This is a genomic window from Pseudomonas nitroreducens (assembly GCF_024170165.1).
Taxonomy (GTDB): domain Bacteria; phylum Pseudomonadota; class Gammaproteobacteria; order Pseudomonadales; family Pseudomonadaceae; genus Pseudomonas; species Pseudomonas nitroreducens_C.
The window spans coordinates 111,088-168,758 of sequence record NZ_JALJXP010000014.1; the positions used below are offsets into that span (position 1 = coordinate 111,088).

Genomic DNA, 57,671 nt, shown 5'->3' on the forward strand with positions numbered 1-57,671 from the left:
TTTGTGGGCGGCGGGTTTAGACTGCCGGTTCAAGCCTGCAATGAGATGAGCATGAGCGACAGCGCATTTTCCCGGCGGATCGTGCAGAACCTGCTGGATACCGACTTCTACAAGCTGAGCATGATGCAGGCAGTGCTGCACAACTACCCCAACGCCGAAGTCGAGTGGGAGTTCCGCTGCCGCAACGAAGAGGACCTGCGCGCCTACCTGGACCCGCTGCGCGAGCAGATCGAGCAGCTCTCGGAGCTTTCCTTCGCACCGCAGGACCTGGCTTTCCTCGAGCGCATCCCGTTTTTCAAGCCCGACTTCATCCGCTTCCTCGGCCTGTTCCGCTTCAATCCCCGCTATGTGCAGCTGGGTGTGGAGAAAGAGGAGCTGTTCCTGCGCCTGAAAGGCCCGTGGCTGCACGTGATTCTCTGCGAGGTGCCGCTGCTGGCGATCATCAGTGAAGTGCGCAACCGCCACCGCCATCCGGGCACGACGCTGACGATGGTTCGCGAGCGCCTGCAGGAGAAGTTCGACTGGCTGCGCAAGGAGGCCAGCGCCGAAGAGCTGGCGGGTTTCAAGATGGCTGACTTCGGCACCCGTCGGCGCTTCTCCTATCCGGTGCAGGAAGCGGTGGTGCGCGACCTGCGCGATTGCTTCCCGGGGCACTTCGTCGGTACCAGCAACGTCCATCTGGCGCGCGAGCTGGAGGTGAAGCCGCTGGGCACCATGGCCCATGAGTGGCTGATGGCGCACCAGCAACTCGGCCCGCGGCTGATCGACAGCCAGGCTGCTGCGCTGGATGCCTGGGTGCGCGAGTACCGCGGTCAACTGGGCATCGCCCTGACCGATTGCATCACCATGGAAGCCTTCCTGGCGGACTTCGACCTGTACTTCGCCAAGCTCTTCGATGGCCTGCGCCACGACTCGGGCGACCCGCTGGAATGGGCGGAAAAGGCCATCCGGCATTACGAGCATCTGGGCATCGACCCCCAGACCAAGACCCTGGTGTTCTCCGATGGTCTCAACCTGCCTCGGGCGCTGGAAATCTACCGTGCGCTACGCGAGCGCATCGACGTCAGCTTCGGCATCGGCACCCATTTCACCTGCGATGTGCCGGGTGTGCAGCCGATGAACATCGTGCTGAAGATGACCGCCTGCAACGGCCATCCCGTGGCGAAGATCTCCGATGCGCCGGGCAAGACCCAGTGCAAGGACGAGAATTTCCTCCACTACCTCAAGCACGTCTTCAAAGTACCGGGGTAGCCGATTGCGCGGCGCGCCGGGACACGCCACTCTTGCTCATGCAGCCAACGCGACAGGCCCTCTGGCGCGACAGGCCTACCGAAGGGGAACAACGGATGTCAGCCACCAACGAACTCATCATCGGCGCGGGGCCCGACGGGCAGCCGATCGGCCAGTCCTGGAAGCTCGCCAACCGCCACGGCCTGATCGCCGGCGCGACCGGCACCGGCAAGACGGTGACGCTGCAGCACCTCGCCGAATCCTTCAGCGACGCCGGCATCGCGGTATTCGCCGCCGACATCAAGGGTGACCTGTGCGGCATCGCCGCCGCCGGTAATCCTCAGGGCAAGGTGGCCGAGCGCATCGCCAGCATGCCCTGGCTGAACCACAAGCCCCAGGCCTATCCGGTGAGCATCTGGGACGTGGCCGGGAAGACCGGCCATCCGCTACGCACCACGCTGTCGGAGATGGGGCCGCTGCTGCTGGCCAACCTGCTGGAGCTGACCGAGAGCCAGCAGGCGGCGCTGTTCGCCACGTTCAAGGTGGCCGACCGCGAAGGCCTGCTGCTGCTCGATCTGAAAGACCTCAAGGCGCTGCTGAACCACTTCAAGGAAAACCCGGACATCCTTGGCGAGGACCGGGCATTGTTTACCGGCGCCTCGTCCCAGGCGCTGCTGCGGCGCCTGGCGCTGCTGGAGCAGCAGGGCGCCGAGGACTTCTTCGGCGAGCCGGCGCTGCAGCTGGAAGACCTGCTGCGTCCCGAGGCCGACGGCCGTGGCCGCATCCACCTGCTGGACGCCAGCAAACTGGTGCATGACGCGCCCAAGGTCTACGCCACCTTCCTGCTCTGGCTGCTGGCCGAACTGTTCGAGCAATTGCCCGAGCGCGGCGACGCGGACAAGCCCATCCTCGCGCTGTTCTTCGATGAGGCGCACCTGCTGTTCAACGGCACGCCCAAGGCCCTGCAGGATCGCCTGGAGCAGGTGGTGCGGCTGATCCGCTCCAAGGGCGTGGGTGTCTACTTCGTTACCCAGTCGCCCGGCGACCTGCCGGACGACGTGCTGGCGCAGCTCGGCCTGCGTATCCAGCACGGCCTGCGCGCGTTCACCGCCAAGGAACAGAAATCCCTGCGCGCGGTGGCCGATGGCTTCCGGCCCAACCCGGCGTTCGACACCCTGAAGGTGCTCACTGAGCTGGGCATCGGCGAGGCGCTGGTCGGTACGCTGGAGGAAAAGGGCACCCCTGCGATGGTCCAACGCGTTGCCGTGGCGCCGCCACAGTCGCGCATCGGCCCGCTGACCGAGGCCGAGCGCGCCGACGTCATTCGCCGTTCGCCGCTGGCCGGCCGCTATGACCAGCCGATCGACCGCGAGTCGGCCTACGAGAAACTGACCGGCCGCGCCGACAACAAGATGGCACCGACCGAGCAGAAGGAAGAGAAGGGCGGCGGGACGGATTTCGGCGGCATGGCTGGGGAGATTCTTGGCTCGCTGGCCAGCCAGGTCAGCAAGACGGTGGTGCGCCAGGCGGCGAACCAGATCGGCCGGCAACTGGTGCGCGGCCTGATGGGGGCGCTGCTGGGCGGTAGCAAACGACGCTGAGGTCTTCTGTAGGAGCGGGCCATGCCCGCGATCGCGAGCATGGCTCGCTCCTACAGGTGTACCCAATGAAAAAGGCGCCCTTGGGCGCCTTTTTCGTGTCCGCGAGAATCAGATGCGGAAACTGTCCACCAGGTGACGCAGGCGGCCAGCCTGGTTTTCCAGGTCGGCGCAGGCGCGCAGGGTGGCCTGGAGGTTTTCCACGCCTTCCTGGTTCAGCGTGTTGATCTCGGTAATGTCCATGTTCAGCGAGTCGACCACGGCGGTCTGTTCCTCGGTGGCGGTGGCCACCGACTGGTTCATCGAGTCGATCTCGCCGATGCGGTGGGTCACGCTGGCCAGGCGCTCGCCGGCGCGGTTGGCGATCTCCACGCTCTCCAGGCTGTAGCGCTGGCTCTCGGTCATGGTATCCACGGCCTCGCGGGCGCCGACCTGCAGCTCTTCGATCATCTTCTGGATTTCCTGCGCGGACTCCTGGGCACGGTGGGCCAGGTTGCGTACTTCGTCCGCGACCACGGCGAAGCCACGGCCGGCTTCACCGGCGCGGGCAGCTTCGATGGCGGCGTTCAGGGCGAGCAGGTTGGTCTGCTCGGAGATGCCCTTGATCACTTCGAGGATCTGCCCGATGTTCACCGTGCGGCTGTTCAGCGCTTCGATGTTGGCGCAGGCCGAGCTGATCTTGTCGGAGAGCAGGTTCATCGCGCTGATGGTCTGCTCGACCACCTGGCGACCGTCACCGGCCTGGTGCGAGGCGTCGGTGGCGTGGTGCGATGCATCGGCGGCGTTGCGGGCGATTTCCTGGGCGGCGGCGCCCAGTTCGTTGATCGCAGCAGCGACGCTGTTGGTGCGGTTGGACTGCTCGTCGGAGTTGCTCATGGACGAGTTGGAGGCGTTCACCACCAGCTGCGAGACGTCGTGCAGGCTGCGTGCGGTGGAGGCGACTTCGCGGATGGACTCGTGGATACGCTCGACGAAGCGGTTGAAGGCATTGCCCAGCACGCCGAACTCGTCGTTGCTGGCGACCTTCAGGCGCTTGGTCAGGTCGCCTTCGCCCTGGGCGATGTCTTCCATGGCGCGGCCCATGGTGGTCAGCGGCTGCATCAGTACGCGGATCAGCATGCCCAGCAGGAGCAGGATGGCGACGATGGCAATGGCGGCGGCGATGATGGCCGAGGCGCGGAACTTGCTCAGCATGGAGTACGCCGCGTCCTTGTCGATGGACAGGCCGATGTACCAGTTCACCGACGGCAGTCCCTTCACCTGGGTGAAGCTGAGGATGCGGGTCTGGCCATTGAGTTCGGCCTCGCTGAAGCCGCCGCCGATCTTCGGCGTGTTCTGCGGATAGATGTCGGCCAGGGGCTTCATGATCAGGTTCTTGTCCGGGTGGACGAGGATCTTGCCGTCACCGCTGACCAGGAAGGCGTAGCCCATGCCGCTGAAGTCCAGCGAGTTGATGATCTGTACCAGGGTCTGCAGGCCGAGGTCGCCGCCGACCACGCCGAGGGTCTTGCCGCCGGCGCGGGCCGGGGTGGCAACGGTCATGATCAGTTGCTGGGTGGCCGCATCGACATAGGGTTCGGTCAGCGTGGTGCCGCCGGCTGCCAGTGCGTCCTTGTACCAGGGGCGGGTGCGCGGGTCGTAGCCTGCGGGCATGGCCTCGTTCGGGCGCATGGTGAAGCCGCCGTCCTCCTGGCCCAGGTAGGTGAAGATGAAGGTCTTGCGCAGCGTCTCCTGCTCCAGCAGCCCGGTGAGGTGTTCGGGGGAGCTGTCGCGGGCGAGGGTCTGGGCGGTGCTTTCGATCAGCAGCAGCCGGCCGCTCAGCCAGTTCTGGATGTTGCTGGCGGTGACGTCGCCCATCTCCCGCAGGTAATCCTCGAGGTCTTCGCGGATCGCGTTGCGCTGCAGGTAGTCGTTGTAGAGGGTGAAGAGGGCGAATGCCGAGAAAACCACAAGAGAAGCGGCCAGGAGGATCTTATGGCTGAATTTCAGGCTCTTGATCATGCTGCGTCGAGTCCGGAAGTAGTGGGATGCCTGAACGGCGTTGGTCCGGGCGACAGATCCGGTGTCGCCGCAGAACGTCCGTCCCCGTGGTGTGAAACGGACGGCGCCGGCACGGCGGATAGCCGCGCGGGCGTGGCCGGAACTCCCTTGTCCCGGCAGTGATGAGAGGCCCGGTTTGTTGGTTGCTATCAAAGGCCTTCACCCTTGATTTCGGCGTGCCCGGAGGAAGCTTGAAAGCGTCGGACGAACGGTAGGGGTGGCTCTGTGGCGGGTGTTTCAGCGGTGATACAGGGCGAGTGAGTCCCTGTAGGAGCGGGCCATGCCCGCGATCGCGAGCAAGGCTCGCTCCTACAGGTTGATGCCGAACCTGAACCCAACAAAAAAGGCGCCCGAAGGCGCCTTTTTCATGCCTGCCGCGATCAGATGCGGAAGCTGTCCACCAGGTGACGCAGGCGGCCAGCCTGGTTTTCCAGGTCGGCGCAGGCGCGCAGGGTGGCCTGCAGGTTCTCCACGCCTTCCTGGTTCAGCGTGTTGATCTCGGTGATGTCCATGTTCAGCGAGTCGACCACGGCGGTCTGCTCTTCGGTGGCGGTGGCCACCGACTGGTTCATCGAGTCGATCTCGCCGATGCGGTGGGTCACGCTGGCCAGGCGCTCGCCGGCGCGGTTGGCGATCTCCACGCTCTCCAGGCTGTAGCGCTGGCTCTCGGTCATGGTATCCACGGCCTCGCGGGCGCCGACCTGCAGCTCTTCGATCATCTTCTGGATTTCCTGCGCGGACTCCTGGGCACGGTGGGCCAGGTTGCGCACTTCGTCTGCGACCACGGCGAAGCCACGGCCGGCTTCACCGGCGCGGGCGGCTTCGATGGCGGCGTTCAGGGCGAGCAGGTTGGTCTGCTCGGAGATGCCTTTAATCACTTCGAGGATCTGCCCGATGTTCACCGTGCGGCTGTTCAGCGCTTCGATGTTGGCGCAGGCCGAGCTGATCTTGTCGGAGAGCAGGTTCATCGCGCTGATGGTCTGCTCGACCACCTGGCGGCCGTCACCAGCCTGGTGCGAGGCGTCGGTGGCGTGGTGCGAGGCGTCGGCGGCGTTGCGGGCGATTTCCTGGGCGGCGGCGCCCAGTTCGTTGATCGCAGCAGCGACGCTGTTGGTGCGGTTGGCCTGCTCGTCGGAGTTGCTCATCGAGGAGTTGGAGGCGTTCACCACCAGCTGCGAGACGTCATGCAGGTTGCGCGCAGTGGAGGCCACTTCGCGGATCGATTCGTGGATACGTTCGACGAAGCGGTTGAAGGCGTTGGCCAGCACGCCGAACTCGTCGTTGCTGGCGACCGTCAGGCGCTTGGTCAGGTCGCCTTCGCCCTGGGCGATGTCCTGCATGGCACGGCCCATGTCGGTCAGCGGTGCCATCAGCACGCGAATCAGCATGCCCAGCAGGAACAGGATGGCGACGATGGCGATGACGGTGGCGACGATGGCGGTGTTGCGGAAGTCGCTGAGCATCGCATAGGCGGAATCCTTGTTGAGCACCAGTGCAACGTACCAGGTCACGCCTGGCAGGCCTTTCACCGGTGTCATCGAGACCAGTTGGACCTCGCCATTGATGCTGACTTCCTGCACGCCCGGCTGCACCTTGGGTGCGCCCTGCTGGTAGACCTCGCCGAGGCTCTTGAAGATCAGGCTGCTGTCCGGATGCAGGAGGATCTTGCCGGCATCGCTGACCAGGAAGGCGTAGCCGTCACCGTCGAACTTCAGCGAGTTGATGATCGCGGTGATGGTTTCCAGCTTCATATCGCCGGCAGCGACGCCGACCAGTTGGCCGTTGCGCATCACCGGCATCGACGTGGCGAGGATCTGCTCATTGGTGCCGGCATCGAGGAAGGGTTCGGTGACGATCAGCCGGCCGGCGGCCACGGCGTCCTTGTACCAGCCGCGGCTGCGCGGGTCGTAGCCGTCGGGCATGGGCGCGTAGGGGCGCATGGTGAACACGCCGCTGGCGGCTTCGCCCAGGTAGACCGATTCGAAGTTCTTCTGGAACACCTGCTGTTCCAGTACGTGCTGGATACGTTCGGGCGTCGGCTCGCCGTCGGCCAGCTGCGCCGCTTCCGCTTCCACCAGCTGGATGCGGCCTTCCAGCCAGCTCTGGATGTTGCTGGCGGTCAGGCTGCCGACCTCGGAGAGGTAGGATTCGGTGTCGGAGTGGATCGCATCGCGCTGGCGCAGATCGTTGAAGAAGATGAAACAGGCGAAGGCGAAGGTGACCACGAGGGAGGCCGCCAGGAGAATCTTCCGGGAGAAGGACAGCGAACGAAGCATCGGTAAAGCATCCTGCTGTAAAACGGGTTTGAGCAGGCTGTATCGGCAGGTGCGCGGGGAGCTTTAGAGAAAATTAGACAGGCACACGAACAAGTTCCCGCGCATGGCGCGGGAACCTTGAATTCATATACCGAAAGTTGAAGCGGGTCTGCTGCTAGTTAACGGCTTTTGCAACTTCGGTCTGAATGCTGGTCATGATGGTTTCCAAATCACCACCGATGATAGCCGCTCCGGTGATGACCACCACCGAAATCAGCCCCGCAATTACCGCGTATTCGATTGCTGTTGCCCCTTCCTTGTCGGCCGCGAACGCCTCGGCCATGCAATACAGTTTCAGGGACAGGTTTTTTATTTTCAGGTCCATCGCGGGTGCTCCCTTGGATACCACCGGGGCGGCGCCCCGACTTCATCGTCAGGCTAGGCGTCGTATGGCTGAATGCAATTGTTCAAATAGCGCTAATACCAAAGTTATAACCCTCTCGGCATATAAGTAATTGCATGTCGTAAATTTAACCGGCGTGGTTGACGCTCTAAACACAGCTACTAGATTCAGCCATGGCACAACTGAAAACTGATTATGAGGAATGGTTCTTATCGAACTTCCTCGCCTGGCCGAAACAACAATAAAGGTCTGAAGGACAAGCACTGGCGATGCCAGTGACTGGACTTCTCACAACAAGGCCGTGGACCTCGAGGTCCGCATGTCCGACATCGCCCAAGGAAGTGGTCATGAATAGCAAGGTGCTGATGGTATTCGCCGGGCTGTTGCTGGTGTGCGCCGGTGTGGTGGGTTACCTCGGGCTCAAGGTTGGCAAGCCGGCCGCGCCGGTTGCCGGCGTGGTGCAGGAAGTGGCTCCGGCCGCCATGGCCGAGGCTGACAAGCTGCAACGTACCGCCGTGGTAGTGGCGGCCCGTGACCTGCCGCCCCTGGCGGTGATCGGCAAGGACGATGTCAGCGTCGAGATGTTGCACACCGCTCCCGCCGGGAGCTTTCCCAAGCCCGAAGCCGTGATCGGCCAGCGCGTCTGGGTCGCCGTTCCGGCGGGCAATATCCTCACCTCAGCCGTGACCGAACCGGGCGGCCCATTGGCCCGCACCATCCGGCCGGACGAGCGCGCCATGGCGATTGCCGTGGACGAGGTCATCGGTGGTGGCGGCTTCGTGCTCCCCGGCGATTACGTCGATGTCATGCTCTTCGTCCAGGACCAGCAGAGCACCGAGCGCAGCCTCAGCGCCCAGGTCGTGCTTCCCGGTGTACGGGTGCTGACCTACGGCGAGCAGATCGCCGTTTCCACCGACGGCCAGGCACGCAACGCCGGTGACCCCAAGGACAAGACACCCAAACCGCCACGCACTGCCGTGCTGGCGGTACCGGCCGAAGCCGCTTCGCGCCTGATGCTTGCCAGCCAGGCCGGCTCCCTGCGCCTGGCTGTACGCAGCAAGGACGAGAATCTCTACGAGAAGGAGCAGCAGGGCCGCTATATCCAGGCCTCCCTCGGCTCCGCCGGGAGCCAGCCGATCACGCTCGAACAGCTGATCGGCAAGCCACGTCCGGCGAAGGCCCCCGCCGTACGCCAGGTTTCCGCGCCGCAGGTTGACGCCGGCGTGGTGGTCTACCGAGGCACTGCTGTTACCCGTGAAGCACATTGAGCAAGGAGTGCATCGATGTCCCAGCGCTTCATCCTTCCCCTGGTTGCCCTGCTGGCCTGCGCCGTTCACTCCGTGGCGCAAGCCGTGCCGAGCGCATGTGCCGGCTTCGCTGACCAGCAACTGAATCTCGACGTCGAGCAGGGCGCCCAGCGCGACCAGCAATTGCCGGTGCCGATCAAGCGCCTGGCCATCGGCGATCCGAACATCGCCGACGTGCAGGTGCTCGACAAGCGTGACTTCCTCATCACCGGCAAGGCCGAGGGTCTGACCAGCCTGCTGATCTGGACCGCCTGCAGCGACCAGCCGATGCGTACCGTGGTAAGGGTTGGTGCGCGCGCGGTGGGTGATGTGGCCGGGGCCACCGGCGTTGGCGCCGGCAGCCTGGCCAACCAGGTGCAGACCGATATCCGCTTCGTCGAGGTCAGCCGCAGCAAGCTCAAGCAGGCCAGTACCTCGCTGATTCGCCAGGGGTCCAACACCTTTGTCCTGGGCTCACCCGGAAGCCTGAGTGGCGTAACGGTCGATCCCCGAGGGATTCTGGACGGCGGCACCTTCGGCAGTGCCAATGGCGGCTTCAACATCATCTGGGGGGGCGGCAGCAGCAAGTGGCTGGGCTTCATCAACGCCCTGGAGGGCAGCGGCTTTGCCTACACCCTGGCGCGGCCCAGCCTGGTGGCGACCAGCGGGCAGACGGCGTCGTTCCTGGCCGGCGGCGAATTCCCGATTCCGGTGCCCAATGGCGATAACAACAACATCACCATCGAGTACAAGGAGTTCGGCGTGCGCCTGACCCTGACCCCGACGGTGATGAACGACAAGCGCATCGCCCTGAAGGTCGCCCCGGAAGTCAGTGAGCTGGACTTCTCCAGCGGCATCCGCACCAACGACATCGCCGTGCCCGCGCTGACCGTGCGGCGCACCGACACCAGCGTGATGCTCTCCGACGGTGAGAGCTTCGTGATCAGCGGGCTGATCAGCAGCAGCACCATCAGCAACATCGACAAATTCCCCTTCCTCGGCAGTATCCCGGTGATTGGCGCGCTGTTCCGCTCCTCCAGCCTGGACAAGGACGACCGCGAACTGCTGATGATCGTCACCCCGCACCTGGTCCAGCCGCTGGCCGTCAATGCCGCGCTGCCCAAGCTGCCCGGCGAAGGGCTGCGCGACTACGACCCGGGCTTTGGCGAGTTCTACTTCCTCGAGGACGGCCGCTTCGACAAGCGCAAGGCCAGCAGCGGGATGTCGCACTGATGGATACCTACGAAGCGCTGACCCGCCAGAGAGCGGGAGGCAAGGCGAAGCAAGGGAGCACGGGCATGAGTCAGACTTTCGTGGCGCTGGTCCAGCATCCCGGCGAGCAGGAGTGGTTGCAGAGCAGCCTGGCCGGCTGCGGGCAGGTGGTTCTGGCCAATAGCGGAACCCTGGAAGAACTGCTGTCGCTGCTCGATGTCACTGGCGCGACAGTCCTGTTCACCAGTCTGAACAAGGCCAACCTGGTCTCCCAGGGCTCGCTGATCGAGGGGCTGGTCTCGGCCCGTCCGCTGCTCTCGGTCGTCGCCGTTGGCGATGGCCTGGACAACCAGCTGGTGCTGGCCGCCATGCGCGCCGGAGCGCGGGACTTCGTCACTTACGGCGCCCGTGCCAGCGAACTGAGCGGGCTGGTCCGCCGTCTCGGCGGGCGCTTGCCCACGGTGCCCGTGAGCGCCACCCAGCAGGGCGAACTGATCAGCCTGATCAGCGCCCGGCCCGACGCCGACGGTGCCTTCGTCGCACTGCATCTGGCCCTGGCACTGCAACGCCAGGCGGACCATCGCGTGCTGCTGGTGGACATCGGTCAACCCACCGGCGAGGCCCTGGCGATCCTCGGCATGGAGCCGTCATTCACCTTCGCCGATGCGCTGCGCAACCTGCGCCGCCTGGATCAGACCCTGATCGACAGCGCCTTTGCCCGTCACGAATCCGGTCTGCGCGTGCTCAGCCTGTCGGACGAACCCGGCGTGCTGGAGCGCATCACCACTGCCGAGCTGTACCTGCTGCTGGGCAACCTGCGCAGCGCCTTCAGCCATATCCTGATCAACCTCACCGGCGTTGCCGAAGGCGAGCTCAGCGGCCAGCTGCTGATGCAGGCCAACCGCGTGCTGTGGCTGGTGGACCAGAGCGTGCCGTCGTGCAAGAAGGGCCTGGAGCGCCTGCGCCGCCTGCGTGAACGCACGCCCGCGCTGCCGCGCATCGAGTTGCTGATCGAGCGCTACTGGCCGTCGGTGCCGCCGGATGCTCCCGCCCTGGGCAAGATGTTCGGCCTGGAACTCTTCGGTATCCTGCCTGCCTCGCCGGAGGCCCGCCTGCGCGCCAAGAACGTCGGCCAGAGCCTGTTCGACCTGGCCCCGCGTGACCCGCTGACGGTGAAGCTGCGCGACCTGGCCGAGGCGCTCGGCGCAGGCGTGGCCGAGAAGCGCGGGCTGCTGCGCTGGATCGGCCGGGCGAAGGCCGCGCGTTCATGAGCCAGCACTACGGCGGCGGTCACGGCCGCCACGACCAGGACCTGCAGACGCTGAAAATGCGCCTGCACCGCTACATCATCGACGAGATCGACGAAGACGGCATGAACCTGCTGGAGGGCGCGCGGCCGGCGGTGGCGCAGTACGTCTCCGAGAAGGTCAGCGAGTACGCCTCGCGCCGCCAACTGGCGATCTCCCGCTATGAACTGGACCGCCTCGCCGAAGAGGTGGTGGACGAACTGACCGGCTTCGGTCCCCTGGAAATCCTCCTGCGCGATCCGGGCGTCTCGGAAATCCTGGTCAACGGCCCGGACCGGGTATTCATCGAGCACGAAGGCCGGCTGTACCAGAGCGACCTGCGCTTCATCGACGACCATCATGTACAGCGGGTGATCCAGCGCATCCTTGCGCCCCTGGGCCGGCGCCTTGACGAGTCCAGCCCGATGGTGGACGCGCGCCTGCCCGACGGCAGCCGGGTCAACGCGATCATCCCGCCGGTGGCGCTGGACGGGCCCTGCCTGTCGATCCGCAAGTTCAGCAAGGAGCTGCTCAAGAGCGCCGACCTGCTGGCCTACCAGAGCGTCGACGAAGCCATGCTGGCGTTCCTCCGCCAGGCGGTGGCGAGCCGCTGCAACATCCTCATCAGCGGCGGCACCGGCACCGGCAAGACCACGCTGCTCAACGTCATGAGCAGCTTCATCGACGAACGCGAGCGTATCGTCACCATCGAGGACACCGCCGAACTGCAGCTGGGCCACGACCACGTGGTGCGACTGGAGACCCGCCCGCCGAACGCCGAGGGCTTCGGTGAGGTGACCGCCCGTGACCTGATCCGCAACGCCCTGCGGATGCGCCCGGACCGCATCATCCTCGGCGAAATCCGTGGCGTCGAAGTACTCGACGTACTGCAGGCGATGAACACCGGCCACGACGGGTCGATGAGTACCGTGCACGCCAACTCGGCCATGGACTCGCTGCTGCGCCTGGAGATGCTGGTGGGCCTGACCGGCCAGCGCGTGCCGGAGCAGACCCTGCGGCAGATGCTCTGCTCGGCGCTGGACATCATCGTGCAGATCACCCGCCTGTCCAACGGCCGCCGTTGTGTCAGCGAGATCCTCGAGGTACTCGAGGTACGCGACGGCGTCTACGTCACCAATTCGCTGTTCAGCCTCGACCGGCGTGGCACCGGGCAGTTCGTCCGCACGGCCCAGCCGGGCGGCATCAAGTTCCGCCAGGTGCTGCTGTGAGCGGCGCACTCTGGCTGGTCGTGGCCAGCCTGGCGCTGGCAGCGCTGGGCATGGGGCTGGCGGGCATGAGCTGGCGCGCCCGGCACCACGAACTGGTGATGCGCCGTCTGAGTGGAGAGAACGTGGTCGCCGGAGCAGGGCGCGTCCGCAGCAGCCACTGGCTGGCGCGGCGCATGCGACGTGCCGGCATCTCCGACATGCGCGGCTGGGTGCTGGGAGCCGTGGTCGTCTGTCTTGTGCTGGGGCTGTTCGGACAGCGCCTGGGCGGGCCGATAGCCGCGCTCTGTGGCGTCGGGGTGGGAGTGCTCGGCTTCCATGCACTGCTCAACCTGCTGTACCGGCGTCGCCTGCAGAAAATGATCCGGCAGATGCCCAACTTCCTCGACCAGGTGGTACGCAGCCTGCACTCGGGGCGAACCCTGGGGGATGCCATCACCCAGGCGGTGAACGCAGCCGACGACCCGCTGCGGGAAATCTTCTCGCTGGTGAACAACCATGTGCTGCTGGGCATCAGCCTGCCCGAGGCGCTGCAGGAGGTGGCGGAGCTCTACGACGTGGAAGAACTGCATGTGCTCTCCCTCGGTGTGGCGGTGAACCACCGCTACGGCGGCAACACCACCGACCTGCTGGAGAACATCATCAAGGTCATCCACGAGCGGGAGAAACTCGGGCGCCAGCTGCGCGCGATGACCGGCGAAACCCGCATGAGCGCCCTGGTGCTGGCCCTGCTGCCGGTGAGCCTGGGTGGCTACATCCTGTTCAGCAACCCGGGCTACCTGATGAACATGTGGCAGGACCACGGCGGCCGCCTGATGCTGCTGACTTCCCTGGGGTTGCAGGTGCTGGGGTGCTACACGCTCTGGCGCATGCTCAAGAGCATCTGAGGAGGCCGGCATGCCCCTGATGTACGGATTGATGGCGGTGATCCTGGCCCTGGCGGCGATCCTCCTGCTGCTCTCGCAGAGCCGCACGGCCGGTCGCGAACAGCGCCTGATCGAGCAGCGCCTGGGTGGCGATGCAGCGCCGCACGGTGCTGGCCAGCGCATGGCACGGGCATTCGACCGCATGAGCGACAGTGGCCTGGGGCGGCGTCTGCAGCTGCGCGATGAGGAAGTCCGGCTGTTGCTCAACCAGGCTGGCTGGTCCGGCAGCACGCCGCGGCGCATCTACCTGATGTCGATATTCCTGGTTCCCCTGCTGTTCGTGGCCATCGTACTGGTGGTCCTGGCCACGCCGGGACATGCCCATATCTCGCCGCTGCTGCCCTTGTCCTTCGCCGCCGGAATCGGCTTCCTGCTGCCCAAGCGGGTGCTGGCCTACTTCGCCGGCAAGCGCCGGCAGCGCCTGGCGGACGAGGTGATCCTGTTCATCCAGCTGATCCGCATCCTTTTCGACTCCGGCCTCACGGTGGAGCAGAGCCTGCGAGTGGTCAGCCGGGAAGGGCGGAGCATCGTGCCGGTGCTGGTGGAGGAACTCGATGGCGTACTGGCGCATGCCGAAAGCGGCCTCGACCTGGCGGATGAGCTGGAGCTGCTGAGCAAGCGCCTGGCGGTGGGAGAACTGAGCGACTGCTGCAACGTACTGCGCCAGATGCTGCGCCAGGGCGGCAGCGCTCGCGGATCGCTGCTGACGCTCAAGCAATTGTTCGAGGACCGCCGCCTGACCGGCCTGCAGGAAAAGGTCAGCAAGATGTCGGCGAAGATGAGCCTGGTGATGATGACGCTGCTGTTCCCGGCGCTGCTGATCATCCTCGCCGGGCCCGGCTTCCTCGCGATCACCAAGGCCCTGGGGAGAATGGGATGAGAAACGCGTGCTTGATCGGCCTGCTGGGCCTGACCCTCGGCGGCTGCGCCAACTTCGACACCCTCGGCGGGCCGAGCGTCGGGCAGAACTGCGACGAGAAGCTCGGCCAGGCGGTGGAGCTGCAGCTCAACCTGGCCCGCGAGATGCTGGACAACGGCCGCGCCCACGCCGCCCTGGCCAACCTGGAAACCCTGCCGCCGAACTCGCTGGAAGTGCGCGAAAGCAAGGCGCTGGCCCTGCGCCGCATCGGTGATCCCAAGGCGCGCATCGTCTACGAAGGGCTGCTGGGCACCTGCAAGTCCGCCGAGGCCCACCATGGCCTGGGGCAGATCGCCATGCGCGGCGGCAATACAGTGGAAGCCGAGCGCGAGCTACGTGAAGCGGCGCGCCTGCAGCCCACCGACAGCGCGCTGCGCAACGACCTGGGTTACGTCCTGCTGCGGCGCGGCGAGCTGGAGAAGGCGCGCTTCGAGTTCATCACCGCCATGGAGCTGAACGAGCACGACAAGCTGCCGGCCACCAACCTGCTCAGCGTCATGTTCATCCAGGGCGAGAACAGCGAGGCCAGCCGGTTGATCCAGAGCGTCGGGCTGTCCGCCGACCAGGTCCGCGCGGCCCAGGACCAGGCGAAGGACCTGCGCCCGGTGAGCCCCGCCAGCCCGGCCAGCCAGCCGGCGGTGCAGGCCGAAAGCGTGAGTTACGTGGACGAGCCGGTGGACGACGTACACCCGGCTCAGGTCGTGTCGACTCCGGCGGTGGCGCGCGACGCCAAGCTGCTGGTCAAGGCCCGCTGAGGTGGGCAGGGAGGGAAGGATGAAGACATGGATTCTGGCCGGCGCACTGCTGGCGACGCCGATGCTGGCCCAGGCGGTGGAGACCACCCACACCGAAGCCGGCACCACCGCTCGTGACCAGCAGGAAGTGCTGACCTGGCTGGACCTGCAGAGCAGTGGCAAGGCCGCTTCGGCCCACCGGCAGAGCGCCACACCGGCCGAGCGAGACCGCGCCTACCAGCGCTACCTGAAGAGCTATACCCACGAGATTCCCGAGTACCTGCTCGACGACAACAACGGCTTCAGCACCGACAAGAACTGATCCCTTCCGGAGGCTGCCATGGGACGTGAACGGCAGCGAGGCGCAATCGGTGTCATGGCGGCGGGAACGCTGCTGCTGGCGCTGATCTGCCTGGCCCTGGTGATCGACACCGGGCGCCTGTACTTCGAACAACGCAAGCTGCAGCGTGTGGCGGACATGGCGGCGCTGGAAGCGGCCACCCAGGGCGGTATGTGCGGCTCGCAGCTGGCCGCCGACATCCAGGGCTATGTCACCGCCAGCGCGGCGAAGAACGGCTTCGTGCCCGGCACTGGCGACACCCTGGTGGGGACGCTGGGCAGTGTCAGCTTCTCTGCCGGTTATGGCAGTGCCGATTCTCAGCGGGTATTCAGTCCCGGCGGCGACCTGGCCGATTCCGTTCGCGTGCAGGCCACGCACAGCGTTCCGTCCAGCCTGGTACTCAACGTCGCCAGCCTGTTCAGCGGGGCCTCGACTACCACCGTGCTCAATGCCAAGGCCGTGGCGCGGCGCTCGGCGATGGCGGGGATTTCCGCCGGGAGCGGTGTGCTGAGCCTGGATTCGAGCAACTCGCCGTTGCTCAATGCCCTGCTCGGCGGGCTGCTGGGCACCAACCTCAACCTGGACGTGGTGACCTACCAGGGCATCGCCGGGGCCAACGTCTCGCTGCTTGCCCTGAGCCAGCAGCTCAAGGCCGCCGGGGTGAACCTCGAACTGGGCAAGATCGACAGCCTGCTGAACGCCAACGTCACCGCCGTGCAATTGCTCCAGGCCATGGTCAATGCGGCCGACTCTTCGCAACTGGCCGGGGTCAATACGGCGCTGCTGCGCACGGCGCTGGCCACCATCAACGTGCCGACGGCGCAACTGACCCTGGGGCAGATTCTCAGCGTGGTGGCGCCGGACAGCGTGCGCGATACGGCGCTCAGTGCCGGGGTCAATATGCTTGACCTGCTGATGGCCACGGCGCTGGTGGCGAACAAGAACAACGCAGTGAACCTCGATCTGAAGGGAAAGAGCATCGCTGGAGTTGTGCCGACCGTGAAGTTATGGGTCATCTCCCCGCCGACCATCGCCTATGGGTATCCGGGCAAGGACGGCGCCGGAAACTGGCGAACAGTGGCGAAGAACGCTCAAGTGCAATTGGAGGTGGGGGCCAACGCCAACCTGCTTGGGTTGAATCTGGTGAGGCTGGCGCTGAGCCTCAAGGTGGGTGTGGCGGAGGGTTATGCCGCGCTGGACACAATTCAGTGTGGAGGCGTGGGCAAACCCGTCACGGTCAATGTGAAGGCGCGGCCGGGCGTAGCGAGCGCCAGTCTCGATGCCAATGTCAGTCTGCTCTCCGGCGCCAATGGCAGTCTGGTTGGGGTGACCATCACCAACACCGGTACGGGAGCTACAGGTAGCAGCACGTCGACGTCTACCCAATTCGCCATTCCAGGAGAGCAATCCCTCAGCTTCCTGGTCAGCAGCCCTGCCGATCTGCCCAGCGCGGTAAAAAGAGTACAGAGCCCATTGGGATCATCGCTGGGGACGGGGCTGACCAGTCTGGCGAATTCCCTGACCATCAAGGTTGAGGCAGGCGGTAACTGCAACAACATCCTCAGTTGGCTGCTGTGTACATTGAGCAGTCTGGTGAGTTCGATTGTGCAGCTTGGTCTCGATCTCACGGGGGCACTGGGTGCACTGGTCACTGCGCTCGGCCAGCAACTGATTGACCCATTGCTGGCCTTGTTGGGCATCCAGACCGGCATCCTCGACGTGCGCCTGATCGACCTCCAGACCGGCGGCGCGGAGCTGCTGATCTGAAGATCGTCAGAGGGCGAGGCGGACTCAGTGCACCGCGCTGCTCTGCGAGGCGCTGGGAGAGATGGCGAGGGCGAGCTGGGTGCGGTTGTGCATGTGCATCAGCCGCAGCACCTGGGAGACATAGAGCTTCACGGTGTTCTCGGTGATCCCCAGATCGTAGGCGATCTGGTAGTTGGTCAGCCCCTTGCTCACCAGGCGCGCCACCGCCTGCTGGCGCGGCGAGAGCTTGTTGAACAGCGGGTTGTTGACCACCGGCGTCATCTGCTCGGCGTTGCTCGGCGCTGCGCTGGCCGCAGGCTCGGGCTGTTCCTGCTTGAGCGCGCCGCTGCTGGCCGGCTGGCCGCCACCACCATGGACTTCATACTTGATCTTGTGGATATCCCGCGAGATCGAGTTGAGCGATTCGGCGAGGTACTCCAGGCGCTGATTCACATGGCTCAGGCTGAGCTGGCTGCGGATGCGCTCGTGCAGGCGCGCCTCCAGGCGCTCCAGGCCCTTGAGCAGGTCCATCGGCGCCACCGGCTTCTGGTAGTAATCGGCGACGCCGACGCGCATGGCCTCGATCACTTCCTGGCTGCCTTGCTGGCCGGTGAGGATGATGGTCTCGAAGAACCGCGTCGCGCCGGCCACGTCCTTGAGCGCCTCGACCACGCGGATGCCGTTGTCGCGCCCCAGGCCCAGGTCGCAGATCACCAGGCCGATCGAGGTGTCATCGCGGAATCTCTGCAGGGCGCTGTCCTTGCTGTCGCTGACCACGCAGCGGTAGCCGCTGTTCTCCAGCAGCTCGGAAAGCTCCGTAGTGACCTGAGGCTCGTCATCGATGACCAGCACGCTGAAACGGCGATTGGCCGTTTTTTCCATGACTGCACGCTCCTTGAAGGAATACTTCCATTATTTTTATCGTCCGGCCGTTCAATTACCCTAGCCGGATCGTCCCATCAGGCGATGGATGGTATTAACCCTTAGCATATAGTCGTTAAGTTTGGATTCTGCCAATTGTCGGAATCATTTTTATTTGAGGAGTAACAGGGTCGTCAGAAGACCGGCGAATAGCGCGAAGATGAAAGGAAATGACTTGAACTTTGACGGTTGCAGTTTGGTTAATTGCGATTTGCAATTAGCCGGTAGTTTGTCCGAATCAATCAAAAGTTTGCTGGCGAGCATCAGCGCCACACAGAACAGGCAGGCCAGCGCCAGGGTGTACAGCACCGTCAGCGGGTCGCTGGCCAGGCCCAGGGCGATCAGCAGTTTCACATCGGCCGCGCCCAGCTTGCCCAGCCAGTAGCCCGGCACGCTGAGCAGCGCCGCCAGCAGCGCGGCGATCCCTGCCGCAAGCGGCGCATGGCCGGTCAGCGTGTGGCCGGTGAACAGCAGGAACAGCAGGGCGGCCAGTGCCCCGCCCAGCGTCAGCCAGTTGCTGACCCGCAGCCGTGCGAGGTCCTGGCCGGCACAGACGGCGAACCAGCCTAGCAGGCAGAGTTTGAACAGCATCGAGAATATCCTTATTCCGCAGCGGCGACGTCGACGCAGGCCAGAGGAGTTTTAAGGTATCTCGCACTCCAGCGCCATATTGCAATTGAAGCCAGAGCTGGTCGAATTTGGCTCGTAACGTTATTCCGATAAGCCATGAGGGCGAATCGCGGAAGAGCGCCTAGTATTGCTGGAGAGCGGTATTTATCCGATGGCGAGTATCTTCAGTAAAGTTCCGTTGTGCCGACAAGTTGAACGATCATTCAAGTTGATAGTTGGTTCGGGAGTATTGCGCATGAACGGAGTCGGCGGACGTGGCACTCAACGAGGCGCGGTGGCTATCGAGTTCGCCGGCGTATTCGTCCTGTTCTTCGCAGTTCTCTACGGACTGCTCGGTTATTGCGTGCCCCTGCTGATGTTGCAGTCGTTCAACGATGCGGCGGCGGCGGGCGCGCGAGTGGCCGTCTCGGTGAATCCCCAGGCTGCCGGTGGCTACAGCGCCGCCCTGAAAGCGGCTGTGGACAGCGCGGTGACCCAGCGCCTGAGCTGGATGCCGGCGAGTTGGCGCAACGGCTGCTACAGCGGGCAGTTCATGGACACCCCGGTGACCGAGACGGTCTCGGGGCGCCAGTACACGCGCGTCAGGGTGTGCGTCAGCTATCCCTACGCCACCTCGCCCATCGTCCCGCTACTGACCCTGCCGGGAATCGGCACGGTGCCGCGCCTGCCCGACGTGCTCAGCGGCACTGCCAGCGTCCTGCTCTGAGGCACCGGATGTTCGATTTCTGGCGCTCCAGGCCGCGTGGCCAGCATGAGATGAACGACAACCCGGCGCCGAGCCGGCCCCTGGCGGCCCGCCGGCGTCCGGCGCTGCCGGTGGAAGAGCTGGCCGAGCCCGTGGTGACCGGCCACTGGGACCTGTGGCTGGAACTGGACAGCCGCGACCGCGTCATCGCCCGCGGCGGCAGCCAGGCTCACCGTCTGCTCCCGCCGGTGCCGGGTAACGGTGACCTGCCGGGCTTGGGCGACTATCTGGACCGGCGCATACCCGGCGGCATGCAGGTGTCCAGCCTGCGAGGCGGTGAGCGGCTCGACCTGGTCCTGCGCAGCACCGGCGACCTGCCGCTGGTCTGTCGCTTCCAGGCGCTCCTGCAGGCCAACGAGCACTGCCTGTTGCTGGGCACGGACATCTCTGACCTGAATTGGCAGTCCGACAGCCAGCAGCACAAGCTGCAATGCCTGAACCTCAGCAAACTGCTGCTGGCGCGTCTGCGCCACAGCTCGCAGCGCCGCCTCGGTGAGGCTGTCGGCGAGGTGCTGGAGGCATTCTGCAGCAACTTCCACATGCGCAGCATGGCCCTGCTGCTGGAGGCCCCGGACCAGAGCCTGCGGGTCTTTGCCTGCTACATACAGCCCGGTTTCGACAGCCTGCTGCGGGAAAACCTGACGCTGCCCGGCGATGAGCTGCGGGCCGCCAGCGGTGCCTGCCTGCTGGGGGTCGATGAGAGCCCCTCGGAGCTGTTGCGCACCTTGTGCTGCGCCCAGCTCTACCTGATCCCGGCCCCCGTGCGCGGTGGGCGTCTGGCCGGGTTGCTGGCCGAGCCGATGGAGCATGGCGGCAGCTGGCCAGGGCTGGCGCCGAGTGACTGGCAGTACCTGGCGGAGATACTCACCAACCTCGTCCACGAACGTACCGAACTGCATAGCCTGCGCGACAGCAGCCGGCGCCTGACCCTGCTGCAGGACATGGTGGGCGGCGGCTGGTGGCGGTTGCACGTCGACGAGGGCCAGTTCGAACTGTCGCCGGCGGTGGCGGCGAGCCTGGGGTTGCCTGCCGGGCAGTTGCAGTTGGCGTTGGCCGACCTGCTGGGCCAGTTGCACCCGGCCGATGCCGATGAGCTCAGCCTGCGCCTGCGCAACCTGCAGCCGGGTGGGCGGCTGGTCCAGGACCTGCGCCTGCGCGGCGCGGCTTCCACCCAGACGCGCCGCTGGCTGCGCCTGCAGGGCCGGCGGCAGGCGCGCGCCGGTGACCAGTTGATGGACGGCGTGCTGCTCGATATCAGCGAAGGCAAGTTGCAGGAGGAGCAGGCGCTGGCCGCCCACGCCCGGCTGCGTAATCTGATCGACAGCGCACCGGTGGTGATCTACGTGCAGCGCGTGGAGGAGGGACACCTGATCCCTGAGTTCTACAGCGAGAGCGCCGGCAACCTGCTCGGCCTCGACCTGCAGGGGCAGAATTGGCAGGCGCTGGCTGAACGGGTACACCCCGAGGACCTGGAAACCTTCCTTGACCGTGGCCGCGAGCTGCTGCGCGAAGGCCGCGTGCGCACCGAGTACCGCTTGTGCGACAGCGCCGGAGAATGGCACTGGCTGTACGACGAGGCCAAGCTGTTGCGTGATATCCAGGGCATCCCGCAGGAGGCCGTCGGCCTTTGGCTGGACGTCACCGAGCAACACCTGGCCGCATTGCAGATCGCCGAAAGCGAGGAACGCTATCGCGTGCTGGTCGAGGATTCGCCAGCACTGATCTGCCGCTACGACCCCGATCTGCAACTGACCTTCATCAACCATACCTTTGCCCAGGTACTCGGTGAGCCGGTGGACGCGCTGCTCGGCCGGCGACTCGACGAGTGGCTCTCGGAGCAGGATTGCAGCGCCCTGCGCGCACGCCTGGTGGGCGGCGGCCAGAGCACGGCGGACGATTCCTGGGAGTTGCGCTTCTGCCTTCCCGGCCAGCGCAACCTCTGGCTGATCTGGTCGGACCGGCCGTTGCTGGATGCCGAGGGGCGGCTGGTGGAAATCCAGGCCGTGGGCCGCGACAACACCGCCGTGCGCCACGCCCAGCAGCAACTGGCCCAGGGCGCGAAGATGGCCAGCCTGGGCGAGATGGTCAGCGGCATGGCGCATGAAATGAAGCAGCCGCTGCACGTCATGCGCATGTCCCTCTATAACGCCCGGCAGAAACTCGGCGAGCCCGAATACCTGAAGGAAAAGCTCGAGCGTGCCGACGCGCAGATCGACCGGCTCTCGCGGGTGATCAGCCACATGGGGGTGTTCAGCCGCAAATCGGAGCTGGAAGCCGCGCCGTTCGATCCCTACGACGCCTGCGAAGGCGCCGTCGCCCTGTTGGGCGAAAGCCTCACGCAGCAGGGCATCACCCTCGAGTGCCGGCCTCCGGCGCAACGGGTGGTGGTGCGCGGCTATGCCGACCAGCTGGAGCAGGTGCTGATCAACCTGCTGGCCAATGCCCGTGACGCCCTGTTGGGACGGGGCGACGAAGGGGCGCGCTGGGTCGGCGTGTCGCAGGAGCCCTGCGCGGACCCCGGCTGGGTGGAACTGCACGTGCGCGATAATGCCGGCGGCATCGACCCGATGGTGATCGAGCGCATCTTCGAGGCCTTCTTCACCACCAAGCCCATCGGCAAGGGGACGGGGCTGGGCCTGTCGGTGAGCCACGACCTGATCCGCAACATGGGCGGCAGCCTGTCTGTGGACAACTTCAAGGGGGGCGCGCGCTTCGTCATCCGCCTGCCGCGGCAGGTCGTGACCCTCTGAGCGCCCCGATAGCCTGGCCCGGAAATGAAAAACGCCTGCAGATGCAGGCGTTTTTCATGGAGCGCGGCGCGGGATCAGCCGATGAAGCGCGAGGACAGCCAGAACAGGCCGGCAGACAGCGCGATCGACACGGGCAGGGTCAGCACCCAGGCCATGAGGATGTTGCGGATGGTGCTGCCTTGCAGGCCGCTGCGGTTCGCCACCATGGTGCCCGCCACGCCTGACGAAAGGACGTGGGTCGTGGACACCGGCAGGCTATAGATGTTGGCCATGCCGATGGCCGCGGTCGCGGTGAGCTGCGCGGCGATGCCCTGGGCATAGGTCATGCCCTGCTTGCCGATCTTCTCGCCGACGGTGAGCACCACGCGCTTCCAGCCAACCATGGTGCCGATACCCAGCGCCAGGGCCACCGCGATGATCACCCAGAAGGGGGCGTATTCGGTGGTGCTGGTCAGGTCCTTGCGCAGCTTCTCGAGGTCGGCCTTCTCGCGGGATGGCAGCTCGGACAGCTTGCCGACCTTCTTCGCGGTGTCGTCCAGGCACAGCAGGTAGCGGCGTACCTGGACGCGCTCGTCGTCGTTCAGCTCGGTGTAGCTGGAGACGCCGTGCAGGTCGCCCAGCAGGCCCTTGAGGGTCGCTTCGGTCTGCTTCGGCTCGCAGCGGTACAGGTCGGGCATGTCCGCTTCGCCGGCCTTGCCCAGTGCGAGCATCTCGCCGAGGGTGTCGGAATGGCGGTTGTAGAACTGCTGCAGGTGGATGGCGGCGTCGCGGGTGCGCTCGATCTGGTAGGTAGTGCTGTTCAGGTCGAGGACGAACTTGGCCGGGACGATGCCGATCAGTACCAGCATGATCAGGCCGATGCCCTTCTGGCCGTCGTTGGAGCCATGCACGAAGCTCACGGTCATGGCCGAGATCACCAGCACCAGGCGGTTCCAGAATGGCGGGTGCTTCTTCTCGTCGACGTCGCGGCGGGTTTCCGGGGTCTTGTGCATCTTCGACAGCGGGTACAGCCACTTCAGGCCGATCAGCAGGGCGCCGGCGACGATGAAGCCGGCCAGCGGCGAGAAGATCAGCGACAGGCCGATGTCGATGGCCTTGCCCCAGTTGATCCCGTCGGCCACCGGTACGCCGTTGATCAGCGCATTGGCCAGGCCTACGCCGAGGATCGAGCCGATCAGGGTGTGCGAGCTGGAGGCCGGGATGCCGAAGTACCAGGTGCCCAGGTTCCAGGTGATGGCCGCGGCGAGCAGCGAGAACACCATGGCCAGACCGTGGCCGGTGTTCACGTTGATCAGCAGTTCCACCGGCAGCAGGTGGACGATCGCGTAGGCGACGCCGACGCCGCCGAGCAACACGCCGAGGAAGTTGAAGATGCCGGAGAGGATCACCGCGCGGTACGGGGACATGGCCTTGGTGTAGATGACCGTGGCCACCGCGTTGGCGGTGTCGTGGAAGCCGTTGATGAACTCGAACGCCAGGACGAATGTGAGTGCCAGCACCAGGCTGATACCCACCCAGAGATCGAGTCCGCTGAAGAGATCGAACATGAAAATTCTATGACCGGTCGGAGACGGGGCGGCGATTATGCCAGAAGCTTGGAGCACCGTATTTAGCCTGAAACGGTTTCTCCAATTTGCGCGACGCCTCGTCGCACGGCGCTTTCAGGCAGGGTGGAAAAAGCTTGCAATGCTTCCACGCGGGCCGCCGGCCCATCGGATGAGTGTTTGCAGGTCAACTGGCGGGCTCCCCCACGGAGCGCTGCTCGCCCATCGCGTCAAGACTTCCCACAACAGATTCGGGCGGGTCTTTCAGCCTGGGGCCGTACCTGCGATTTAAACGGAAGCGGCTTCCTGATCCTTTTTCAGTCTTTCTTCTTCGATTCTTTCCAGTTCCCGGTCGAAGGCCTTGTCCTGCACGCTGGGTCGCTTGCGCCAGGGTTTCTTGCCGGGTTCGGGCTGGGCGGCATAAAGGGTCACTTCGCCGCCCTGTTCATCCTTGAAACGTTGCTCCTGGCGCTCCAGTTCCGCGCGCAGTTCGTCTTTGGTCACGATCATTCCTGATGACAAATAGCTGATGACTTGAAGAGGGTGACTCGCAGCTGATGACGATGGGCCGATCGCTGGCAGTCGACATCCTGCCTGGGCGACGCCCTGCAAGTGTAGACGCTCAGCTTGCACTGGCGTGCCGGCTGCAAAAACGGCGCGGATTATAACCTTTCGCGGGGGGAGGTCGGGCGGTGATCGCCGACGGACGGTTTCAGCCCACTAGTGGCGTGGGCTGAATTACCTCAGCCGGTGCGGCCGAGGTTCAGTTCACCGATCTTTTCCAGGCGCGCGCGGACGATGTTGCGGCTGATGCCCAGCAAACGGCCGGTCTGCAACTGGTTGCCATGGCAGAAGTGGTAGGCGGTGCGGAACAGCACTTCCTCGACGTGCTCGTAGAGGTCGGGCTTGTTGCTTTCGAACAGCTCCAGCAACGCCTGTTCCAGGGTGGCCTCGACGCGGGGAGCGTGGGCATGGGGGAAGGTTTCGTGGCGCAGTGAGTCGTGGCGCGGCGAGGACGGCAGCTCGGCGAGTTGCAGGTCAGCCGGCTGCACCTGCTGGTTGCGGCACACCAGCAGGGCGTGGTGGATGGCGTTCTCCAGCTCGCGGATATTGCCCGGCCAGGTGTGACCCAGCAGCTTGCGTTCGGCCTCGGGGCTCAGGGACGCGCGGTTATAGCCCAGGCGCTGGCAGTGCTCTTCCAGGAAGAACTCGGCCAGCGGCAGGATGTCGCCAGGGCGCTCGCGCAGCGGGGGCAGACGGATGGTGGCGACGTGCAGGCGGTAGAACAGATCCTCGCGGAAATGCCCGGCCACCACGGCGTCGGCCAGATTGACGTTGGTGGCGGCGACCACCCGCACGTTGATCGGCACCGGTGTGCGCGAGCCGAGGCGCACGACTTCGCGCTCCTGCAGCACGCGCAGCAGTTTCACCTGCATGTTCAGTGGCAGGTCGCCGATCTCGTCGAGGAACAGCGTGCCGCCATTGGCCGACTCGAACCAGCCGGCCTTGCTGCTGGTGGCGCCGGTGTAGGCGCCCTTTTCGTGGCCGAACAGTTCGCTTTCCACCAGCGTCTCGGAGAACGCGCCGCAGTTGACCGCCACGAAGGGCGCGCCGCTGCGGCGGCTGAGCTTGTGGATATGTCGCGCAACCAGCTCCTTGCCGGTGCCGGTCTCGCCGATGATCAGCGCGTTGGCCTCGCTGGGCGCCAGACGCTCGATGCGGTTGAGCAGCTCCTGCGAGCGCGGGTCCTTGAACACCAGCACCGTGGCGCGGACCGACTTGGTTTGCTCGCGGGCATTGGGAAGGGTCAACAGCGACATGGCAGGTTCCTGGCGTACCGAATGGGTGGCAGCGCCATACTGCGGCATTTTTTATATTTCAAAAAATTATCAATTCGAATTTATATATAACCTTTTTCATTTTGGTGCAGTGGAAACCATCACGGGCTGGGTGGGATGACATGCTGCATCGCGGCCTGGGCCTCGCGAATGCTGGGCTGCAAGCTACGCTCAGAGTGGAAATTCCATCCTGGGAGATCACTCCATGACCACCGTTCGGATTCCGCTGCTCGTCCTGGCTCTGCTTTTTTCGGCGCAAGGCTTTGCCGCCACCGCCGCGCAGACCGCGCAGCAGGAGAAGATGAAAACCTGTAACGCCGACGCCACCACCAAGGCGCTCAAGGGCGATGAGCGCAAGGCGTTCATGAGCACCTGCCTGAAGGCTGGCGGGGGCGAAACCAAGGCGACGACGGCGCAGCAGGAAAAGATGAAGACCTGCAATGCCGATGCGACCAAGAAGGCGCTCAAGGGTGATGAACGCAAGGCGTTCATGAGCACCTGTCTGAAGAAGTGAGGGCGGAGCGCGGCAGGGCCGCGCGGGTCAGGAAAAAGGGCAGCCATGGCTGCCCTTTTTCATGGAGTCTGTTTCACCGATCCGGCGTCACAGGCCCGAGAAAACCAGCCAGGCCGTGGCCAGGGCGTAGAGGACGATCACCGCATCCATGCGCAGCGCAGGCGGGAGTCGCCGCACCAGGTTCATGTCCTGGCTACCGCGGACCAGAAGCCCTGGGCATTGCGGAAGGGCTGGCGGGCCATCTGTTCGGGACGGGTGATGCCGTCGGCACGCAGGGCGTTGACGAGGGCAGAAAAGGACTTCGCGCTGTAACTCATGATCGGGCTCCCGATGCTTTCTCTCCTTGGGGTGGAGCTATGAAAACACCTGGGCCACTATCGACGGAAATGGATCGTCTTAAGGGTGACCATCGATGAAATTGATGGAAGGCCAGGTCAGCTCCAGCTGGCTCCTGAAACGCCGTGCCTCGCCGGTGACCGGGTCGATGAACTGCAGTTGCCGGGCCAGCAGCTTCAGCGGCTTGTCGAAGTCTTCCGGTGGACGCTCGCCGCGCGGCGGTAGCGTCGGGTAGAGCGGATCGAAGCACAGCGCAGCGCCCAGGCCGGACATGTGCACGCGCAACTGATGGCGTTTGCCGGACACCGGGTGCAAGCCATAGCGCCACAGTTCGCCACGCTGCTCCAGCACTTCGATGCGTGTTTCGCTGTTGGGCTCGCCGGCCACTTCCTGCATGCGGATGAACGGATCGCCCTCGACCATCCGCGAGCGATGCACCAGCGGGAACTCCCGTTGCGGCAGCGCAGGCGCGATAGCCTCGTACAGCTTGTCGATGCGCCGCTCGCGGAACAGCGCCTGGTAGGCATCGCGGTTGTCCGGGTTGGCGGAGAACAGCACCAGCCCGGCGGTAAGCCGGTCGATGCGGTGCAGCGGCACCAGCTGCGGGTTGTCCAGACGCCTGGAGAGTCGGGCGAGGAGGGTTTCCTCGACGTACTGGCCGGCGGGCGTCACCGGCAGGAAGTGCGGCTTGTCGGCCACCACCAGGTGCTCGTCGGCATACAGGATGCTTTCCTGGAAGGGGATCGGGATTTCCTGCGGCACCTCGCGGAAGTAATGGATGCGCAGCGCTTCGCGGTAGGGGTGCTCGGGGCCGATGGGCTGGCCGTGGTTGTCCAGCACCTTGCCGCGCGCCATGCGATCCAGCCAGGTGTCGCGGCTGATCGCCGGGAAGCGCGCGCACAGGCAATCGAGCACTGTCGTCCAGGGACCGGCGGGCAGGTGCAGGATGCTGGCGCGTTGCTGGGCGGTGGAGAAGGGGGAGCTGGACATGCAGGCAGGCGACCGGGTTCGACAGGCTGCGCATTAGGCCGCAGCGGTGTGGCGGCCGTCAAAGCCGCCACGACTTCCGGTACGTTTCCCGGCTGCTCTCAGGTGGGAATCGGGTTGATCTCCACCGTGATGTGCGCCAGCTCCTCATGGACCTGCAGGCGCTGGCGCACCAGCTCGGGCGTCAGCGCGCTGCTGCTGGCGAGGCTGACGATGCAGGCGTAGCGCGACTTGCCCACGCGCCACAGGTGCAGGTCGGTGATGCGTGCCGGATACGGCAACTCGGCGACCACCTCGCGGATTTCCTCCACCACCGGGTCGTTCATCTCCGCGTCCAGCAGCACCCGGCCGCTCTGCTTGAGCAGGCCGACCGACCACACGGCTACCAGCACGGCGCCGATGATACCCATCAGTGGATCGAGCCAGGCGGCGCCCCAGATCAGGCCGCCGATCAGGGCGATGATCGCCGCCACCGAGGTGGCGGCGTCGGCCAGCACGTGCAGGTAGGCGGCGCGCAGGTTCAGGTCGTGGCCATGGTCGTGATGGTCATGGCCGTGGTGATGGTCGTGGCCATGATGGTGATCGTGGCCAGGGTGATGGTGCTCGCCGCGCAGCAGCCAGGCGCAGGCGAGGTTCACCAGCAGGCCGACGACCGCGATGGCGATGGCCTGCTGGTAATGGATCGGCGAAGGGGAGAGCAGCCGTGCGACCGACTCGAACATCATCAGCGCCGCCACGCCCAGCAGCAGGATGGCGCTGGTGTAGCTGGCGAGAATCTCGATCTTGAAGGTGCCGAAGGCGAAGCGCGCATCGCCCTTGAAACGCCGCGCCGCCACGTAGGCGAAGAACGCCAGCCCCAGCGCCAGGGCGTGGGAGCTCATGTGCCAGCCGTCGGCCAGCAGCGCCATGGAGTTGAAGATCCAGCCGCCGGCGATCTCCACCACCATCATCACGACGGTCAGCAGCGCGGCGCGCAGGGTATTGCGCTCGGCCAGGGGGTTGCCTTCATGGAACTGGTGGTCGTGACGACCGTCTTGCGGGTGGGCGGCGTGCTGCATGATGATGGTCCGTAGGATCAGTCTGGATACTATACCCCAGTATACCTTTGGAGTTTTGACGTGGGACATACCATCAAGGACCAGAAGAAGCTGCTGACCCGGGTTCGGCGCATCAAGGGCCAGAGCGAGGCGCTGGAACGGGCGTTGGAGGCGGGCAGCGAATGCGCGGCGATCCTGCAGCAGATCGCCGCCATCCGTGGTGCGGTGAACGGCCTGATGGCCGAGGTGCTCGAAGGTCACCTGCGCGACCACCTGGGTGCCGAGGACCGCACGCCGGCGCAGCGCCACGAAGACCTGGAACAGGTCATGGGCGTGCTGCGCTCCTATTTGAAGTAAGCGCCCGCCGAATCAGTTCGACAGCCGCACCGCCAGCTCGTCGGCCTCCTCGGTCCAGTCCGAATCCTGCTGCAGCGCCTCGCGCAGGAACTGTGCCTGGGCCTTGTTCCAGAACGGCGCCTCCGGCAGCTTCTGGCCCTCGGCGAGGCGGTGGCTGCCGAGGAAGGCATCGATGTCCTTGCGCCCGTCGGGCAGGCCCAGTTGCTTGAACAGGGCGCTCAGGCTGTGCTGGCTGGTATCCATGAGGATCTCCTGGGTTGACGTGGGCGCGCCACCACGGCGCGCGGCAATGCAACAACTATAGGAGCCCCTGCCGGCGGGCAAGGTTCGGATTGGCAAGTCGAGCGGAAATAGATAGCCTGCTTTCAATCGTTCCCGTGCATGCTCCACCACCCACCGTCAGGCCCGTCCATGAGCTCGTCCGAGCAGCGAACTGCCTCTGTCACCCTGCGCATCCTCGCCACCGTCTTCTTTACCTTCGTCCTGTTCCTGAGCATCGGTCTGCTGCTGCCGGTGCTGCCCGGTTTCGTCCATGAGGGCCTGGGTTATTCCACCGTGGTTGCAGGGGGGGTGATCGGCCTGCAATACATTTCCACCCTGGTCTCGCGGCCGCTGGCGGGCTACCTGACCGATACCTACGGCGCCAAGCGCGCCGTGCTCCAGGGCCTGGGCGTGCTGGGCTGTGGCGGTGTGCTGGTGCTGGTTTCCACCAGCCTGGAATCGGTGGCCTGGCTGAGCCTGATCCTGCTGCTGGGCAGCCGCCTGCTGTTCGGCCTGGCCCAGGGGTTGCTGGGTATCGGCACGGCGAGCTGGGGCATAGCCCTGGTGGGCACGCAGAACACCGCCAAGGTGATTTCCTGGAACGGCATCGTCAGCTATGGCGGCATCGCCATCGGCGCGCCGCTGGGGGTGATGATGTCGGCGTCGGTCGGCCTGTGGAGCCTGGGCGTGAGCATCCTCGTGCTCACCGCGCTGGGCTGGCTGGCGGCCCGCGGGCGCGACGAGGTGCCGACCATCTCCGGCACGCGCATGGCCTTTCACGCCGTGCTCGGCCGCGTGCTGCCCTACGGACTGTGCGTGATGCTGGGCTCCATCGGCTTCGGTACCCTGGCGACCTTCATCACCCTCTATTACGGCAGCCAGGGCTGGGTGAATCCGGCCTGGTGCCTGACCGCCTTCGGCGTCTGCTTCGTCGGCGCCCGGCTGATCTTCTCCGGCATGGTCAATCGTTTCGGCGGTTTCGCCGTCGCGGTGGTCTGCCTCGGCGTCGAGGTCTTCGGCCTGCTGCTGCTGTGGCAGGCGCCGGGGCCGGGTTTTGCGTTGCTCGGCGCGGCGCTTACCGGCTGCGGCCTGTCGCTGGTCTACCCGTCTCTGGGCGTCGAAGCGGTCCTGCGCATCCCGGCCAGCAGCCGCAGCGCCGGGCTGGGCGCCTACGCGCTGTTCTTCGACCTGGCCATGGGCATTGCCGGCCCGCTGATGGGGCTGGTTGCCGCCGGCCATGGCTACGCGTCGATCTTCCTGGTCGCTGCGGGGCTGGCGGCTTGCGGGTTCGTCATCTGCTTCGGGTTGCTTCGTTTCACCAAGCAGCAGCACGAGGAATTGCCCAAAGCGTGAGGCTCAGGGTGCGTAGGAGCGGACTTTGTCCGCGATCGACTCCCGGCGCGCCTGGGACCTATCGCGGACGGAGTCCGCTCCTACCTCAAGGCATCACACCGGCGGAAAGGCTTTGAAAACCTCCAGCGCCTCGGCCTGCTCCGCCCAGTCGCGCACCGCCGGGTAGCTGTCCGCCGGGATGTCTGCGGAGTGCAGCAGCTGCACGAAGGTCCAGGCTACGGCGATGCTCAGCCCGGCCTGGTCCAGCGCTGCGCCGGCGTCCAGCGAAATCCCGCGCAGTTCGCTCTCCAGTTGCGCCAGGGCGGCGTGCAACTGCTGGTCGACCCGCTCCTGCCAGGTGGCGAGCTGCTTGTCCTGCGGCCGCTGCTGCTCGTAGTAGCGCTGCACCGCCTTTTCCATGACCGCCAGGGCCAGCCCCAGCAAGCGTGTGGCGCGCACCCGGGCGGCCGGCTCGGTGGGCATCAGGCTGCGCCCGGCGAGATGTTCGAAGCAGTCGATGATCAGCGTGGAGTCCATCAGCACCTGGCCGTCGCCCAGCACCAGCGTCGGCGCCTTCACCACCGGATTGATGCCGCGGAATTCTTCATAGGTGCGGAACACCGACAGCGACTGGTGGCTGAACTCGATGCCGAGCAGGCGCAGGGTGATGGCGACACGGCGCACGTAGGGCGAGTCGAGCATGCCGATCAGGTGCGGAAGCTTCTGTTGCATGGGCACATCCTGTTAGGGGAAATTGCAAAGCGGCTGGCGCGGTATTCCGCGCGATGGCCATGAATCTAGCGGCTTTGGTCGCTGGGAAATAGCGACTATTAATGACCAATCTGGTTAGGAAAACTTACATGAGCGCATTGCCGCCGCTCTCCGCACTGCGCAGCTTCGAGGCCGTGGCCCGGCTTGGCAGCGTGACCCTCGCTGCCGGCGAACTGCACGTCACGCATTCGGCCATCAGCCAGCAGGTGCGCCAGTTGGAGAGCCTGCTGGGCGTCACCCTGCTGCAGCGCGAGGGGCGGGGCTTGCGCCTGAGCGAGGAAGGCCGTCTCTACGCTCTGCAGATTCGCGGCGCGCTGCGTGATATCGCCGAGGCGACTCGCCTGGCGAAGGCGCGTCCGGGCGAGGATGAACTGGTGGTGGCGCTCACTCCCTCCTTCGGCCAGAAGTGGCTGCTGCCGCGCCTGCCGGGCTTCCGTGCGACTTATCCACAGTACCGCCTGCGCCTGCTGGCCAGCCTGGAAGTGATGGACCTGCGCCAGGGCCTGGCCGACGTGGCGATCCGCATCGGCCAGGGCCACTGGGAAGGGTTGGCGCAGGAATACCTGTTCGAAGATGAAGTGGTGGTTGTTGCCGCGCCGGACTTCAACGGTGGGCGTCTGCCCCGGACGCCAGCAGAAATCCTCCGCTGCCCGCGTGTCACCGGCTTCGAGTCCTGGCTGGGGTGGTGCCAGGCGGCGGGCGTGGCAGTACCGCAGGAGGCGGCGGAGTTCGTGGTGAATGACTCGAACCTGAGCATCGAGGCGGTGCGCATGGGGCAGGGGATCGGTCTTGAGCGACGCAGCCTGGTGGCCGGCGCGCTGGAAAGCGGCGAGCTGGTTGCGCTGAGTGATCTGCGTGTGCCCTACGGCTTCCCCTACTGGCTGGTCTGGCCCGAGCGCGAGGCGACCCAGGCCAAGGTGGCGGCCTTTGCCGGATGGTTATCGGGGGAGGTGGGGCGTTACCTGAAAGACATCGCCTGAGGCCGGGCAGTCCGCTCCTGCAACAGCCTGCGAGGCTCGCTGCCTGCTCTGAGGGGGCCGACTCGCGCCGGCCCTGGCCTGCCTCAGAAGACTTCTTCGATGTAGTGGATCGGGTAGTCGGGGCTCTTGTACTTGCCGATCCTGCCGCGCTTGGGCAGCTTCACTTCCTCGCGCGGGAGGGATTTATACGGCACGTGCTTGAGGATGTGGCTGATGACGTTCAGGCGCACGCGCTTCTTGTCCTCGGAGGGCGCGACGATCCAGGGGGCCCAGGGCGAGTCGGTGGCGGCGAACATCAGGTCGCGGGCGCGGGTGTACTCGTCCCAGCGGGTGAAGGACTTCACGTCCATCGGCGAGAGCTTCCAGATCTTGCGGCCGTCGGTAATGCGGTCCCTCAGGCGGCGCTCCTGCTCCTCGGGGCTGACCTCCAGCCAGAACTTCAGCAGGATGATCCCCGACTCGGTGAGCATGCGCTCGAACAGCGGCGTCACGGCGAGGAACTTGTCCGCCTGTTCCTCGGTGCAGAACCCCATCACGCGCTCGACGCCGGCGCGGTTGTACCAGCTGCGGTCGAAGATCACGATTTCGCCGGCGGACGGCAGGTGCTTGATGTAGCGCTGGGCGTAGAGCTGGGATTTCTCCCGTTCGGTAGGCGTGGGCAGGGCCACCACGCGGAACACCCGCGGGCTGACGCGCTCGGTGAGCGCCTTGATGGTGCCGCCCTTGCCCGCACCGTCGCGGCCCTCGAAGATGATGCAGACCTTCAGGCCCTTGCTCACCACCCACTCCTGCAGCTTGACCAGCTCCACCGACAGCTTGCGCAGGTGTTCCTCGTAGTCCTTGTTCTTCATCTTCCCGGTCTGTTCGGGGGCCGGGTTCTTTGCCTTGCTCTTCTTACCCATCATTTCCTCCATGGCTGGCCTGGAACGGCCGTGGAATCAGCATAGCCGTTAGCCGGAGGAGCGAACTGTGAAGCAGTCAGTTTCGAAAATGTAGGAGAGTCCCGGTAGCTCATGGGTTTAGGTGAAGACAGGTGTCAGGCGTTTCGCTGTGGTGGCGGAATCCTCCTGTCGGGTGGGAAAAAAGGCTGCTGCGGCCCGCGGTTTTTGGTGAAATGCCGCTCATCCCTCGCGGTGCGTCAGCGCCGCCCGCCCGTTCCTGGAGACGCTATGACCGAGCAGCGACTGACCCCCGGCCTGATGGTGATCCATGGCAACCATCCGGAAGCGCTGCGTGACCTGCTGGTGCAGTGGATGAGCCGGCATCCGCTGGCGCCGCTGGAGAACGAAGTCATCCTGGTGCAGAGCAACGGCATCGCCCAGTGGCTGAAGCTGGCGCTGGGGCGCGACGTGGCGGATGGCGGCTGCGGCGTCACCGCCGCGCTGGACGTGCAACTGCCCGCGCAGTTTCTCTGGCGCGCCTATCGCGGCGCGCTGGGCCGCGATGAAATTCCCGAAGTCTCGGTGCTCGACAAGGGGCCGCTGACCTGGCGGCTGATGCGCCTGCTGCCGACGCTGCTGGCGCGCGACGAATTCGCCACCCTGCAGCGCTTCCTCGCCGACGACGCCGACCTGCGCAAGCGCCATCAGTTGGCCGAGCGCCTGGCCGATCTGTTCGACCAATACCAGGTCTACCGCGCCGACTGGCTGGAGGACTGGAGTCGCGGCGTCGACCAGTTGCGCCTGGCCAACGGCGGCGTACGCGAGCTGGAGACCGACAACCGCTGGCAGGCTGCGCTGTGGCGCGCGCTGCTCGATGATGTCGGACCCGAAGGCCTGGCCACCAGTCGCGCCGGTGTGCACGGACGCTTCATCGAAAAACTGAAGAACGCCGGGAACCTGCTGCCCAACCTGCCGCGCCGGGTGGTGGTGTTCGGCATTTCCGCCATGCCCGCGCAGACGGTGGAGGCGCTTGCCGTGCTGGCGCGCCATGCCCAGGTATTGCTCTGCGTGCACAACCCCTGTCGCCACCACTGGGCCGACATCGTCGCCGACAAGGACTTGCTGCGCCACGAGTACCGTCGTCAGCGCCGTCGCGCCGGCACCCCGGAGCTGCTCAGCGACGACCAGCAGCACCAGTACGCCCAGCCGCTGCTGGCGGCCTGGGGCAAGCAGGGGCGCGACTACATCAACCTGCTCGACCAATACGACGACCCGGAAAGCTACCGCGCGCGGCTGGGCGCGGTGAGCAACGGGCGCATCGACCTGTTCAGCGAGGTGGAGCCGGGCAGCCTGCTCGGTCAGTTGCAGGACGACATCCTCGAACTGCGGCCGCTCAACGAGACCCGCGAACACTGGCCGGCGGTCGACCCGCAGGCCGATGACTCGGTGCGCTTCCACGTCGCCCACAGCGCGCAACGGGAAGTGGAAATCCTCCACGACCAACTGCTCGCGCGCTTCGACGCCGATCCCACGCTGCGCCCGCGCGACGTGATCGTCATGGTTCCGGACATCAACCCCTACGCGCCGCACATCGAAGCGGTGTTCGGCCAGATCGGTCGCGACGACAAACGCTTCATCCCCTACACCCTGGCCGACCAGGGCCAGCGTGGCCGCGAACCGCTGCTGGTGGCGCTGGAACACCTGCTGCGGCTGCCCGACAGCCGTTTCGCGGTGAGCGAAATCCTCGACCTGCTGGACGTCGCCGCGGTGCGCGCGCGCTTCGGCCTGGCTGACGCCGACCTGCCGCTGCTGCGCCGCTGGATCGATGGCGCCGGCGTGCGCTGGGGCCTCGATGGCCAGCAGCGCGAACGCCTCGGCCTGCCCGCCGCCGCCGAAGCCAACAGCTGGCGCTTCGGCCTGCGGCGCATGCTGCTGGGCTTCGCGGTAGGCGAGGGCGACGCCTTCCAGGGTATCCAGCCGTATGCGGAAATCGGCGGGCTCGACGCTGCCGCCCTCGGCCCGCTGGCCGGGCTGCTCGGGGCGCTGGAGAAGGCTTGCGACCTGCTTGCCGAGGACGCCGACGCGGCGACCTGGGTGCAACGCCTGCGCAACTTGCTGGAAGACTTCTTCCAGGTCACCGATGACCATGACGAGCTGTTGCGGCAGAAGCTGGTGGACCTGCTCGACGACTGGCTGAAAACTTGCGAGTACGCCTGTTTCACCGACCTGCTGCCGCTCTCGGTGGTGCGTGAGGCCTGGCTCGGCGGCCTGGACGCGGGCGGCCTGAACCAGCGCTTCCTCGCTGGCGCGGTGAGCTTCTGCACACTGATGCCGATGCGCGCGATCCCCTTCCAGCTGGTCTGCCTGCTGGGCATGAACGACGGCGACTACCCGCGTCCGCAATCGCCGCTGGACTTCGACCTGATGCGCAACGACTACCGCCCCGGCGACCGTTCGCGGCGCGAGGACGACCGCTACCTGCTGCTCGAAGCGCTGCTCTCGGCGCGCCGCCAGCTCTACGTCAGCTGGGTTGGCCGGAGCATCCGCGACAACAGCGAGCGGCCGCCGTCGGTGCTGGTCGGCCAGTTGCGCGACCACCTCGCCGCCGGCTGGCACGGCACCGACGGCAGCGGCCTGCTGCACGGACTGACCCTGGAGCACCCGCTGCAACCCTTCAGCCGCGCCTATTTCGATGCGCCCTCGGGGCAGGGCATCGATGGCCTCTATACCTACGCCCGTGAGTGGCGCGACGTGCACCGCGAGCACGAGGGCGAGGCGAACGACGCGCCGCTGTCGCCGCCGGTGCTGGACGCACCCATCGGTCTGCGCGTGCTCTCGGACTTCCTCGCCAACCCGGTCGGCGCCTTCTTCCTGCAACGCCTGAAGGTGCGCTTCGGCGAGGAGCAACTGACCGGCCAGGACGAAGAACCCTTCGAGCTGAACGGCCTGGACGTCTGGCAGTTGCAGTTCGAACTCTGCGAGCGCCTGCGTCCGTGGGTGGAGCAGCACTGGCAGGCTGACCAGCTGGCCGGGCAATTGAGCGCCCAGGTCGAACGCCTGCGCCGCGAGGGCCGGCTGCCGCTGGCGGCCTTCGGGGACTTCTCCGCCCAGGCGCTGGTAGCGCCGCTGCATGACCTGCTGGCGCGTTATCGCGAACAGCTGGAGCACTGGTCGCAGGTGGAAGACGAACAGCGCGAGCTCGATCACCAGCACGCCGGCATCGAGCTGGCCGACTGGCTCGGCGGCCTGCGTCGCAACGCCGACGGCCAGCTCGCCAGCCTGCAACTGGTCAGCGGCAAGCTGCATGAAGGCAAGGGCTACAAATGGCATGGGTTGGTGCGCCCGTGGGCGCGCCACCTGGCGCTGCAGCTGTGCGGAGAGCCGGTGACCAGCGTGCTGGTCGGCCTGACCGGCACGCTGGAGTTACCGCCGCTGCCGGCGCAGGAAGCCCGCGCCGAACTGGATGCGTTGATGGATGCCTGGTTCCAGGGCATGAGCCGCCCGCTGCCGGTCGCCTGCAAGGCGGCGTTCGCCTGGCTGGCCGCTGGCGATGACGAAGACCGCGCGGCCCGCGAGGCTGCCAAGCGCTATGACGGCGGCTTCAACCTGAGCGGCGAGGCGGCGTCTTCTCCGGCGCTGGCGCGGGTCTACCCGGACTTCGCCGCGCTCAATGCCAGCGACGAATTCGCTGCCTGGGCGGAAAAACTGTACGGACCGCTGTTCGCGATTCTGCAGCGCAAGGAGGAGGCCGTATGAGTGCCGTCGAGCTCAACCCTCTCGACTTCCCGCTGCATGGCAGCCGGCTGATCGAGGCCAGCGCCGGCACCGGCAAGACCTTCACCATCGCCTTGCTCTACGTGCGCCTGGTCCTCGACCACGGCGGCGAGCAAGCCGCCTTCGGCCGGCCGCTGAGCCCGCCGGAAATCCTCGTGGTGACTTTCACCGAAGCTGCGACCCAGGAACTGCGCGAGCGTATCCGCGCGCGCCTGGGTGAGGCCGCGCGTTGCTTTGCCGAGCCCGAACAGAAGCACGACGGCCTGCTGGTGAAGCTGCGCGACAGCTACGCCGCCGAGCGCTGGCCCGGCTGTGCACGCCTGCTACGGCTGGCCGCCGAATGGATGGACGAGGCCGCCGTCTCCACCATCCACAGCTGGTGCTACCGCATGCTGCGCGAGCACGCCTTTGACAGCGGCAGCCTGTTCACCCAGGACCTCGCCGCCGACCAGAGCGAACTGCTCGCCGAAGCCGTGCGCGACTACTGGCGGCGCAACTTCTACCCGCTGGGCGTGGCGGCGGCCAACGCCGTGCGCCATTGCTACGCCGGCCCCGAGGCGCTGGCCCGTGCCCTGCAACCGTTGCTGGCGGCGCAGGAGGCCGGCTTCCGCTACGCCGACCAGCCGCTGACGGCCCCGGCCTCGCTGGCCGAACTGCTGGAGGACACCGGCCGGTTCTACGATGAACTCGCTGCTGCCGAAGCGCACGCCCGTGAAGCCTGGGCGGCGGATCGCCAGGGCGTCGCCGAACTGCTGCGCAACCTGCGCGGCGAACTCAACGGCAACAGCTACCGCGGCAAGGATGACGACGCCGTGTTCGCCGGCTGGATCGAAGCGCTGGATGCCTGGAGCGAAGGCGCCGATGCACCGGACAACCTTGCCAAATTCGGCCAGACGCGGATCAAGGTGAAAGCCAAGGCCGTGGTGCCGGAGCACCCGGCGCTGCTGGCCATCGATGCCTGGGTCGAGCGCTCCGAGCAGCGCCCGGAGATCGCCCCGCAACTGCTGCTGCACGCCCTCGGCGAAGTACGGCACAACCTCGAAGTGGAAAAGCAGAAGCGCGCTGAACTGGGCTTCGATGACCTGCTGGTGCGCCTCGATCGCGCCCTGGCCGGCAGCGGCGGCGAGCGGCTGGCCGAACGTATCCGTGAGCAGTTCCCGATCGCGCTGATCGATGAATTCCAGGATACCGACCCGCTGCAGTACCGCATCTTCGAACGCGTCTACCGCATTTCGGAGAACCCGAGGAACCTCGGGCTGTTCATGATCGGCGACCCCAAACAGGCGATCTACGCCTTCCGCGGCGCCGATATCCACACCTACCTGCGCGCTCGCGCCGCGACGGCCGGGCGGCACTACACGCTGGGTACCAACTACCGCTCCACGCTGGCGATGGTCAATGCCGCCAACCGCTGTTTCCTGTTTGCCGAAGGCCACCCGCGCGGCGCGTTCCGCTTCGCCGTGGAAGGGCAGGAAAACCCGGTGCCGTTCCTCAACGTCGAAGCACGTGGCCGCGATGAAACACTGTTGCTGGAAGGCAGCGAAGCACCGGCCATGACCTTCTGGCAGTTGGAGAAAGGCGGCGAAGTCTGCCGTTCCGGTGAGTACCGCGAGGCAATGGCGGCGAGCAGCGCCAGTGCCATACAGCGCTGGCTCAGCTCTGCGCAGAGCGGCTTCCGTGACGCCGATGGCCAGTGGCGTGCGCTGCGTCCGGCGGATATCGCCATCCTCGTGCGTGGCCGCAGCGAGGCCGAAGCCGTGCGCAGCGAGTTGGCAAGGCGCCGGCTGGCCAGCGTCTACCTGTCCGACCGCGACTCGGTGTTCGACAGCCCCGAAGCCGTCGACCTGCTGCACTGGCTGCGCGCCTGCGCCGATCCCGGTGACGATGGCGCCCTGCGCATCGCCCTGGCGACCCGCAGCCTGGCGCTGGACTGGGCGACCCTGGAGCGGCTGAACCAGGATGAGCGCTTCTGGGAAAACATGGTGCTGCGCTTCCGTGACTACCGCATGCTCTGGCAGCAGCAAGGCGTGCTGCCGATGCTGCGCCGCCTGCTCGCCGACTTCGCCCTGCCGGCGCGCCTGCTGCGCGAAACCGACGGCGAACGCAGCCTGACCAACCTGCTGCACCTGGCCGAATGGCTGCAGCGCGAGGCCGTGGAGCTGGACGGCGAACACGCCCTGCTGCGGGTGCTCGCCGAGCAGCTGGAGAGTCCGTCCAGCGAGGAAATCCTCCGCCTGGAGAGCGACGCCGACCTGATCAAGGTGGTGACCATCCACAAGTCCAAGGGCCTGGAGTACCCGCTGGTGCTGCTGCCCTTCATCTGCACCTGGCGCGAACTGGACGGCAAGAGCGGTACGCCGCCGAGCTTCCAGTCCGGCGAGTCGCGGGTGGTCGAACTGTCCCGCGACAAGGAGCTGGCCAAGGCCGCCTTCCAGCTGGCCAACGACGAGCGCCTGAGCGAGGACATGCGCCTGCTCTACGTGGCCCTGACCCGTGCGCGCCACGCTGTTTGGCTGGGCATGGCGCCGCTGGTGATGAGCAACAGCAGGAACCCGGAACTGCACAAGGGCGCCATGGGCTACCTGCTCGGCGGCGGCAACGCGCTGAGCGTCGAGGACGTGAGCGCACGCCTGGGCGAGTTGCAGGCCGGCCAGGCGGAAATCGCCCTGGAGCCGGTGCCGGAAGTCCGCAGCGAACTCTTCGTCGGCGCACCGGCCGGCGAGCTGGGCGCCGCCCGCGAACCGCGTCGCCGGGTGGCGGAGAAATGGTGGATCGCCAGCTATTCCGCGCTGGCCAATCTGGCGTCCGCGGGGGCCACCGAGGACGACAGCGACATCGCCCCGGCGCCGGCCGCCGACGAACCCATCAGCGCCGGCGAAGACCTGCTGCGCGAAAGCAGCCTGGAAGAGCACCGGGAACTGGAAGCCGTGCCCGCGCCCTTCAGCCTGCACGCCTTCCCGCGTGGCGCGAACCCCGGCAGCTTCCTTCATGGCCTGCTCGAGTGGGCTGCCGACGAAGGCTTCAACCCCGACGAAGCAGCGCTGCGCGACCAGATCGCCCGGCGCTGCACCGTACGCGGCTGGAAAGAGTGGATCGAGCCGCTCACCGGCTGGCTCGGCCAGTACCTGCGCACGGCTTTCCGCGTCCCCGATGCGGCGCCGGTCAGCCTGGCCGGGCTGATCACCTTCCAGAAGGAAATGGAGTTCTGGTTCGCCACCCGCCACGTCGATACCCTGCGCCTCGACGCCGCCGTGATCCGCCATACCCTCGGCGGCGTGGCGCGGCCGACGCTGCAGGCCAACCTGCTCAACGGCATGCTCAAGGGCTTCATCGACCTGGTGTTCGAGCACGAGGGCCGCTACTACGTGGCCGACTACAAATCCAACTGGCTGGGCGCCGACGACCAGGCCTACACGCAAGAGGCGCTGCGCGAGGCGCTGCTGGAGCACCGCTACGACCTGCAGTACGCGCTCTACCTGTTCGCCCTGCACCGGCTGCTGCAGGCGCGCCTGCCCGACTATGACTACGACCGCCACATCGGAGGCGCGATGTACCTGTTCCTGCGCGGCAGTTCCTCGACGACCCAGGGCATGTACCTGGAGCGTCCGCCGAAGGCGCTGATGGACGAGCTGGACTGCCTGTTCCGCGCGGAGGTGCCGGCATGAGGAACAGTGCTGAAATGCTCGAACTGATCGGCCGCTGGGCCGAGTGCGGCTGGCTGCGCGAGCTGGACCGCGCTTTCGCGATCTTCCTCGTCGAGCGCGCGCCGGACGCCAATCCGCTGCTGATCCTCGCCGCCGCCCTGGCCAGTCACCAGCTCGGCCGTGGACACGTCTGCCTCGACCTGGAAGCGACGCTGGCGGACAGCCGCTTCGCCCTGTCGCTGCCGCCCGAGGGCGACTCGACCAAGGACGTACCGGAGCTGCCCAGCGTGCTGCTTGACGGCTTCGATCTGGAGGCCTGGCGTGCCGTGCTGAACGATCCGCGCCTGGTCGGCGACGGTCCGGGCGATACCCCGCTGGTGCTGTCCGGCCGTCGTCTGTATCTGCGCCGTTACTGGCAGTACGAGCGCGAAGTGCGCGCCGGTATCGACCAGCGTCTGCAACAGGGCGCTGCGCTGCGTGCCGGGTTGCCTGCGGCACAGCTGCGCCAGGCGCTGGATGCGCTGTTCCCGAAAAAAACCGGCGCGCCCGCGGACTGGCAGAAACTTGCCTGCGCGCTGGTCGCCGGCAACGCCTTCGGCATCGTCACCGGCGGCCCCGGCACCGGCAAGACGACCACCGTGGTGAAACTGTTGGCCCTGCTGCAAAGCCTGGCACTGGGGGAGGGCGGCCGGCCGCTGCGCATCCGCCTGGCCGCGCCCACCGGCAAGGCCGCCGCGCGTCTCAACGAATCCATCGCCGGCGCGGTGCAGCGCCTCGACCTCGCCGGGCTGGCCAATGGCGAGGCGGCGCGGGAGGCGATCCCGACGGAAGTCACCACGCTGCACCGCCTGCTCGGCAGCCGCCCGGACACCCGCCAGTTCCGCCACCACGCCGGCAACCCGCTGGCGCTGGAGCTGCTGGTGGTGGACGAAGCCTCGATGGTCGACCTGGAAATGATGGCCTCGCTGCTCGCCGCACTGCCGCCGCGCGCACGGCTGATCCTGCTCGGCGACAAGGATCAGCTGGCCTCGGTGGAAGCCGGCGCGGTGCTCGGCGAGCTGTGCAGCCGCGCCCGCGAAGGCCACTACCGCCCGGCCACCCGCGACTGGCTGGAAGCGGTAACCGGCGAATCGATTGACGCTACGCTGCTGGACACCTCCGGCAGCGACCTCGACCAGGCGGTGGCCATGCTCCGCCACAGCCACCGCTTCAGCGCCGACAGCGGCATCGGCCAGTTGGCCGAAGCGGTCAATGCCGGCGCTATCCCGGCCTTGCGCCAGGTGTGGAAGGCGCAGCACGAGGACCTCGCCCGTATCGCCGTGGACGCCCGGGAAACCCGCAGCCTGCGTGATCTGGTGATCGATGGCGGGCGCGGCGGCGACCTGTTCGGCCCGGTCGGTTACGCCCACTACCTGCGCGTGGTCAGCGGCGCGCGCCCGGCGGACAGCGCCGGTCAGGCGGCGCTGGATGCCTGGGCCAGGACGGTGCTGGAAGCCCACGGCCAGTTCCAGTTGCTCTGCGCATTGCGTCGCGGGCCATGGGGTGTGGAAGGGTTGAACAGCCTGATCGGCGACCTGTTGCAACGCGAAGGATTGATTCCCTCGGCGAGCGGCTGGTTCGCCGGTCGTCCGGTGCTGGTCACCCGCAACGACTACGGCCTCGGGCTGATGAACGGCGACATCGGCATCACCCTGGCGCTGCCGCAGACGGCCGACGACGGCTCGGTGCGCTGGGTGGCGCGCGTGGCCTTCCCGGCGGGCGACGGCACCGACGCCATCCGCTGGATCCTGCCCAGCCGCCTGCAGGCGGTGGAAACCGTGTTCGCCATGACCGTGCACAAGTCCCAGGGCTCGGAGTTTACCCACGCCGCGTTGCTGCTGCCCGACAGCCTCAACCCCATCCTCACCCGCGAGCTGGTCTACACCGGCATCACCCGGGCACGGAAGTGGTTCACCCTGGCCAGCGCCGGGCGTGGCTGGCAGGTGCTGGAAGCGGCGACGGAACGGCGGGTGCAGCGGGCGAGCGGGTTGCTGGATGGTTGAGGGCTGAGCCTGGTTGAGCGACGGCTCGCATTTCCACGCTTTTTAGATTTGTCTGATGTCCGCCTGGCCCGCTTTTCGCCAGGCTGGCGGCCATGAAATTAAAGCAATTCCTTCGCCGCCAGGATTCGTCCTTTTCCACCCCGAAGGCCGCCCGGAAACTCCTTCGTCTGCTGGCCTGGGTGGTGATCGCCTGCCTTTTCTTCACCTTGAGCCTGTTCCTCGCCGCGAGCTTCAACAGCGAAGTGTCGCAATTGCGCCGGCAGATGAACGCGGCCATGTACGAGGCCCAGGACTACCTCGGCCAGCGCGAGGCGCTGCTGGAGCACATCAGCCGCGGCGTGACCTGGAAGGCCCGTGAGCCGCAGCTGCAATGGCGCCAGCTGAACGTAGCGGTGCCACCCTTCGAGCAGGTCTTCGTCACCCTGGGCGAGCCGGGGTCCAACTGGAGCCTGGCGCTGTCCGGCCGCGATCTGTCGGAGATGGAAGCCAAGCGGCTGAACCTGATCTATGTCTCGCCTGCACCGGCTCGCTCGGTCTCGCGGCTGTATGGCGCGCCGGCGCTCAATGCCGTGGTGCCGCCCTCGGTGCTCGAAGCGCTGGGAAAGCCCGGAACACCGAAGGAAGAGCGCCAGGTACGCTGGCTCGCCGACCCGACCGACCCGCAGACGCGGCAGTACCTGTTCACCCGCGTGACCAGCGAGCAGGACAACGGCTGGCTGGGCCTTGAGCTGTTCGGCGCTGACCTCTCGGCGGCACTCGGCGTGCCCGAGGCGGGACGCTTCCTGCTGCTGGACCGCGATCACCGGACGATCCTCGGCAGCGCCGTCACGCCGCAGCTGGGCCTGCAGTTCAGCGACCTGTGGAATGGCGACAACTTCGCCTTCAGCGGCCCCGGCCTGTTGCCCAGCCACCTGGCGCTGCTCAAGCACCTGGGCAGTTCCGACTGGTCGCTGGTCTACTATTTCAACCTTTCCGAGTTGCTGGTGCCGATGTGGCCGCGGGTGCTCGCCTCGTTGGTGCTCCTGCTCGGCTGCTGTCTGCTCGTCTGGGCGACCTGCCGACGCATCAACCGCCGCCTGATCGGCCCGGCGCAGCACCGCCTGGCCGCGCTGGTGGAGAACGAGAGCTTCTCCCGCGCGATGATCCAGACCGCCCCGGTGGCGCTCTGCGTGCTGCGCCGCAACGACGCCGAGGTGGTGCTGGAAAACCGCCTCGCCCAGCAGTGGCTGGGCAGCGGTGATGAGCGCCGCTACTGGAGCCACGGCTGGCTGGAGCGAGGCTTCAGCAGTGGCGAGGAAGGCGGTTCCGAAGAGGTGGAAACCCACACCGGCCGCCACCTGTACCTGAGCTACACGCCGACCCGCTACAAGGGCGAGGAAGTGCTCTGCTGCGCCTTCAGCGACATCAGCGCGCGCAAGCAGACCGAGGCGGCGCTGGCGCAGGCCAAGCACCTGTCCGACAGCGCCAACGAAGCCAAGACGCTGTTCCTGGCGACCATGAGCCACGAGATCCGCACGCCGCTCTACGGCGTGCTCGGCACCCTGGAGCTGCTCGGCCGCACGGCGCTGGACCACCAGCAGTCCGGCTACCTGCGGGCCATCCAGCGCTCGTCCTCGACCCTGCTGCAACTGATCAGCGACGTGCTCGACGTGTCGAAGATCGAGGTCGGCCAGCTGGGCCTGGAGCCGGTAGAGTTCTCGCCGCTGGAGCTGACCCTCGACAGCATCCAGTCCTACGCCGCCTCGGCTCGCGCCAAGGGCCTGCAGATCTATGCCTGCTGCGACCCGCAGATGCCCGATCGGATGCTCGGCGATGCCACGCGCATCCGCCAGATCCTCAACAACCTGCTGAGCAACGCGGTGAAGTTCACCGATAGCGGGCGCATCGTCCTGCGCGTGCGCAGCGAGCCCGGCGAGGGCTGGTACGACACCCTGCACTGGCAGGTGGCCGACACCGGCATCGGCATTCCCGGCGACCAGCAGGAGAACCTCTTCGATGCCTTCTACCAGGTCACCGGCAACGTCCGCATGGCCGGTGGTACCGGCCTCGGCCTGTCGATCTGCAAACACCTCACGGAGCTGATGGGCGGTCAGTTGCGGGTGGTCAGCGACGTGGGGCTGGGCAGCAGCTTTTCCCTCAGCCTGCCGCTGCCATGCGTGGACCGACAGACCCCCAGCGAGCCCCGGCTGAGCCACACTCTGGTCTGGGTGCATGCGCCGACCCGTGAGCTGGCCGAGAGCCTCTGCGGCTGGATCACCCGATGGGGTGCGCGGGCCCAGGTGGTGGCCTGCGACCAGCCGCTGGAGGAGGACGCTTCCAGCGTGCTGCTGGACTTGCGCTTCCATCCCCATGACCGCAAGCCGCTGTCCTCCTGGCGCGGCCGGCGTGTGCTGGTGAGCGACCTGGGCGGTGAGCTGCCCCGCCAGGAAGGCAGCGACTGGCATGTGGGCCGCTACAACCTCGACGGGCTGCGCCGTGCCCTCGCGGCGGCGCAGGGCTGCTCTGGCAGCGAGCTGCCGCTCCTGGCCGAGCCCCTGCCCGATATCGGCCTCGGCCTGCGCGTGCTGGTGGTGGAAGACAACCCGATCAACCAGCTGATCCTGCGTGACCAGCTGGAAACCCTCGGCTGCACGGTCGAGCTTGCCGTCGATGGCCGGCAGGCGCTCACCCGCTGGCTGCCGGATGCCTTCGACGTGGTACTCACCGACGTCAACATGCCCCATCTGAACGGCTACGAGCTGGCCCATGCGTTGCGCCAGCGCGGCTATCGCGGGCCGATCATCGGCGCCACCGCCAATGCCATGCATGAGGAAAACGATCGTTGCCTGGCGGCCGGCATGAACCTCTGCCTGCTCAAGCCGGTGGACCTGCGCACCCTGCGCCACTGCCTGACCAGCCTGCCTGCGGAGGTGCTGCCATGCGACACCAGCGAATCCTGATCGTCGAAGACCAGCCCTTCCAGCGCGAGTACCTGCTCAACCTGTTCCGCGATCAGGGCGTTGTGCACCTGCATGCCGCCGAAGACGGCGCCGAGGCGCTGCGCTGGCTGGAGCAGGAACGCTTCGACCTGGTGGTCAGTGACCTGATGATGCCCGGACTGGACGGCGTGCAACTGATCCAGCGGCTCGCCACGCTGAGCCAGCCGCCGCTGCTGGCGATCATGAGCACCTCCTCGCGCACGCTGATGGGCAGTGCCTGCATGGTGGCCCGTGCCCACGGCATCACCGTGCTGGAGCAGATCGCCAAGCCCGCCAGTGCTCCGGTGGTCCGCCGCCTGCTGGAGAAGCTCGTCTCGCGTCTGGAACGCGAGGATCAGCGCCGCGCGCCGAGCATTCCCGCCCCCAGCCGCGAAGAGCTGGAGCAGGCCCTTGCGCAGCGGCAGCTGTGCGCCTGGTTCCAGCCCAAGGCCTCGCTGATCGACGGGCGCATCGTCGCCGCGGAAGCGCTGGTGCGCTGGGAGCATCCGCGCCATGGCGTGCTGCACCCCGGCAGTTTCATGCCTGCGCTGACCGCTGCGGGCCTGGACGAAGCGCTGCTCTGGACGGTGCTGGAACAGGCGCTGGAGGTCCAGGCGGACTGGGGCCGGCTGGGGTTCCACCTGTCGGTGGCGGTGAACCTGCCGACCTACTTGCTGGACGATCCCGAGCTGCCGGATCGGCTTTCCGCCTTCGTTGCCGCCCGTGGCGGTGTGCCGGCGCAGATCGTCTTCGAGCTGCTCGAATGCAGCAGCACGGCGACCCCGGCCAACTACTACGCCGGCACCTGCCGCCTGCGCATGAAGGGCTTCGGCCTGGCCCAGGACGATTTCGGCCAGGGCTACAGTTCGCTGTACAACCTGGTGTCGACGCCCTTCACGGAGTTGAAGATCGACCGCGCGCTGGTGCATGGCTGCGTGGATGACGAAGGGCTCGCGGCGGCGCTGGAGAGCATCGTCAAGCTCGGCCGGCAGCTGGGACTGGAAGTGATAGCCGAGGGCGTCGAGCACCCTGATGAGCTGGCCCTGCTGCGCCGACTGCGCTGCGATTGCGCCCAGGGCTTCCTGTTTTCCGAAGCGGTACCGCCTGCGGTGTTCACTCGCCAACTGCTCCAGGAGCGCTCCGTCATGGCCCATTGACTCACGTCAGGCACAGCGCCGATGCCTGGACGCCCGGCGGCCACTGCGCGGCCCACGGGTCGCCTAATGCCGTACTCACATCTAGTCTGCTGGTATCCGGCGGGACTTCTGGTATCCGGCGGGTTTTTCGCCGCCCCTTTCAGCGACACCGGATGCTTTGCATGAAGGAACATGACCACGGCTCGATTCGCAAACTGGCCAGCACTTCGCTGCGCCTGAACGTCGTGCTGCTGTGCGCCGTCTCCCTCGCCCTGATGCTGGTGGGCGCCTGCTACTGGGCGCTCGGCCGGGTGGTGCAGGAAGAGCGCGACAAGGTGCATTTCCACTTCAGCCGGCTGGTGGGGGACATCCACGAGCACGAGGCCTTCCTCAACCGCATCGCCCTGCAGAGCGATGAGTCCACCCAGCGCCGGGATATGGACGTGATCCCGCTGCAGCGGCGCATGCTGATCCGCGAAAACGGCATGGAGATCCACGAAGGGCGCGAGTTTTCCTTCGCCATGTCCTTCACCCTGGCGCAACAGGTGCGTCACGCCAGCCCGACCGACAAGCCCGGCACCTTCTCCTTCGGCGTGATGCTGGCCAACTTCTACAGCAGCTACTGGAGCACCTCGTCCTTCCCGTCGCCGCAGGTACTGGTGCTCGATCTGCATGGCCCCACCAGCCTCGCGGTGCCCTCCATCGGCAACTTCCGCGGACAACGGCCCCTGACCCGGCGCAATTACCTGCCGGTGATCGAAAGCGTGCGCGAGGCACTGGAAGAGCGTTCGCCCAAGCGCAGCGACACACAGGTGCACTGGGCGCAGGCCCAGTCCTACACCGGTGGCGACAGCCGTGAACTGCTGGCCTATGTCAGCCTCGACCTGCCCGATGCGCTGTGGTGGGAGTCGGACCTGGACCGCCGCGTCGTCGCCGTCTCGCTGCTGGACCTGGGACGGATCAACGACCTCGAACAGGTGCTCGACCGGCCGGTGTTCGACGAGCTGGAACTGATCTCGCCCGGCGGGCAGGTGCTGATCGATTTTCCCGGCGGTGAAAAGGATTACCACGACGGCCTGAACGTCAGCGCCGACGGCTTGGTGTTCAAGGTGCGCAGCGAGTTCAGTGGCGGCTGGACCGCGCTCTATCGCCTGAGCTACGCGAGCTTCTTCCGCTATGCCAAGTGGGAGTTCATCGGCGCCCTGGCGCTGATCCTCGGCAGCCTGGCCGGTGGCTGGTTCGCCATTCGCTGGTACTCCCGGCGGGTGATCCTGCCCGCGCGCCGCGCGCACCTGGAGATAGTCGAGAGCGACGCCTTCAGCCGTGCGGTGATCCAGACTGCGCCGGTGGCACTCTGCGTGCTGCGCCACGGCAGCCACCAGGTGGTGATGCAGAACCGCCTGGCCGAGCAGTGGCTGGGCGATGCCGAGGCCATCCAGCGCATCAGCCGGGACTGGGACCTGAGCGGAAGGCTCGGCGAGAAGAATGCCGAGCTGGTCTTCGAAGTGGAGGGGCGCACCCTGCACGCCAGCTTCGCGCCGACCCGCTACCACGGCGAGAACGTGGTGCTCTGCGCCTTCAACGACATCAGCGCGCACAAGCAGGCGCAGCAGATACTGGCCGACGCCAAGCTTTCGGCAGACGCCGCCAGCGAGGCCAAGTCGCTGTTCCTCGCCACCATGAGCCACGAAATCCGCACGCCGCTCTATGGCGTGCTGGGCACTCTGGAACTGCTCGGCCTCACGGAAGTGACCGGCCAGCAGCGCGACTACCTGGCCACCATCCAGCGCTCGTCCTCGATGCTGCTGCAGCTGATCAGCGACATCCTCGACGTGTCCAAGATCGAAGCCGGGCAAATGGCCCTGGAGGCGGGCGAATTCAACCCGCTGGAGCTGGCCGAGGACGTGGTCGCCGGGTACTCCGGGGTGGCCGAGGGCAAGGAGCTGCAGCTGTATGCCTGCATCGACACGAGCGTGCCGGGCCTGGTGCGCGGCGATGCCGCGCGCATCCGGCAGATACTCGCCAACCTGCTGAGCAACGCGCTGAAATTCACCGACATCGGCCGTGTGGTGCTGCGCCTGCGCACCGTAACCGGGGAGAACGGCGAGACGGCCCTGCAGTGGCAGGTGACGGACACCGGCATCGGTATGTCCGAAGCACAGCAGCAGCGTCTTTTCGAACCCTTCTACCAGGCCCACGGCCACGAGCACACGGTCAGTGGAACAGGCCTCGGCCTGTCGATCTGCGCGCGGTTGAGCGAGCTGATGGGCGGCCAGCTTCGCGTGGTGAGCGAAACCGGGCTGGGCAGCAGCTTCACCTTCACCCTGGCGCTGCCGGTACTGGAGCGCGCCCAGCCGCTGGCCGATGGGGCGCAGCTGCTGTCGCAACCGGTCTATGTGCGGGCGCCGGTGAAGGAGCTGGCACAGAGCCTGGGCGCCTGGATCGACTGCTGGGGTGGCGCTGCGCTGGTGCAGGACGAACTGCCAGGGGAGCTGCCGGCCGGTGCCGTGCTGCTGGACCTGCTCGAAGCCGGCAAGGACGAAGTGCTCTGGAGCGGCCCGCGGGTCTGCGCGCTGGCCGAGGCCGGCGTGCAGCCGCAGGCCTCGGCGCGGGGATGGGAGGTGAACCTCTTCCACCTGGCCGGTATCGCCCAGGCCCTGCGCCTGGCGCAGCAGGGCGGTAGCGGCGAGACCCGCCAGCCGCCCCGTGCCGCGCGGCTGGGCAAGCTCGGCCTGCGGGTGCTGGTGGCCGAGGACAACCCGATCAACCAGGCGCTGCTCAAGGAGCAGCTCGAGGAACTGGGCTGTCGTGTCACCCTCACCAGCAATGGCCGCGAAGCCTTGCAGCGCTGGGCACCCGGCGCCTTCGACGCGCTGCTGACCGATGTGAACATGCCGCTGATGAATGGCTACGAACTGGTGGGCGAACTGCGCCGCCACGATAGCTGGTTGCCGATCATCGGCGTCACCGCCAATGCCCTGCGCGAGGAGGGCGAGCGCTGCATGACGGTGGGTATGAACGCCTGGCTGGTCAAGCCGATCAGCCTGCGCACCCTGCATGACGGGCTACTGAAAGTGTGCGGCCATGCGCTGAGCGGGGTGCTGGAAAGCGAAGCTGAGCCTGAGGTGCTGGCGCCGGATGAGATCCAGGTCTCCGAGAAAATGCGCGACCTGTTCCTGCGCACCATGCGCCAGGACATGCAGGGCGTGACCGATGCCCTGCAGGCTGGCGACCTGGCCACCGTCCGCCAGCAGGTGCATCGCCTGCGCGGGGCGCTGGCGGTGGTGCAGGCGCATGGACTCAGCGATGCCTGCGGCGCGGTGGAAGAGGCGCTGATCGCCCAGCCTGCCGGGCCGGAACTGTCCGCGGCGGTGACCACGCTGCTGGGACGAATCGAGGTGGCCCTGGCCGGCCTCTGAGGGCCTGCCCGGGAACCGGAGCTACTCTGGAAGAGTGGCCGCGCCGATGTGGCCGGCCGTCGATCGCAAACGTTGGGACTCAAGAAACTCATGGAAAAAGTCAGAGTGGCACTAGCGGACGACCATCCCATCGTCCTGATGGGGGTTCGCGAGGTGATCGAGCGGGACGATCGCTTCGAGGTGATCGGTGAGGCGCACAACTCCACCGAGTTGGTGGCGCTCTACCGCGAGCAACACCCGGCCATCGTCATCACCGACTACAACATGCCGGGCGACCAGACCTATGGCGACGGCATCAAGCTGATCGAGTACCTGCTGCGCAACTTCCCCGACACCCGCATCCTGATCCTCACCATGCTGTCCAACCCGCTGATCCTCTCCAGCCTCTATGACCTGGGGGTGTCGGGAGTGATCCTGAAGAACGGCGACCTCGACGAGATCCTGGTGGCGCTCAAGGCGCTGTCCCAGGACCGTATCTACCGGGGGCCGGGCATGCAGTCCGCGAGCAGCGTGCTGGCCAGCGGGGACGATGTGGAAGGGCGCATCGCCAGCCTGTCGGTGAAGGAATACGAGGTGCTGCGCCACTTCGTCTCGGGGAAGAGCGTGCGCGACATTGCCCTGCTGCTGAACCGCAGCGTGAAGACCGTGAGCGCGCAGAAGATCTCCGCCATGCGCAAGCTGGACGTGGACACCGACCAGGCGCTGCTGACGTTCTGCGTGATGGCGAACCTGTTCCAGTAAGCCCTTTGCGCACGGCATTCCCCGGCAGGAGCGGACCTTGTCCGCGCCAGGCCCGCATCGTCCCGGGCGCCCTTGTGGATGAATACGCTCCAGCGAAATCCCAAGGTCTGCCAGGGCAAGGTATGCGCTCGGCGACCCCCTCCGAATGCCTTGAGACGAATCTGAAAGTCCCCATGCGGAATTCCCGCAACCCCCGTTTTCTGCGGGTTTCTTGAGATTTCTCAAGGGATGCGCCACTTCCGATTGAGATTCGTCTGATGTTTTTCTGACCGCCCGGACAGCAAAGTGCGTGCCATCGAAATCACCACCACGCGGGACCATTCCGGTTCCATGGTTTCGATGTTGGACAAGAGGCCGGTCAAACAAGGGCTCGTCCAACCGATACTCGTAATCGGGAGAGCAACACCATGAAATCCAAACTGCACGCTGCACTGATCTGCCTGGCGAGCGCCGGCGTTTGCGCCCAGGCCGTCGCTGCCGCTCCGCAGACCGGCGTGATCAACATCACCGGCAAGGTCACCGAGACCAGCTGCGTGCTCGACTCCTCTGCCACCAACATCGACGTGCGCCTGCCCACCGTCGACAAGGACAGCCTCGCTGCCGCGCAGAGCACCGCCGGCCGTACCGGTTTCACCATGCAGGTCACCGGTTGCGCCGATGGCTCGAAGGTTTCCGCGGCTTTTGTTCCGGACAGCAACGTTGACACCTACGGCAACCTGAAGAACTCCGCTGCTGGCGGTGCCAGCAACGTCCAGGTGCAGCTGCTGGACCAGAACCAGGCCGTCATCAACGTCAATACCGACGATGCCACCAGCCAGCAGGCTCGTGCCGTTACCGTCAGCGGTTCCAACCCGGTCACCCTGCAGTACTACGCCCAGTACTTCTCCCAGGCTGGCAGCGCTGGCGCCGGTGACGTGGCCGCCATGGCGAACTACCAGCTGACCTACGAGTGATCCATTGGTCCGGGGCGCAAGCCCCGGGCCGCAATGAGGTAATTGTGATGCTGGCCGTTCCCACTATCAGGCTGCACAAGGTTCTTGCCGTGCTGCTTGGCGCCTTCGCCCTGTCCACCGCATTCTCCGCTGCCCACGCCGGCGTGATGATCGACGGGACGCGAATCGTCTACCCCGCGAAGGAGCGCGAAGTCACCGTCAAACTCACCAACAAGGGCCAGACCCCGGTGCTGATGCAGATCTGGGTCGATCGCGGTGATACCCAGAGCAAGCCCCAGGATGCCGACGCGCCGTTCCTGGCGACCCCGCCGATCTTCCGCCTCGACCCGCAGAAAGGGCAGAGCGTGCGCCTGGCCTTCACCGGCGAGACGCTGCCGCAGGATCGCGAAAGCCTGTTCTGGTTCAACGCCCTGGAAATTCCCCCGCTGCCCCAGGCCGACGAGGCCGGCAGCAACCTGATGCAGATTGCCGTGCGCTCGCGGCTGAAGCTGTTCTACCGCCCCGGCGGCCTGCCCGGCGACCTGCCCACGGCCATCGGCCAGGTGGACTGGAAGATCGAGCGCCAGGGCAACGGCTACGTGCTGCGCGGTGAAAACCCGAGCCCGTATCACCTGTCGTTCAGCTCGCTGTTCGTCGAGCAGGGTGCGCGCAGCACCGACACCGGCGGCGGGATGATCGCGCCGTTCGCCAGGCAGGATTTCCCGCTGCCCGGTTACACCGGCGGCAGCGACGGCAAGGTGCGCTTTCGCTGGATGAGCGACTTCGGCGCCGCCCCCGAACAGACCGCCCCCCTGCGCTGATCCGCCCACGGCGCGCAGGACGTGCGCCCGACACCCCACCGCTCCAGGACTCTCCATGACTTCTATTCGTTCGCCCCGGCCCAGTGCTGGTGGGCCGCCGCATGCTCTTCGCCTTCTGTTGGCCGGCACCGTGGGTGCCACCCTGGCCGGCGGTGTGAGCCATGCCGCGCAGACCGACGCCCTGCAAGCCTCGTTCAACCCTGATTTCATTCAGGGTGGCGCTGGCCGCCAGGTCGACATCAAGCGCTTCGAACGTGGCAACCCGGTGGCGGCGGGCAGCTACCGACTGGACGTCTACGTCAACCAGAACTGGATCGGCCGTCAGGATGTTCGCGTGCAGGACAACGCCGGACAGGCGCCGAGCTACTGCTTCCAGCGCAACCAGCTGGCCAGCCTGGGGCTGGACGCCTCGCGGCTGTCCGCTGCCGCCCTGGATGCGGACTGCATCGATATCGCCCGCCAGGTACCCGACGCCCGCGCCGATCTCGACCTGGCCGGCCTGCGCCTGGACCTGAGCATTCCCCAGGCGTACCTGAACCGCACCGTCCGTGGCTATGTCGATCCGCGCGACTGGGATCGCGGCGTCAACGCGGCGTTCGTCGATTACAACGCCAACGCCTACCGCAACGACGGCAGCGGTCAGAACAGCACCCAGTACTATGCAGGCCTCAACGGCGGCGTGAACCTGGGCGACTGGCGCCTGCGCCACAACGGCAGCTACAGCCGCAGCAGCGGCAACGGCCCGAGCACCAGCAAGTACGACTCGGTGAGCAGCTATGCGCAGCGTGACCTCACCGGGCTGAAGTCGCAGCTGACCGTGGGCGAGTACTACACCCCGTCCGAGCTGTTCGACAGCGTGCCCTACACCGGTGTCCAGGTCGCCTCCGACGACCGCATGCTGCCGGACTCCCAGCGCGGTTTCGCCCCGGCCATCCGTGGCACGGCGGAGAGCAACGCGCGGGTCACCGTGCGCCAGGGCGGCAACCTGCTCTACGAAACCACCGTGGCGCCGGGCCCGTTCGTCATCGACGATCTCTACAACACCGGCTACTCGGGTGATCTGGAAGTGACGGTCACCGAAGCCGACGGCCGCGCCCGCCGCTTCACCGTACCCTTTGCCTCGGTGGCACAACTGCTGCGCCCCGGCACATCGCGCTACAGCGTCACCGCCGGCAAGTACCGCGACGAGCGCCTGGCGAACGAGCCGAACTTCGTCCAGGGCACCTACCAGCGCGGCATCTCCAACCAGTGGACCGGCTACACCGGCAGTATCATCGCCGACCAGTACCTGGCAGTGCAGGGCGGCCTGGCGCTGAGTACACCGGTGGGCGCCTTCGCCCTCGACGGCACGCACTCCAGCGCCTCGGGCCTGGAAGCGCGCGATGGGCTGGGCAAGTCGGCCAGCGGCCAGAGCTATCGGCTGAGCTACAGCAAGCTGCTGGAGTCGACCCGGACCAACTTCGTGGTGGCGGCCTATCGCTTCTCCAGCGACGGCTACCTGAGCTTCGGCGACTACGCCCAGGCGCAGGATTCCGCCGCCAACGCGCCTTATCGCCAGCGCAACCGCCTGCAGCTCAACGTCAACCAGCCGCTGGCCGACGGCTACGGCAGCCTGTTCTTCAGCGGCTCCTCGCAGAACTACTGGAAGGCCGGCAAGTCCAGCGACACCAGCTACCAGGCCGGCTACTCCAACAGCTACCGCTGGGGCAGCATGAGCCTGTCGGCTGCGCGCACGCAGATGGACCGTGGCGAGACCGACACCCAGTACATGCTTAGCCTGTCGATGCCGCTGGGCCGCTCCAGCCATGCGCCGTACCTGAGCAGCTCGACCACCTGGTCGGACAAGGGCGACGCGAACAGCCAGCTCAGCCTGTCCGGCGCGGCGGGCCAGGACAACCAGTTCAACTATGGCGTCTACGGCTCGCGTTCCCGTGTCGCCGGCGATACCAGCAGCGCCGGCGGCGCCAATGCGCAGTACCGCGCGGCGACCACCAACGTTTCGGGCAGCTACAGCGAAGGCGATGGTTTCCGCCAGGTCGGCCTGGGGCTGTCGGGCAGCGTCGTGGCGCATCCGGGCGGCATCAGCTTCAGCCAGTCCCAGGGCGAAACCCGCGCCATCGTCGAGGCCAAGGGCGCCGAGGGCGCACGCCTGTTCAACGGCAGCGGTGCCGAAGTAGGGGGTAGCGGCTACGGCGTGGTGTCGAGCCTGATGCCGTACCGGCAGAACGAAGTGGCGCTCGATCCCAAGGGCATCGCCGAGGATGTCGAACTGCAGCTCACCTCGCAGAACGTCGCGCCGCGTTATGGCGCGGTGGTGATGCTCAAGTACCCGACGGTGACCGGCGAGCCGGTCCTGCTGACCCTGCGCGACGAGCAAGGCCAGGCACTGCCGGTGGGCGCAGAAGTGCTCGATGCCCACGGCAACAGCCTGACCCTGGTGGGGCAGGGCAGCCGGGTGTTCTTCCGCGCCGCCGATCCGCGGGGCGAACTCACCGTGCGCTGGGGCGAATCCACCGACCGCCAGTGCCGCGTGCGCTACAGCCTGCCGTCGTTCGAGCAGAAGCGTGAATCTCCCTTCATCAAGGCCGAGGCTTCGTGCACCCGGCCGCCTGCGCCGACCCAGGTCGCCGCGCGCTGATCCATCGAGGCTCCCATGCGAATCCTGATTCTTCTCTTCGCCCTGTTCTGCGCGCCCTCGGCGCTGGCAGCGATCTGTACCTTCCAGAGCGGCAGCGCCAGCGTGATGGGCACTGTCGCCCTGCCGGCCAGTGTGAGCATTCCGCGCAACGCCACCAATGGCACGGTCCTCTGGGACAGCGGCTGGAAGGGCTTCACCGGCGCGACCATCAACTGCAGTTCGACGGGGAACGTCCGTGGCGGGCTCGCCACCAGCATTGGCGCTGCCGTGCCGGGGCACAGCAGCAACGGTTTTTCCTCGGTGTTCCAGACCAACGTGCCAGGGATTGGCGTGTCGGTTTTCTGGTGCAACCAGACCATCGGCAACTGCAACCCGGACCGTACCAAGATCACCCCGCTGCCCAGCCTGAACTGGGATGTCAGTCCCGTGCGCTACGCGCTGGCGACCAACTGGCGGGTGATCCTGGTGAAGACCGACGACATCGATGCCAGTGCGGGGGCGCTGAGCCTTCCCGGCCTGTCGTACGTCTCCTATGCGGACCTGGGCATTACCACGCTGATGATCACCGGCTCCTCGCAGGTCACCGGCCTGGGCTGCGAGGTGAACGCCGACAGCCGCAATATCGATGTGCAGCTGCCGACCATCTACACGGCCGATTTCGAGGGCTCACCCATCCCGCAGCGCAACGACAGGGCCAGGGCGTTCAAGATCAACCTGCTGTGCGACAGTGGCGTGAAGGTCAATTACCAGGTCGATGGCACCCAGGTCTCCGGGGCCAGCAACGTGCTCGCCAACGCGACGGGTACCGGCATGGCGACCGGCGTGGGCGTCACCCTGTTCATGGGTGACCTGAGTAGCGTCACGCGCCTGCCATTGGCGAGCAAGTTCCTCCACACCACGACCACCAGCGGTAACCAGCCGGTGAGCATTCCGCTGACCGCCCGCTACTACCGCACCGCCGCCACACCGGAGGCGATGACCGCGGGACTGGTCTCCGCCACGGCGACCTTCACCCTGACCTACGAGTAAGGCGCGGGGCCGCAATGGCCCCGGCTGTCATCGAGTGCCCGACGAGCGGCTGACAAGCGCCGTCCAGACGCTCCGGCTGCTGGCCGGAGCGTTCGTTTCCCTTCCCTGGCGAAAAATTCCCCGCCGTCCTGTCGATTTCCCCGTGGCTGCTTCGACTATGAGGTAACTGCAAGCTCATTGAGCGGGGAGATGGCCATGAAGTACCTCTGTCTGATCTACGTGGATGACCAGCGCCTGTCGGCCCTGTCCGAGCCCGAATACCGGCGCCTGATGGACGAGTGCTTCGCCAACGACGAGTACCAGCGCCGGGCCGGTCGGGTGCTGGCCTCCGAGGCGCTGGAGACGGTGGAAACGGCGACTACGCTGCGGCATGGCGCGGCGGGCCTGGCGATCACCGACGGCCCCTTCGCCGAGACCCGCGAGTACCTGGGCGGCTTCGTGCTGATCGACGCGCGCGACCTCAACGAGGCGCTGCAGATCGCCCAGCGCATTCCCAGCGGCCGCCTGGGCGCCGTGGAAGTCCGCCCGGTGCGCGACTGGGATCGCTATTTCGCCGGGCGCTGAAGCCCGGTATTTCAAGAGCTCTTTATTTCAAGAGCAGGCAACGTCAGGAGGATGTGATGCTGAAGTGGATTGGCTTGGTGGTGGTAGTCGCGGTGGCGATCGTTCTGGTGCTGTCGGCGAATCGCCCAGGGACCTTCCGCGTGGAGCGCACTCTGCGCATCCAGGCGCCGCCGGAAAAAATCCAGGGCTATATCGAGGACTTCCACCAGTGGCGGCAATGGTCGCCCTTCGAGAAGCTCGACCCGGACATGCAGCGCACCTTCTCCGGCGCGGAGAAAGGCCGCGGCGCGGTGTACGCCTGGGCAGGCAACGGCAAGGCCGGGGCAGGGCGCATGGAAATCCTCGAGATTAACCCCGGCAATCGGGTGACCATCGCGCTGGATTTCCTCAAGCCGTTCAAGGCCAGCAACACCGCCGAATTCACCCTGGTGCCGCGGGACGGTGGCTCCGAAGTGACCTGGGCCATGTTCGGCCCGGTGCCCTTCGTGGCGAAGATCATGCACCTGTTCTTCGACGTGGACAGCATGGTCGGCAAGGACTTCGAGGCGGGCCTGGCCAACCTCAAGGCGCTCGCCGAAAAGGGCTGACGCAACCCGCAACCTGAAGGAGGTGAGCCATGTGCCCTCTGTGCGTATCGACCCTGACGCTGGCAGTCACCAGCGTCCTTTCCGCCGGCGGCGTCAGTGCCTTCGCCGTCACCCGCCTGCGCGGCAAGCGCCGCGCCCGGCCCAGCGAGCAACGGGATCGCCCCCAGGAGCGTGCGACATGAAACTGGCCAACCAAAGCTCTTCATTTCCGGAGATGCCCCGAGTCGTTTCCCAGGCCGCCTGGCGGCAGGCACGCCTCCGCCTGCTGGAGCAGGAGAAGGCCGCGACCAGGGCCCGGGACG

46 protein-coding genes (1 of these 46 running past the window's edge) are annotated in these 57,671 nt (G+C 66.4%); 32 read left to right on the forward strand and 14 right to left on the reverse strand.

Annotation, left to right across the window (positions count from 1 at the left end):
* Positions 1-51: 51 nt before the first annotated feature.
* A complete protein-coding gene (gene pncB, locus J2T47_RS24425; RefSeq protein ID WP_253452634.1) occupies positions 52-1,251 on the forward strand; it encodes a nicotinate phosphoribosyltransferase in 1,200 nt (399 codons plus the stop codon).
* Between the two features lie 95 nt (positions 1,252-1,346).
* Positions 1,347-2,831 (forward strand): helicase HerA-like domain-containing protein, encoded by a 1,485-nt coding sequence (locus J2T47_RS24430; RefSeq protein WP_253452636.1) that lies wholly within the window; start codon positions 1,347-1,349, stop codon positions 2,829-2,831.
* 108 nt (positions 2,832-2,939) lie between these two features.
* On the opposite strand, the gene J2T47_RS24435 is transcribed toward J2T47_RS24430, so the two are convergent.
* The 3 genes from J2T47_RS24435 to J2T47_RS24445 form a co-directional block, all read right to left on the reverse strand.
* Positions 2,940-4,829 carry a methyl-accepting chemotaxis protein gene (locus tag J2T47_RS24435; RefSeq protein ID WP_253452638.1) on the reverse strand — a complete coding sequence of 630 codons (1,890 nt, stop codon included), beginning with the start codon at positions 4,827-4,829 and terminating at the stop codon, positions 2,940-2,942.
* Between the two features lie 419 nt (positions 4,830-5,248).
* Complete coding sequence (locus J2T47_RS24440) at positions 5,249-7,144, reverse strand: methyl-accepting chemotaxis protein (protein ID WP_253452640.1); 1,896 nt, start codon at positions 7,142-7,144, stop codon at positions 5,249-5,251.
* A gap of 154 nt (positions 7,145-7,298) precedes the next feature.
* Complete coding sequence (locus J2T47_RS24445) at positions 7,299-7,496, reverse strand: Flp family type IVb pilin (protein WP_253452737.1); 198 nt, start codon at positions 7,494-7,496, stop codon at positions 7,299-7,301.
* Positions 7,497-7,873: 377 nt separating this feature from the next.
* Between J2T47_RS24445 and cpaB the strand changes: the two genes are divergently transcribed.
* From cpaB to J2T47_RS24490, 9 genes are all read left to right on the forward strand, one after another.
* Entirely contained in the window at positions 7,874-8,794 is a 921-nt protein-coding gene (gene cpaB / locus J2T47_RS24450) for a Flp pilus assembly protein CpaB (RefSeq protein ID WP_253452642.1), read from the forward strand.
* A gap of 15 nt (positions 8,795-8,809) precedes the next feature.
* Positions 8,810-10,045: a type II and III secretion system protein family protein gene (locus J2T47_RS24455; protein ID WP_253452644.1), complete on the forward strand. Its 1,236-nt coding sequence runs from the start codon at positions 8,810-8,812 to the stop codon at positions 10,043-10,045.
* A 65-nt stretch (positions 10,046-10,110) separates the two neighbouring features.
* Complete coding sequence (gene tadZ / locus J2T47_RS24460) at positions 10,111-11,295, forward strand: type 4b pilus Flp biogenesis protein TadZ (protein ID WP_253452645.1); 1,185 nt, start codon at positions 10,111-10,113, stop codon at positions 11,293-11,295.
* A complete protein-coding gene (gene tadA, locus J2T47_RS24465) occupies positions 11,292-12,539 on the forward strand; it encodes a type 4b pilus Flp biogenesis ATPase TadA (protein WP_253452647.1) in 1,248 nt (415 codons plus the stop codon). The genes tadZ and tadA overlap by 4 nt, the downstream gene beginning before the upstream one ends.
* Entirely contained in the window at positions 12,536-13,423 is an 888-nt protein-coding gene (locus J2T47_RS24470; RefSeq protein ID WP_253452649.1) for a type II secretion system F family protein, read from the forward strand. The genes tadA and J2T47_RS24470 overlap by 4 nt, the downstream gene beginning before the upstream one ends.
* Positions 13,424-13,433: 10 nt before the next feature.
* Complete coding sequence (locus J2T47_RS24475) at positions 13,434-14,342, forward strand: type II secretion system F family protein (RefSeq protein ID WP_253452651.1); 909 nt, start codon at positions 13,434-13,436, stop codon at positions 14,340-14,342.
* Positions 14,339-15,136, forward strand: a complete 798-nt coding sequence (locus tag J2T47_RS24480) for a tetratricopeptide repeat protein (RefSeq protein ID WP_253452653.1) — start codon at positions 14,339-14,341, stop codon at positions 15,134-15,136. Before J2T47_RS24475 ends, J2T47_RS24480 begins: the two co-directional genes overlap by 4 nt.
* Before the next feature lie 19 nt (positions 15,137-15,155).
* Positions 15,156-15,437 carry a DUF3613 domain-containing protein gene (locus J2T47_RS24485; RefSeq protein ID WP_081517529.1) on the forward strand — a complete coding sequence of 94 codons (282 nt, stop codon included), beginning with the start codon at positions 15,156-15,158 and terminating at the stop codon, positions 15,435-15,437.
* Between the two features lie 18 nt (positions 15,438-15,455).
* On the forward strand, positions 15,456-17,222 hold the full coding sequence (locus J2T47_RS24490; protein ID WP_253452655.1) for a pilus assembly protein TadG-related protein: 1,767 nt from the start codon (positions 15,456-15,458) through the stop codon (positions 17,220-17,222).
* Between the two features lie 24 nt (positions 17,223-17,246).
* Here the strand turns inward: J2T47_RS24490 and J2T47_RS24495 are convergent, their stop codons facing one another.
* Positions 17,247-18,083, reverse strand: coding sequence for a response regulator transcription factor (locus J2T47_RS24495; RefSeq protein WP_253452657.1), 837 nt, complete (start codon positions 18,081-18,083; stop codon positions 17,247-17,249).
* Between the two features lie 150 nt (positions 18,084-18,233).
* Complete coding sequence (locus tag J2T47_RS24500) at positions 18,234-18,713, reverse strand: prepilin peptidase (protein ID WP_301295678.1); 480 nt, start codon at positions 18,711-18,713, stop codon at positions 18,234-18,236.
* 274 nt (positions 18,714-18,987) lie between these two features.
* Between J2T47_RS24500 and J2T47_RS24505 the strand changes: the two genes are divergently transcribed.
* On the forward strand, positions 18,988-19,458 hold the full coding sequence (locus J2T47_RS24505; protein ID WP_253452659.1) for a TadE/TadG family type IV pilus assembly protein: 471 nt from the start codon (positions 18,988-18,990) through the stop codon (positions 19,456-19,458).
* A gap of 8 nt (positions 19,459-19,466) precedes the next feature.
* Positions 19,467-22,247: a PAS domain-containing sensor histidine kinase gene (locus J2T47_RS24510; protein WP_253452661.1), complete on the forward strand. Its 2,781-nt coding sequence runs from the start codon at positions 19,467-19,469 to the stop codon at positions 22,245-22,247.
* Between the two features lie 74 nt (positions 22,248-22,321).
* Here the strand turns inward: J2T47_RS24510 and J2T47_RS24515 are convergent, their stop codons facing one another.
* The 3 genes from J2T47_RS24515 to J2T47_RS24525 form a co-directional block, all read right to left on the reverse strand.
* Entirely contained in the window at positions 22,322-23,794 is a 1,473-nt protein-coding gene (locus J2T47_RS24515) for an inorganic phosphate transporter (protein ID WP_253452662.1), read from the reverse strand.
* Positions 23,795-24,079: 285 nt separating this feature from the next.
* Positions 24,080-24,295 (reverse strand): hypothetical protein, encoded by a 216-nt coding sequence (locus J2T47_RS24520; protein WP_017519376.1) that lies wholly within the window; start codon positions 24,293-24,295, stop codon positions 24,080-24,082.
* A 239-nt stretch (positions 24,296-24,534) separates the two neighbouring features.
* Positions 24,535-25,611, reverse strand: a complete 1,077-nt coding sequence (locus J2T47_RS24525) for a sigma-54 interaction domain-containing protein (protein WP_253452665.1) — start codon at positions 25,609-25,611, stop codon at positions 24,535-24,537.
* Positions 25,612-25,834: 223 nt separating this feature from the next.
* Between J2T47_RS24525 and J2T47_RS24530 the strand changes: the two genes are divergently transcribed.
* Positions 25,835-26,143: a PsiF family protein gene (locus J2T47_RS24530; RefSeq protein WP_045209676.1), complete on the forward strand. Its 309-nt coding sequence runs from the start codon at positions 25,835-25,837 to the stop codon at positions 26,141-26,143.
* A 182-nt stretch (positions 26,144-26,325) separates the two neighbouring features.
* Here J2T47_RS24530 and J2T47_RS29280 read toward each other — a convergent pair whose 3' ends face one another.
* From J2T47_RS29280 to dmeF, 3 genes are all read right to left on the reverse strand, one after another.
* Entirely contained in the window at positions 26,326-26,460 is a 135-nt protein-coding gene (locus J2T47_RS29280; protein ID WP_301295679.1) for a hypothetical protein, read from the reverse strand.
* A gap of 79 nt (positions 26,461-26,539) precedes the next feature.
* On the reverse strand, positions 26,540-27,469 hold the full coding sequence (locus J2T47_RS24535; protein WP_253452666.1) for a pseudouridine synthase: 930 nt from the start codon (positions 27,467-27,469) through the stop codon (positions 26,540-26,542).
* A 98-nt stretch (positions 27,470-27,567) separates the two neighbouring features.
* Positions 27,568-28,524 carry a CDF family Co(II)/Ni(II) efflux transporter DmeF gene (dmeF, locus tag J2T47_RS24540; RefSeq protein WP_253452669.1) on the reverse strand — a complete coding sequence of 319 codons (957 nt, stop codon included), beginning with the start codon at positions 28,522-28,524 and terminating at the stop codon, positions 27,568-27,570.
* Positions 28,525-28,584: 60 nt separating this feature from the next.
* On the opposite strand from dmeF, the gene J2T47_RS24545 reads away from it, so the two are divergent.
* The gene (locus J2T47_RS24545; RefSeq protein ID WP_253452670.1) at positions 28,585-28,860 is read left to right on the forward strand and encodes a metal/formaldehyde-sensitive transcriptional repressor; all 276 of its coding nucleotides are present in this window, start codon (positions 28,585-28,587) and stop codon (positions 28,858-28,860) included.
* A gap of 12 nt (positions 28,861-28,872) precedes the next feature.
* Here J2T47_RS24545 and J2T47_RS24550 read toward each other — a convergent pair whose 3' ends face one another.
* On the reverse strand, positions 28,873-29,103 hold the full coding sequence (locus tag J2T47_RS24550) for a DUF2789 domain-containing protein (protein WP_253452672.1): 231 nt from the start codon (positions 29,101-29,103) through the stop codon (positions 28,873-28,875).
* A 168-nt stretch (positions 29,104-29,271) separates the two neighbouring features.
* Here J2T47_RS24550 and J2T47_RS24555 point away from each other — a divergent pair, with 168 nt between their 5' ends.
* Positions 29,272-30,474, forward strand: coding sequence for an MFS transporter (locus J2T47_RS24555; protein ID WP_253452674.1), 1,203 nt, complete (start codon positions 29,272-29,274; stop codon positions 30,472-30,474).
* A 93-nt stretch (positions 30,475-30,567) separates the two neighbouring features.
* Here the strand turns inward: J2T47_RS24555 and J2T47_RS24560 are convergent, their stop codons facing one another.
* Positions 30,568-31,185, reverse strand: a complete 618-nt coding sequence (locus J2T47_RS24560) for a glutathione S-transferase family protein (RefSeq protein WP_253452676.1) — start codon at positions 31,183-31,185, stop codon at positions 30,568-30,570.
* Positions 31,186-31,313: 128 nt separating this feature from the next.
* Here J2T47_RS24560 and J2T47_RS24565 point away from each other — a divergent pair, with 128 nt between their 5' ends.
* On the forward strand, positions 31,314-32,204 hold the full coding sequence (locus J2T47_RS24565) for a LysR substrate-binding domain-containing protein (RefSeq protein ID WP_253452678.1): 891 nt from the start codon (positions 31,314-31,316) through the stop codon (positions 32,202-32,204).
* A gap of 83 nt (positions 32,205-32,287) precedes the next feature.
* Here the strand turns inward: J2T47_RS24565 and ppk2 are convergent, their stop codons facing one another.
* Entirely contained in the window at positions 32,288-33,106 is an 819-nt protein-coding gene (gene ppk2, locus J2T47_RS24570) for a polyphosphate kinase 2 (RefSeq protein ID WP_437181012.1), read from the reverse strand.
* Positions 33,107-33,373: 267 nt separating this feature from the next.
* On the opposite strand from ppk2, the gene recC reads away from it, so the two are divergent.
* The 15 genes from recC to J2T47_RS24645 form a co-directional block, all read left to right on the forward strand.
* On the forward strand, positions 33,374-36,841 hold the full coding sequence (recC, locus tag J2T47_RS24575; RefSeq protein WP_253452680.1) for an exodeoxyribonuclease V subunit gamma: 3,468 nt from the start codon (positions 33,374-33,376) through the stop codon (positions 36,839-36,841).
* Complete coding sequence (gene recB / locus J2T47_RS24580; RefSeq protein WP_253452683.1) at positions 36,838-40,524, forward strand: exodeoxyribonuclease V subunit beta; 3,687 nt, start codon at positions 36,838-36,840, stop codon at positions 40,522-40,524. The genes recC and recB overlap by 4 nt, the downstream gene beginning before the upstream one ends.
* Positions 40,521-42,545, forward strand: coding sequence for an exodeoxyribonuclease V subunit alpha (gene recD / locus J2T47_RS24585; protein ID WP_253452685.1), 2,025 nt, complete (start codon positions 40,521-40,523; stop codon positions 42,543-42,545). The genes recB and recD overlap by 4 nt, the downstream gene beginning before the upstream one ends.
* A 92-nt stretch (positions 42,546-42,637) precedes the next feature.
* Entirely contained in the window at positions 42,638-45,484 is a 2,847-nt protein-coding gene (locus J2T47_RS24590; RefSeq protein ID WP_253452687.1) for an ATP-binding protein, read from the forward strand.
* A complete protein-coding gene (locus J2T47_RS24595) occupies positions 45,463-46,659 on the forward strand; it encodes an EAL domain-containing response regulator (protein ID WP_253452689.1) in 1,197 nt (398 codons plus the stop codon). The genes J2T47_RS24590 and J2T47_RS24595 overlap by 22 nt, the downstream gene beginning before the upstream one ends.
* 161 nt (positions 46,660-46,820) lie before the next feature.
* On the forward strand, positions 46,821-50,057 hold the full coding sequence (locus J2T47_RS24600) for a hybrid sensor histidine kinase/response regulator (RefSeq protein ID WP_253452691.1): 3,237 nt from the start codon (positions 46,821-46,823) through the stop codon (positions 50,055-50,057).
* Positions 50,058-50,147: 90 nt separating this feature from the next.
* Positions 50,148-50,798, forward strand: a complete 651-nt coding sequence (locus J2T47_RS24605; RefSeq protein WP_253452693.1) for a response regulator — start codon at positions 50,148-50,150, stop codon at positions 50,796-50,798.
* Between the two features lie 407 nt (positions 50,799-51,205).
* A complete protein-coding gene (locus J2T47_RS24610) occupies positions 51,206-51,751 on the forward strand; it encodes a fimbrial protein (protein WP_253452695.1) in 546 nt (181 codons plus the stop codon).
* A 47-nt stretch (positions 51,752-51,798) separates the two neighbouring features.
* Positions 51,799-52,551, forward strand: a complete 753-nt coding sequence (locus J2T47_RS24615) for a fimbrial biogenesis chaperone (RefSeq protein ID WP_253452697.1) — start codon at positions 51,799-51,801, stop codon at positions 52,549-52,551.
* Between the two features lie 130 nt (positions 52,552-52,681).
* Positions 52,682-55,189 (forward strand): fimbria/pilus outer membrane usher protein, encoded by a 2,508-nt coding sequence (locus J2T47_RS24620; RefSeq protein WP_253452699.1) that lies wholly within the window; start codon positions 52,682-52,684, stop codon positions 55,187-55,189.
* A gap of 15 nt (positions 55,190-55,204) precedes the next feature.
* Positions 55,205-56,218, forward strand: coding sequence for a fimbrial protein (locus J2T47_RS24625; RefSeq protein ID WP_253452701.1), 1,014 nt, complete (start codon positions 55,205-55,207; stop codon positions 56,216-56,218).
* 195 nt (positions 56,219-56,413) lie between these two features.
* Positions 56,414-56,782: a YciI family protein gene (locus J2T47_RS24630; RefSeq protein WP_253452703.1), complete on the forward strand. Its 369-nt coding sequence runs from the start codon at positions 56,414-56,416 to the stop codon at positions 56,780-56,782.
* A gap of 56 nt (positions 56,783-56,838) precedes the next feature.
* Positions 56,839-57,369 (forward strand): SRPBCC family protein, encoded by a 531-nt coding sequence (locus tag J2T47_RS24635; protein WP_253452705.1) that lies wholly within the window; start codon positions 56,839-56,841, stop codon positions 57,367-57,369.
* Positions 57,370-57,398: 29 nt separating this feature from the next.
* On the forward strand, positions 57,399-57,551 hold the full coding sequence (locus tag J2T47_RS24640; RefSeq protein ID WP_253452707.1) for a hypothetical protein: 153 nt from the start codon (positions 57,399-57,401) through the stop codon (positions 57,549-57,551).
* Positions 57,548-57,671 carry the 5' portion of a DUF899 domain-containing protein gene (locus J2T47_RS24645; protein WP_253452709.1) on the forward strand. The gene runs 674 nt beyond the window's last position, so the window shows 124 of its 798 coding nt (coding positions 1-124); its start codon is at positions 57,548-57,550; its stop codon lies beyond the right edge, outside the window. Before J2T47_RS24640 ends, J2T47_RS24645 begins: the two co-directional genes overlap by 4 nt.

What these genes read in the sequence shown, in the direction of transcription:
- J2T47_RS24430 (WP_253452636.1), top strand. Translation starts at nt 1,347, where the DNA reads ATGTCAGCCACCAACGAACTCATCATCGGCGCGGGGCCCGACGGGCAG.
- J2T47_RS24480 (WP_253452653.1), top strand. Translation starts at nt 14,339, where the DNA reads ATGAGAAACGCGTGCTTGATCGGCCTGCTGGGCCTGACCCTCGGCGGC.
- J2T47_RS24475 (WP_253452651.1), top strand. Translation starts at nt 13,434, where the DNA reads ATGCCCCTGATGTACGGATTGATGGCGGTGATCCTGGCCCTGGCGGCG.
- ppk2 (WP_437181012.1), bottom strand. Translation starts at nt 33,106, where the DNA reads ATGGGTAAGAAGAGCAAGGCAAAGAACCCGGCCCCCGAACAGACCGGG.
- J2T47_RS24625 (WP_253452701.1), top strand. Translation starts at nt 55,205, where the DNA reads ATGCGAATCCTGATTCTTCTCTTCGCCCTGTTCTGCGCGCCCTCGGCG.
- J2T47_RS24530 (WP_045209676.1), top strand. Translation starts at nt 25,835, where the DNA reads ATGACCACCGTTCGGATTCCGCTGCTCGTCCTGGCTCTGCTTTTTTCG.
- J2T47_RS24510 (WP_253452661.1), top strand. Translation starts at nt 19,467, where the DNA reads ATGTTCGATTTCTGGCGCTCCAGGCCGCGTGGCCAGCATGAGATGAAC.
- J2T47_RS24555 (WP_253452674.1), top strand. Translation starts at nt 29,272, where the DNA reads ATGAGCTCGTCCGAGCAGCGAACTGCCTCTGTCACCCTGCGCATCCTC.
- J2T47_RS24535 (WP_253452666.1), bottom strand. Translation starts at nt 27,469, where the DNA reads ATGTCCAGCTCCCCCTTCTCCACCGCCCAGCAACGCGCCAGCATCCTG.
- pncB (WP_253452634.1), top strand. Translation starts at nt 52, where the DNA reads ATGAGCGACAGCGCATTTTCCCGGCGGATCGTGCAGAACCTGCTGGAT.
- recC (WP_253452680.1), top strand. Translation starts at nt 33,374, where the DNA reads ATGACCGAGCAGCGACTGACCCCCGGCCTGATGGTGATCCATGGCAAC.
- J2T47_RS24435 (WP_253452638.1), bottom strand. Translation starts at nt 4,829, where the DNA reads ATGATCAAGAGCCTGAAATTCAGCCATAAGATCCTCCTGGCCGCTTCT.
- J2T47_RS24565 (WP_253452678.1), top strand. Translation starts at nt 31,314, where the DNA reads ATGAGCGCATTGCCGCCGCTCTCCGCACTGCGCAGCTTCGAGGCCGTG.
- dmeF (WP_253452669.1), bottom strand. Translation starts at nt 28,524, where the DNA reads ATGCAGCACGCCGCCCACCCGCAAGACGGTCGTCACGACCACCAGTTC.
- J2T47_RS24515 (WP_253452662.1), bottom strand. Translation starts at nt 23,794, where the DNA reads ATGTTCGATCTCTTCAGCGGACTCGATCTCTGGGTGGGTATCAGCCTG.
- J2T47_RS24560 (WP_253452676.1), bottom strand. Translation starts at nt 31,185, where the DNA reads ATGCAACAGAAGCTTCCGCACCTGATCGGCATGCTCGACTCGCCCTAC.
- J2T47_RS24440 (WP_253452640.1), bottom strand. Translation starts at nt 7,144, where the DNA reads ATGCTTCGTTCGCTGTCCTTCTCCCGGAAGATTCTCCTGGCGGCCTCC.
- J2T47_RS24505 (WP_253452659.1), top strand. Translation starts at nt 18,988, where the DNA reads ATGAACGGAGTCGGCGGACGTGGCACTCAACGAGGCGCGGTGGCTATC.
- J2T47_RS24605 (WP_253452693.1), top strand. Translation starts at nt 50,148, where the DNA reads ATGGAAAAAGTCAGAGTGGCACTAGCGGACGACCATCCCATCGTCCTG.
- J2T47_RS29280 (WP_301295679.1), bottom strand. Translation starts at nt 26,460, where the DNA reads ATGAGTTACAGCGCGAAGTCCTTTTCTGCCCTCGTCAACGCCCTGCGT.
- J2T47_RS24455 (WP_253452644.1), top strand. Translation starts at nt 8,810, where the DNA reads ATGTCCCAGCGCTTCATCCTTCCCCTGGTTGCCCTGCTGGCCTGCGCC.
- J2T47_RS24610 (WP_253452695.1), top strand. Translation starts at nt 51,206, where the DNA reads ATGAAATCCAAACTGCACGCTGCACTGATCTGCCTGGCGAGCGCCGGC.
- recB (WP_253452683.1), top strand. Translation starts at nt 36,838, where the DNA reads ATGAGTGCCGTCGAGCTCAACCCTCTCGACTTCCCGCTGCATGGCAGC.
- J2T47_RS24595 (WP_253452689.1), top strand. Translation starts at nt 45,463, where the DNA reads ATGCGACACCAGCGAATCCTGATCGTCGAAGACCAGCCCTTCCAGCGC.
- J2T47_RS24550 (WP_253452672.1), bottom strand. Translation starts at nt 29,103, where the DNA reads ATGGATACCAGCCAGCACAGCCTGAGCGCCCTGTTCAAGCAACTGGGC.
- J2T47_RS24590 (WP_253452687.1), top strand. Translation starts at nt 42,638, where the DNA reads ATGAAATTAAAGCAATTCCTTCGCCGCCAGGATTCGTCCTTTTCCACC.
- J2T47_RS24490 (WP_253452655.1), top strand. Translation starts at nt 15,456, where the DNA reads ATGGGACGTGAACGGCAGCGAGGCGCAATCGGTGTCATGGCGGCGGGA.
- J2T47_RS24485 (WP_081517529.1), top strand. Translation starts at nt 15,156, where the DNA reads ATGAAGACATGGATTCTGGCCGGCGCACTGCTGGCGACGCCGATGCTG.
- J2T47_RS24500 (WP_301295678.1), bottom strand. Translation starts at nt 18,713, where the DNA reads ATGCTGTTCAAACTCTGCCTGCTAGGCTGGTTCGCCGTCTGTGCCGGC.
- recD (WP_253452685.1), top strand. Translation starts at nt 40,521, where the DNA reads ATGAGGAACAGTGCTGAAATGCTCGAACTGATCGGCCGCTGGGCCGAG.
- cpaB (WP_253452642.1), top strand. Translation starts at nt 7,874, where the DNA reads ATGAATAGCAAGGTGCTGATGGTATTCGCCGGGCTGTTGCTGGTGTGC.
- J2T47_RS24630 (WP_253452703.1), top strand. Translation starts at nt 56,414, where the DNA reads ATGAAGTACCTCTGTCTGATCTACGTGGATGACCAGCGCCTGTCGGCC.
- J2T47_RS24525 (WP_253452665.1), bottom strand. Translation starts at nt 25,611, where the DNA reads ATGTCGCTGTTGACCCTTCCCAATGCCCGCGAGCAAACCAAGTCGGTC.
- tadZ (WP_253452645.1), top strand. Translation starts at nt 10,111, where the DNA reads ATGAGTCAGACTTTCGTGGCGCTGGTCCAGCATCCCGGCGAGCAGGAG.
- J2T47_RS24495 (WP_253452657.1), bottom strand. Translation starts at nt 18,083, where the DNA reads ATGGAAAAAACGGCCAATCGCCGTTTCAGCGTGCTGGTCATCGATGAC.
- J2T47_RS24600 (WP_253452691.1), top strand. Translation starts at nt 46,821, where the DNA reads ATGAAGGAACATGACCACGGCTCGATTCGCAAACTGGCCAGCACTTCG.
- tadA (WP_253452647.1), top strand. Translation starts at nt 11,292, where the DNA reads ATGAGCCAGCACTACGGCGGCGGTCACGGCCGCCACGACCAGGACCTG.
- J2T47_RS24635 (WP_253452705.1), top strand. Translation starts at nt 56,839, where the DNA reads ATGCTGAAGTGGATTGGCTTGGTGGTGGTAGTCGCGGTGGCGATCGTT.
- J2T47_RS24640 (WP_253452707.1), top strand. Translation starts at nt 57,399, where the DNA reads ATGTGCCCTCTGTGCGTATCGACCCTGACGCTGGCAGTCACCAGCGTC.
- J2T47_RS24615 (WP_253452697.1), top strand. Translation starts at nt 51,799, where the DNA reads ATGCTGGCCGTTCCCACTATCAGGCTGCACAAGGTTCTTGCCGTGCTG.